Here is a 57,671-nt window from a genome sequence, read left to right on the forward strand (position 1 = left end):
GAATCAGATTTCAGTGCACATAAATTTGTTGTTTGAGAACATTACAGGCACCGAATCGTAACTCATTGCCATTCCTGGTGTTTATCTGACCAATTTTCTTTGGACTTTTTTCCATACTAAGGCCAAAAGTGACCCCTGCACACACCGGCCCGGGTTGCCAGGATAATCAGAGCATGCATTACTGCAGTTCCATACCGAATCTCTTTTTCACTGTATCCTTGTTGTCTGTTGCAGCAAACAGATCCCACAATCCGAAATTTCGTAGTTCCCTTAACAACAAGAAGCCTCCGCTTCATTTGGCGGAGACTATAATTCTTATTTAGTTAACAAGCCGTTCTTTGCCTTCCCAGAATTCTTTGCGCAGCTGTACTTTTTGGATTTTACCGGATGCTGTTTTAGGGAGTTCTTCAACAAATGTTACAGCGGTCGGCGCTTTGAAGTGGGCAAGATGTTCACGCGCAAAGGCGATGAGATCCTGCTCTGTCAATTCCTCCCCTTCTTTTTTGACAACAAATGCATGCGGTGTCTCTCCCCATTTTTCATGGGGTACAGCGATGACAGCCGCCTCCACAACCTGCGGATGTTCATATAAGACGCCTTCGACCTCGATTGAAGAAATGTTTTCACCGCCGCTGATAATGATGTCTTTTTTACGGTCAACGATTTCAATATTCCCAAGTTCATCGACAACCGCCATATCACCTGTATGGAGCCATCCATTACGAATTGCCGCCATGGTGGCCTCATCATTCTTCCAGTAACCTTTCATGACACCATTGCCCCTCGTCAGCACTTCACCGATTTCCTGGGAATTCCACGCCACTTCATCACCGTGGTCATTCACGACTTTCACATCGGTCCCGATCATCGGATAACCAGCTTTAGCTTTCAGGCGGTGCAATGTCTCTTTCGGCAACCCGTGATGCTGCGCGCGCGGAATGGAAAATGTGCTTAGCGGTGCAGACTCTGTCATTCCGTATACTTGAATGAACTCCCATCCCAGTTCGTCCTCAACTCTGGAAACGAAGGATGGCGGCGGAGCGGAACCCGCGATAACCACCCGGACATCCTGCTCGTGGACAGGTTTGTTCTGTTCAGCATACTGAAGGAGACTGTTCAAGACTGTCGGCGCCATGTGCATTGATGTCACCCCGTGTTTCTGAAGCTTGTCGACAATGACCTCAGGAACCGCCTTTCTGAGCATGACGTGTGTTGCCCCGTTCCCGGTATAATAGAAAGGGCCGCCCCAGCCATTGACGTGGAACATCGGCAGGACGTGGAGATAGACATCCGAATCAGATACACGCAAATGGTGCTGGACACTTAGTGCATGCAAATAATTATTCCGGTGGGTGAGCATGACACCTTTCGGCTTGCCTGTTGTCCCGCTCGTGTATAAGAGGCTGCAGACATCATTTTCATCAAGGTCCGCCCTCTTGAAGGATGTTTCAGGGTACTGCGACAGCCAGTCGTCATATGCTGTTTCAGGCCCATCCTTTTTGCCGTTGTGTACGATAATTTTTTCCACCGTTTCGAGGTCCTTGATAATCGGCTTAATCAAGTGGTACAATTCCTCATCGACAAACAGCAGCTTGCTCTCACTATGGTTTAGAATATATAAATAATCTTCTGGCGTCAGGCGTATGTTCAGCGGCACCATGATGCCGCCTGTCTGGAAAACTCCATAAAAGCCTTCGAGCATTTCCAGGGTATTCGGAGCAAGATATGCGATACGGTCCCCCTTTTCCGCGCCAAGATCCTTCAACCCATGTGACAGCCTGTTTACCCGTCCTTCAAGCTCACTGTATGTCAAGCTCTTTTCATCATCGATCACTGCGGTTTTGTCTCCATACAATTTCACTGCCCTGTCCAAGAAATCCATCAACAGCAAAGGCACTTCCATGTGTATCCCCCTTTAAATGTTTAGAATATTCCAATTTATCTTACCATAATATTTCTGCTTTTTCACATATGTATCTTCTGAACGGGGAACAGAAGCCCAATCTGCTTCATATACTGTTCAGGAAGAACAAATAAAGGGTGTTTTTGTATGCCTTCGATCGTAGGAGCAGTCAACGTTCAAACCGTTTCTTCTTCCGCAGTATTCAACATCGGCGATGTTTTCTCCATTTCGCCGCGAAGTTCATCGAAAACGTTTTCCGGGGCCGGATCCTTCAATACCGGTGAAGTAGTCCGAAATTATAACGAATACAGTCAGACAAATACATTGGACCGCGACCTGGTTGACCAGCCCCAGGTTGCAAATGCTTAGCATAATTTGCATGTACTGATTCTGCTTTCTCCTTCATATATCTTTATAAAAAGGACCTTTCAGCGAAACTTTAAGCAGCCGATGGCACGAAAATCATAAACAACCCCATAGCCTTGCAGCGCTATGGGGTTCAAATGGGTACAGCCTTGCGGATTCAGCTTAAAAAGAAAAGGAGCGTGGTCGATTGAAACTTTTCGTCACGCAATCCATTATGATTCAGACCATTAAAATAGGAGGCATAACCAATTCTTCCGTTCTTCAAATTGGGAGCGCCGGCATGATCAGAACGCTCTCCAATCTGTATAACACAGGCGGATTCACTGAACCGGCACCGGAACCAGTGCAGCCCAAGGGAGGAACGGGCACCCCGCTGGTTCCCCTCCAGCCTCCATATAGCCGTGGTCTTTCTCAAATGAAGGAGTGACCTTATGTTTTGTTCAAATGAGCTGCTCCAGTACTTGCATGAAATGCATCTCTTTCATCAGTATCAGCAGAAAAAAATCAAAAGAATGGAAACTGAAATTGAGCAGCTTCGGCAAGAGGTACAGAATCTGAAAGAACAGCCTGGAACCAGCATTGAACGAATCGAGTACAGCTTTGATCAGTTGAAAATCGAGACACTAGAGGGGACATTGAATATCGGCCTGACACCGTCCGGAGGCGAACCGATCGAAGAGATGCTCGTCAATCATGCCGGCACTCCAGGTCCGGGCCCCGGTTTTGATTATACCGTTCCGTTCATGGATGAAGAATTGATGAGCAATGTCCAGGAGGAGCTGAATCGTTATTTAAAAGAAGAAGGGCCTGCCCTCCTTGATGAACTGGAACATAAATACGGGCAGCCTCTCAGCCAGGAATACCGTAAGCTGATTGTCAATGATATCGACAATCAGCTCGAAAGCCGCATCCTTTATTATGTACAGCAGTACAATAAGGAATCAGACAGCCGTGCGAATGCCGATCAGACGGCCGATGCAGTCGCCGCGCGTGTCAAAGACGATATCCGGAACGCAATCGAGGCGTTTATCAAACATTTGCCGAAAGGAGAATGAAGATGCATTACACCGTCGTAAACAGGGAATTGGCTGTAGGTGATATAAGTATCCTCGGGGTATCAAGTTCATCGATCGTTCTTGTCGGTGATACAGAATCGATTGCGCTTTCTTCCATATTCGATACGCCTGCCGAATCATTGATCATCGGTCCATTCGTTCCGCTGTCACCGGAAACAGGACGCTGATGTACAGCAGAATTTCGCTTGTAAAGGAGATTTTGGCCGGATCTGTCATTTTCAGTTCCGTGTTCGAAATCGGTGATTCCAATCACTTGAATTTGAAATCACGGGCGCTCGCGGTGCAGCGTGAACAGCAGATTTTCTTTGACAGGGAAGGAGCTTTCAATTATCCCCTGTTCAAGCGGAACATTCTCCCTCCGCCCCCCGTCCGGGTGCCTTTTACGATGTCAGCCATATACGAAGAGCCTCTGATCCGGGTAAATAAGATAGATATCAAGGGTGTATCATCATCTAGCGCTCTTCATATCGGTTCTACTTGCTGGATCAAAGCTGAAGCCCGCGTCAAGCATATCAGGCAGCTTGAATCGAGAAACGAAGAAAATGCGGAAGAAGAATAAGCCCGAACAAAATGAAGCCGGCTCTCATAAATTGAACTATAACGTTAGAACGAAAAAAGGGTGTATCTTCATGCCATCAATAGTCGGTCCGGTAAATATCAATGAAGCGTCAGGCGTGGTAAATTTCGGAGACACATTTTATGTCTCCCCGAAAAGCACCGGCAAAACATATGCAGGATCAGGCGGCTTTAACACCGGTAACTTTGTGAATACAAATAACGGACTTAGCTCCACGAATACTGGTGATCCTGATGCGGCTGATTCCAATGTAAGCGCAAATGCCTGACACAGAGAACAGAATCACCTGCGCCGGTTTAGCGGCGCAGGCCTTTCGTGTGTCAGTCTGTATGCATTGGCTTAGGTTATTGCATTAACTCTTAACTCCCATTTATCCGGGCAAGGCTGCCGTACCGGCCGCCTTTCGGTGTGCTGTACCATCGGCTCCCCGGCATAGATTCAAAGGACTTATCCTGCTTTATTGGATATTAATAGAAGCCCGCCCGCTTTTACAGCGGAGAGTTGATTTCCGCTTCAGGGTCTCGCTTCTTCCACAATCTTTTATCAATAGGCTCTGTTAAACGTTAGTGTTGATTTCCGTTGCAGGTACTCGCTTTCCGCGGGGCGGGCGGTGAGCCTCCTCATCGCTTACGCTCTTGCGGGGTCTCACCTGTCCCGCTAGTCCCGCAGGAGTCTCGCACCTTCCACTCCAATCAACTAGTGAAAAAATCAACATTGAGCTTTAACACAGCCTATCAATAAAAAAACAGCCCAATTCAATTGCGAATTGGGCTGCTATTTGGTGTTCGATTTACTGATTTATACTCGAAAACCGAACACGTTTACACGCAGAGCGGGCAGTCTTCCTATTCATGAACGTCTGAATCCTTCTTCCTCCAGATACTGTTTGGCTTCATTATACGAAGGAAAGGTGCCGTCCAAATTCAAGCCGGCATATACGTTCCACATCTCGTACTCACGCATCAGGACAAGGCGCTGATTGTCCTGATTGACCCACTCTTCCTCAAATGCATCATCGGTGTCTGAAGGAGCATATGCAAGTGAAGCAATCGATTCTTTAATGATCGACCGCAGCTCTTCCTCCGAAAAATCACGGATGTTAACCATGCCTCTGCCGTCTGTAACATATCCATCCACATACTTTCCATATACAAAGCCGTTGCCATTCGGATGAAGGTGATAAACGACATTCTTTTTGTCCCTTATACTCTCGTCGAAGTGGAAATTAATCCGGCCCAATGAAACGTCCTTTCGTTCCAACTCAGGAAATGACTCTGCTATTGCAAGTTTTTCTTCAAATGAGAGCATACATATCTTCCTCCTGCACAATGTAACTGATCGCTTGACAGCGGTTTACTCTTCCCACACCTTTACTTCTTTCATGACGTCCCCGGCTTTAATACGGAGCACAGTATCCATGCCTTCTGTCACCTGGCCGAAAACAGTGTGCACTCCATCCAGGTGCGGCTGCGGCTCATGAACGATGAAGAACTGGCTGCCGCCGGTGTCTTTTCCGGCATGTGCCATGGAGAGCGCGCCCGGCACATGCTTATGGGGATTGCCTTCGGTTTCACATTTGATTGTGTAGCCTGGGCCTCCAGTCCCGTTTCCCTTTGGACAGCCTCCCTGGGCTACAAAACCAGGAATAACACGGTGGAACGTCAATCCATTGTAAAATCCCTCATTCGCCAGCTTGCCGAAGTTTTCCACCGTCCCCGGTGCCTCGTTTGGATATAAGTCAAACTCTATTACTTCTCCATTTTCAAATGCGATCGAACCTTTGTTCATTATGATTCCTCCTGAAAAATTCATTTTTAGCATGCACTACAATTGTATTTGAAAAAAGCCCCAAAAGACAAGCAGTCATAATCGGATGGGATTTCACCTTTTTTTCCTGAGCGACTTCTTCGTCCGCGGCACCCTGGCAGGCGGCTGTTTGCGAATCCATTTCAAGTATTTTTGTATGTGTTCGTTGCGCTGTAATGCCCCGATCGTATTTAAGGCGGCGGCAAGTTCTTCATTTGAAAACAGTGCATGTACCTGTTTATGGCACGGTATACAGAGTGTGGCGGCCGGCAAAAAAGTTCCTCCCTTTTCTTTTGGGGTCAGATGATGCACAGTTGTCTGTACGCCGCTGCGCCCGCATAACTCACATGTTCCGGAGCTGTTTCCTTTTGGGCCCATATTCGTCACCCCTGAAAATAATTTTGTTACCATCCATAACCGTCTTTAATTTGGCATGAATGTCCTTGTCAAACCTTATTGTTGATTTTGGGCCTGGTTTTTATCAGACGAGTCGCGGTTGATAATGCCCTTCACTCTCTTTGCTTGAGCTTACGGACAAACTTTCCTTACTCGTTCCTGCCGAGCTCCCCAGCCGGATTTCCGGGCAAAAGCATTTCAATAACAGAACTATATGATACTTGGACGCCGGATTCTACATCATCTCATGAAAAACGACGCTTCCGTTTCCTGATGGTTCGGCCGGTTTCACAATCAGTTTTCGCGGCATACGCTCTCTTAATTCCTGGACATGGCTGATGACACCGATTGCCATGCTGCTTGACTGCAATTTTTCCAGTGACGTCATAACGGTATCGAGCAGTTCATGATCAAGAGTGCCAAAACCCTCATCCAGGAAGAAGAACTGCAGCGGAAACTGGCCGCGGAGCTGGATTTGCGAAGACAGAGACAGGGCCAGTGCGAGTGACGTCAGGAATGTCTCCCCGCCGGAAAGCGTTGAGACTGGCCGCCTCACTCCGCCGTTTGCATCATCCCGGATGACAAAACCGCCGGCGGAGTCCACTTCGATTGCATAACGCTGCCTGGTGAGCTGCCCGAGCCGTTCCGATGCTTCACGGGCGACCTGAATCAACTGTTCTTCTGCGATATATTCGACAAACTGATTGCCGCGGAACACTTGCTGCAGTTTCCCGAGTTTTTCAAGTTCCTTTTCGACTTCAATCCGCTGTTCATCCAGTGTTTCGTATCGGCTATGATTTTCCTGGAGCACACTCAGCCATTTCATCTTCTCGCCTTTATCCTGGAGCGCTGCATTCACTTTCTTTTTTATAATTTCCCGGTGCTCTTGTGTTTGGTTCCACTCTTCAACCGTTAGCGCGGCAGTTCCGATTTTCTCATTCAACTGGCCGATTTCATGCTCGATCTGGTTCACCTTTTCCCTGAATTGATCGACTTCGGCCTGCCATTGCTGCTGTTCCTTTTCATCTCGCTTCGCCTCTTTTACCTCTTCAACTCTGGTAAATGGTGAATCGTTCAAGACGCGGAGCCACTTTTCTTCCGTCTCCCGCAAGCGGCTATCGCAATCTTTTAATGAGTGTGATGCGGCGGATAAACGTTTTTCAGCCTCCTGCAGCTGCTTGCGGGTCTTTTCAAATGCTTCATGGAAAAAGGTTTCTTCCTTTTTCAAACGATCCAGTTTGCCGGATGTTTCTTCCAGGAGCTCTGACGGCTTACGGTCGCCGGCCTGCCGTTTCAATGCCGTTTCTGCTTTTTCATAACTCTCTTTTTTATAGGAAAGGTTCGACTTCTGTTCCGCCACTTTTAATTGCAGGTCAGTCAGGTTCTGTTTCCGTTTTTCAATGTCAGTCTCCCAGTCTTCCAAAAAACGGACACTTTTTTCGATGCTTACTTTCAGTTCTTCCGCCCGGCTGTCTTTTTCCATGATGCCTTGCTGCAACCTCACAGCTTCCTGAAGGGAAAATGCAGGAAATTCTTTTGACCAGAAAGCCCTTTTTTCTTCGATTTCGTTTTCCGCGCTGTCCAACTTTTTCCGTTTTTCTTCAAGACTTTTCTCAAGTTCTTCTACGGTCTGTGATGATTGCTGAAGGCGGCGGGAAATCTCTGTCAGACTCCTGGCTGCGGCTTTGACATTTTCTTCTGTTTCGAGGAAGTCCTGTTTCAGCGCTTTCGTTTCCGTACTAAGCCGGAAGGCGGTTTCTGCCAGCTGTTCCACTGAAAGGCCGCGGTCAAGCTCGACAAGCGGTTCCACCTCTTTTTGCGCGCTTGATGGTTCTATTCTTTCCGGTGAAAGGGCTTCGCTCATCCGTTCAGACAGCTGTTCATATTGCAGTTTAAATTGGTGCAGCGTTCGGCTTTCTTTGCGGATGCTGTCAATCGTTCCTTTTAACTCCTTCATATCCTGCTGCAGCAGGCCGGCAGATTGAACCTTTCCATGAACGGGTGCAGGATGTTCAATCGATCCGCAAACGGGACAAGCCTCGCCTATTTTCAGGGAGGCCGCCAGTCCTGATGCGATTTCTGTTATTCTTGCCTGATCGAGTTCTGCTTCTTTCTCTTCAATCCGACTGAGTAGATAGCTTTCCAATTTTTCAGTTTCATATAGCCGTTCACTCACATGGTGGAACTGTGTTTCCAGCGTCTTGAATAAAGCGGTGCCCTTCTTTTGAATTGATTGCTCTTCTTGCAGCAAGCGTTCATGTTTCTTGTTCGATTCTTCCCATGCCGCTTTTTTATCCGCATGTTCCTTCTCAGCTTCCTGTTTATTTTTCTCTGCGATTTGGATATGTGTCCTTGATTCATTGGCCCGGCGGATGTCTTCACGCTCTTTCGGCGATACCGCTGCCGTTTCAAGCTCTTCTTTCAGCCGCTGCTGTTTGGCCTGTCCTCTTTTATACTTGTCCTGCAGGTCTTCAAGCTCCGTCTTTTCCTTATCGATCCGGCTGCCGGTTTCTTTCAGCTTCTGTTCAAGTCCGTTTATTTCTTGCCTGAGGATGTCCATTTCTTTCTCTGTTTCTGCTGCCTGCTTCAGCTGTTCAACCTTTACGGTCAACACCGGCTCTTCTTTTTCTCGACTCTCTTTAGCCTGTTTATATTGATTTTCCTTACTGCCATACTCGGACTGTGCCTCTTCAAAGGCTGCGGCTGCCTGTTCTTTTTCATGCTGCCATTTCGATTTGCGGCTTGCCGCCGTTTCATATTCATCAAGATAAGGGGAAAGGCGGTCTGCCATGCGGGCGTGTTCCAGCTGTATTTGCAAGGCTTTCATTTCTTCTTCGCGATACCGTTCGTTTTCTCTTTCTTTCAGCAGTTTTTCCCTGTGATTCTGAAGTTCCCATTTTTCCTTCTGTTGCTGATAGAGTGTTTCAGCCTTCTCGTATTCCGTTTCGCACTTTTTCAGGAATGCGTCCGCTTCAGATGCGGCTTTTTCTGCTTCTTTGAGCGCATCATCGGAAGCATCTCCAAGTCCAGCCTGTTCTGAGATGATTTTTTCGTACGCTGTTTTTTTCCTGCCAATTTTACTCCTTATGTTCCGGTTCAGTTCATCACCGTACTTTTCCAGATTGAAAAGGCGCTGCAGCATCTGGCGCCGGTCTGCACCTTTAAGAGATAAAAACTCGGCGAACTTGCCCTGCGGGAGCACGACCGCACGGGTGAAGTCATCGATCGTCAGTCCCAGCAGGTCCATAATTTCACGATTCACTTCACTGTTTTTATCCGCCATGACAATTGTTTTCTCATCGTCGCTTTCATCAATGAGGCGGCAGACCGATGTTTTCACAGTGACGTCGCCCGTCCGCTTGAAACGGCGCTCCACCGTATACTGTTTCGACACAGCGGCATCCTTGAGCTGGAATGTGAACGATACGTGCAATTCATCTTCGGCATGGTTCAGGATGCCCTGTGTATTGTTGGCCGCCCGTTCCACTTTGCCGTACAGGGCGAGTGTCATGGCATCAAGCAGCGAAGACTTTCCGCTTCCTGTCGGCCCAAATATGCCGAAAACACCGGCATCGCACAGCGAATCAAACTGGACGGTCTGCGGTTCCCGGAAACTGTGCAGTCCTGATACAACCAACTTTATCGGTCGCATGATTACTCCTCCCCTTCCGGCTGGTCTTCATTCACCAGTTCCATGAACATGCCTGTCAGTTCAGGTTCAGGTTCCGCTCCGCCTGTTTGCCTTGCATAAAACCGTTTGAACAGTTCATCAAGCGGCAGGCTGCTGGCCGATTGCCTGCTTTCTTCTTCCGCCTTTGTTTCAAATACCGGCCTGATATGGATAAATCCGCTGTGCAGCTTTCGAAGCCGATGTATCTCTTCCAGCGATAATGCATTTTTTAGATGGATTTCCAGGTCAATCCATGAATTGGCATCTTTCCCTTCATCAAGCCAGTGATACACCTGATTCAGACCGTCAACCGCTTTCCAGGACACAAGCGGCTTCCCGCTGGACAGCGGAATTTCCTTCACTTCTGCTTCACTGCCTGGTTTTACATCAATAACTGTCACTGACTTCGCATAGCCGGATTCGGAAAAACTGTAGGCAAGCGGCGAACCCGAATACCTTGCCGGCCGTGTCGCCTTCCGGATATTCTGGGGGCGGTGCAAATGGCCGAGTGCTGTATACTGCGCACCTTCCGGCAAACTGTCGGCGGAAACGGTATAGGCGCCCCCCACTTCAATCGGCCGCTCGGAATCACTTGAACTGCTGCCGGCGACATAAATATGGCTCATGGCGATATTGACGGCATCATCCGTAAATGACTCGCTCAGTTTCTCAAAAATCGCTTTGATTTTCCGGTCATAGTGTTTTTGAAGAATTTCTTCGGCATTTTCCTGTGAAAGCAGTTCCCTCAGCCTTGCTTCTGAAGGATACGGAAGCAAGGCCAGGTTGATTTCTTCGCCTGTTGAAGGAATCACCGTTTTGAACGGCTGTAAGTCCGGCAGGCCGAATAAATGAATGCCGTGCTTGCCGGCAAGCGGTGATGCCGCTGACAGCCGGTCGGGATTATCATGATTTCCAGATATGAAAAAGAGCGGCCGCTTCCCCCCATCAGAAAGCCGTGCAGCACTTTCATAAAAAAGCTGTTCTGCTGCAGCAGGCGGATTGACGGTATCAAATACATCACCTGCCATCAAAATCGCATCTGCCTGTTCTTCTTCTGCTATGTCTGCGAGTTCCTCCAAAAAATCAGCCTGTTCGGCCAATCTGCTTCTTCCTTCCAGCGTCCTCCCCAAATGCCAGTCGGCCGTATGTATAAGCCGCAAATCTCCCCGCCCCTTTCTATTATTCTGTTAACCTGCCAGATTGCCAAAAAAGACCCTTCCGCCGATTGCCTGTGACGAAAAGGGGCCAGTCAAACAGATTTTCGCAATAAAGGTGCCGATTGCTCAGCACCATTAAAACTTTCCGGATTTCAAAATTGAATAAATGAGCCATAAAAACATTAGGAACGAAATCACAAATCCGATTTCGATTGCCGGAACCTCCGTCAGGATAGACGAAGAGTTGCCAAATGTCGAACCGATGATCAATCCGACCACAATGATACTGAAAGCAAGCAATGTGATGCTGAATGAAATTCTGTTGCTGATCCGGTCCAGCTTAAAGAGGAGCTGCTGCGTTTCCGGTAAAGAGATATTGATCCGGAGCTTATCTTTATTGGTCTTCGACAGCAGATCACGAGTCTGTTTGGGAAGTGTCTGCAGCAGCTCCCCCCACTCCTTGAGGTCATCCCAGACTTGCTCGCCGACCCGCCTGGGGTTGTACCGTTCTTTTACCAAACGCTTACCGTAGGGCTCTGCCAATTTCAAAATACTTAGATCCGGATTAAGTTCTTCCGCAAGAGATTCGACAGTCAAAACGGCTTTTCCAAGAATCGTATATTCAACCGGTATGATAATATTGTTGCGCTGTGCCGCCATAAACAAATCATTGACAGCATCCCCGATACTGATTTCGCTTAACTTCATATCAAAATACTTTTGATTCAGCAGCTCGATATCAGAACGAAGCCGATTTTCATCCACATCCGAATCGACAAGGGACATATCCATGAACGTTTCCATGATTGCTTCCGGATCTTGTTTCAGCATGGCAATAACAAGGCTCGAAAACTGATAGCGCATCGTCTTTGTCAGCCTGCCGACCTGGCCGAAATCGATCAGCGCAAGCTTCCCTTCCGGCAGGTAAAAAACATTGCCAGGATGAGGGTCGGCATGAAAAAAACCGTGGATGAAGATCTGCTCGAAAAAACAGTTGACGAGACTGTCAGCCAGCGCCTCCCTTTTTTCATCAGAAAGCCCTTCCACCGTACCCAGCTTTTCGCCTTTGATAAATTCCTGGACAAGAACGGCTTCTGTTGAATAATCCCAGTAAATTGATGGGATGACGATATTCTCATTATCCTTGAATTGATTGGCGACCTTCTCCGTATGATGGGCTTCCAGCGTGTAGTCAAGTTCATCCTTAATTGAACGGGAAAACTCATCAATAATATCTCTGACCCGGTAATAACGGGCCCAGTCAAATTGCTGTTCCAGCAGCCTTCCCAGTTCTTTCATGATGGAAAGGTCTACCCCTACCTGCCGCACGATATCCGGACGCCTCACCTTTACAGCCACTTTCGTACCGTCTTTCAGCAGGGCAAGATGCACCTGCCCGATTGAAGCAGATGCAGCCGGCTCCTCGCCGAAATCATCAAAAAGGGAATCAAGAGGCGCTTCAAGCTGCTCTTCAATTATCGCTTTGCTTTCCTCAAAAGGAAATGGATTGACGTCATCCTGAAGCTTTTCCAACTCCTTAATGATCGGAACCGGAAAAATATCCCGCCGCGTGCTCAGAATCTGCCCAAGTTTAATAAATGTCGGGCCAAGTTCTTCCAGCGTTTTTCGAAGTTTCGGCCCAATTGACGAGTGTTCCGGCTTTTTGAAGTCAGCCGCCACCCGTTTCGGTAATGACAGCATATGAAACAGGCCGATATCATCAAGAATATAGCCGAAACCATTTTTTGATAAAATTACTGCGATTTCCCTGTAACGGTTCATATGTCGAAATCTTCTGCGAAACATCAGCTTCACCTTTTTCCAGCGCTATTATTGATTGAAATCATCAGGAGATAAATCTTCAGCCGGTTTCATACTGTCCGGTTCTGTCTCACTGTATTCCATATGTTTTGCTTCAAGCTCCCTGATCCTTTTTTCAAGGTTTCTGTATTGCTCGATTGTCACAAAACCGAGCTCCTGGATGTTTTCTTTCACATCAGCTTTGAAATCTTCATTGAATTTTTGTTCAACCGATTCTCCTTTTGAAAGAAGGCTGTTCAGCAATTCTTTCGCTTCCTGGGGTGCAATTTCCCCTTTCACTGTCAGGTCATTCACATACTTTTCAACTTTTTCCTTGCTGGCTGCAGCAATGCCGAGGCCAAGCAGCAGCCCTCTTCGTAAATACGGATTCATAACTGTATTCCTCCTTTTAATCCAATTCCAATGGATAACCGCCGTCAAAGAAATACAAATATTTCCGGCTGACTTTCTTTTTGATAATCTGCTCAACTGCCCGCTGATAAAGGTTAAGCTGGGTGCGGTACCTGTCGGCAAGGACCGGTTTCGCCTCACTGAAATTGCCATTGAACCGGTTTGATATATTATCCGTTTTATAATCGATGATTGCCAGCCCCTGTTCGTCTTCCAGGAGACAATCAATCACACCCTGGACAAGGACAAATTCTTGATCTTCCCCCTGCCATTCAGGATAGGCTTCTTTTGCCGGGAAGGCTAAGCTGAACGGGATTTCCCGTTCCACTTTCGCGGCGTTTAGAAAACGGCGGCCCGGCTCACTGCCGAAGAAATCGGCGATGCGTTCCGGTTCAATGGCCTCAGCCTGCTGGTCAGTAAGCAATTCGCGGGTAACCATTTTACTGATTTGTTCCCTTATTTCATCAGAACTAATCCCATCGGCAACCTTGAGCTGCTGCATGACCATATGCATCGCTGTTCCGCGTTCGGCCGCTGTCATTTTCTGCTCCTGTAAAAAACGCGGCCTTTTTTCGATCGGGGCCTGAAAACGTTGAATTAAACGGATGTCACTGTTCTCATCGACTGCACCATGCCGGTTTTTCATTTCAGTGACCGATTGCTTCGCACTATGCCCGGCGGCCTGCGTAAATGGGTAACGCCACTCAAGCCTGCGCTGGACCTGATCAGCAAAAGGAGAGTCATCCGGATAACGGGTCCATGAGCGGAGTGATTCCATCAACTCTTCTTCACGGGCCAGTTCATCAGGTGCTTCTTCAGTCAATGTCTCCCCTTTGACAAAATCGATCTTCCAGTTTGAAGGATGCCGTGCTATTTCAGAATCTCCATTCGGCTTTTCTTCTTCAAGCGTTTCAAGAATATGGCGGTGGCGGACAAGTGCCGGCCCGATCCAATCGAGATAGGAGGTGCTGCGCGACCGTTCATAGTCAGGAAGCAGCCAATCCTCATGGTCGATATGTTCCTTCCAGGAATCAACCATTTTACTTCGGTCTTTCACCGAGCCGATCAAGTACAGTTTATCCCGTGCCCGGGTCAGGGCTACATACAAAACACGCATTTCCTCTGCCGCCAGCTCCATTCTGGCCCTGCGCTTAATGGCGATTAGCGGGAGGGTCGGATAACTGATCCGCAGCTCGGGATTGATCAAACGCGAACCGAAACCGAGTTCTTTATGGAGAAGCACCTTCTGGTGAAGGTCCATCATATTGAATTGGCGGGCCAGGCCTGCTGTAAAGACTACAGGGAACTCAAGCCCTTTGCTTTTGTGGATCGTCATGATGCGCACAACATCCTCTTGTTCGCCCAGCGCGCGGGCTGCCCCTAGATCATCACCGCGTTCCTGCATGCGCTCGATGAATCTGAGAAACCGGAACAATCCGCGGAATGATGTTTCTTCGTATTGCCTTGCCCGGTCATAGAGTGCCCGCAAGTTTGCCTGGCGCTGCTTTCCGCCCGGCATCCCGCCGACAAAATCGTAATAACCTGTTTCGCCGAATAAATCCCAGATCAAAGTGGACAGGGCGCCCTGGCGCGCTTTTGTCCGCCATTCTTCAAGGCTTTTATAAAAACGGTCAAGTTTTTCCTTTAAAACACGGTCTCCGCCTGTTCCGGAAATATAGGAAAGAACCGCCTCAAAATAGGTATCCTTTTTATTCTCAAGGCGGATGGAAGCCAGTTCGTTTTCACTCAAGTCCACAATTGGCGACCGCAGCACTGAAGCAAGCGGTATATCCTGAAGCGGATTGTCGATCACTTTCAGCAGCGAAAGCATGACCGATACTTCTGCAGCTTCAAAGTAACCGGTGGACAGCTCCGCATAAACAGGGATGCCGTACTTTTTGAACTCTTCCATAATGGCTGGCGCCCATGGCATCGAGCGCAAAAGAATGACGACATCACGATATGTGACCGTCCGCATCCCGCCAATTTTCTTATCAAAAATTTGATAAGTACCGACCAACTCTTTAATCTTCTTTGCCATCAGGCGGGCTTCAAGCTGGACGGTTTCATACTCATCTGGATTGATGCGGCTTTCATCAGGCGCTTCCTGCTTCCGCTCATCATTTTTTTGCTGATCGACAAGGAGCAGCTCCGTTTCAGTATCGGAACCAGGCGGGTAAGCTGCGCCGGGTTTTAACTCCGCCGCATCATCGTATTCGATTTCACCGACTGTTTCACCCATGATCTGCTTGAAGATGAAGTTTGTGCCGTGCAGCACTTCTTCACGGCTGCGGAAGTTCTTCGATAAATCAATTTTGATTCCCCCATTACCGCCGCCGTTTCCAAACCTTTTATATTTGGAAAGGAACAATCCCGGTTCAGCCAGACGGAACCGGTAAATACTCTGTTTCACATCTCCAACCATAAATACATTGCCCTGCTCTGTATTAGGCTTCGCGATCAGGCGAATGATCGTTTCCTGTACAAGGTTCGTATCCTGGTACTCATCAACAAGCAATTCCGTAAACTGCTGGCGGTATTGCTTTGCCGCATCTGAAGGCACGACATCTGTTATTCCGCCGGCCTGATGATGGGATTCGGCCAGAATAGAAAGCGCGTAATGCTCCAGGTCATTGAAGTCAACAAGCGCCCGCTCCTTTTTGGCCTCCGCATATCTTATGGTCACTTTTTTCACAAGCTCGACAAGCGTCCGGACAACCGGAGCCATTTCGCGGACATCCTGCATATAAGCATCCGGGCTGCGGGCAAAAAGCTCTTCCTTCAGCTTGCCGATTTGCTTTTTCACTTTTTCGCGAAATGCCTTGACCCGATCCTGCAGGTCTTTATCCGCCTCGCCTTTCCTAACCGTTTTCAGCTTTGAAAAGGATGCTGTCTGCATTTCCTCATAGAGACGCTGCCAGGAGTCTTTTGCAGCGGCCTGCAGTTCCTGTACGATTCTGAGATCATCTTCAAGGTTATCTGCATAGGCGGAAGGTCCTCCCGGCTCCTTAGTCAGAGTCATTGCATGGGCGAGAATCGCCTCCATTCCGTCCAGCTGCAAATTCACATCACCGGCAAGGTCTTTCATCCACGGAAGATCTTCGATGCCGATGCCTTTCCCGGCATTTTCATATTCTTCCGCAACATTATCGAGCCACTCAAACGGCCATGGATGTGCGCGTGAAAAATTATATAACTTGCGGGCATAGTCCTGCAGGTCGGCATCGCTCCGATCACTTGCATACCGGTCAACAAGGTCATAAAATGCCTCGTTTCCTTCCCTTCCATATTCCTCCTCAAAAAGCTCATCAAGGACCTCATCCATCAGGAGATCGGCTTCAGTGCCATCTGCAATCCGAAAACCCGGATCGATATCAAGCTTGTAATAATATTTCCTTACGACATTCAGGCAGAAGGAGTGCAGCGTTGAAATCGAAGCCCTGTTAATGAGGGTAAGCTGTCTCCGTAAGTGTAGGGAGGACGGATGACTTTCGAGTTCCTTTTCAATGGCATCACCGATCCGCTTTTTCATCTCAGAAGCTGCTGCATTTGTGAATGTCACGACAAGGAGACGGTCGATGTCCACCGGATTTTCAAGTGATGTGATTTTTTTGATGATCCGTTCAACAAGGACGGCTGTTTTTCCCGAGCCGGCTGCGGCGGCTACGAGGATGTCTTTTCCGGAGGCGGTGATGGCATCCCATTGTTCATCCGTCCATGTGCTGTTTTCAGGCTTCGGCAAATTACTGATCATCGGCGCCGTCTCCTTTCTTTCTGATTTTCTCAAGGACAACTTGATCTTTTTCAGGCTTCAGCAGCCGGTATTCATTTTCTTCGAGCGAGTTGTCAAACTGGCAGAAAGATTTATATGAGCAAAATGTGCAAGGCGTCCTGTCCTTCATTTTATAAGGCGCAATATCAATGACTCCGTCCGTGATATCCGTACCGATCTTTTTGATCAATTCCCTCACATGTTTTCGGAGGTGATTGAAGTCTTCATCACTTGCTATTGAAGAATTGCTGTAAAAGCCGCCCGTTTTCTTCAGGCCTGCCGGAACAACGTCGGAATGCCCGCTATCGAGCGTGTTATCCATAAGCTTAATCGCTTCTTCTTCGGCAACAAGGAGGCCTTTCATTTTGAACTGCTTGAAAAGTTCCCTGTCGATGGCATCATCCGGAAGGCGGTAATCCGAAGTGACCATCGGGTTGTGGACATGGAAATAGAGGACTCCGGCAGGATGCGCATCCTCGCCGAGCCATTTATCGGAATGGGTCAGCACGATATCGAGATATGTGAGCATCTGCAAGGCCAGGCCAAAGTATACTTCAGCCAGGCTCAGCGCCTTCTCGCTTGATTTATAGTCGACGACCCGCAGCAGCATCCCTTTTGAGCTTTCCGCTTTGTCGACCCGGTCAATTCGGCCGACCAGTTCCATTTCAGTGCCGTTAGGAAGCTTGAAGGTAATGGCAGGCAAGTCTTGGCCAGACCCGAATGGAACCTCAAGGCCGATCGGTACAAATCCGCTTGATTTGGCATGTTCACTCATGACACCCGAAGCCTTTGCCACCACTTGCTGCAATTTCCGTTTTATATAATTGTGCCTGTTTGAGCTTAACAGAATCTCACCTTGAAGATGCGGCGCCAATTCATCGATCGCCTGGATGGAAAATTGCTCGCATTGCTTGCTGGTCAGCTCGTTCCATTCAAGGCCGTGCTCCTTCACAAGTTCGGACATCCGTTTCAATGCCCCGTGGAAAAGCTGCCCGATATCAGGAGCTTCGAGCTTGAAGATTTGCCGCTCCTTCAATTTCAGCCCGTGTGAAGCAAACTGGGAAAATGCGCAGGAGTTGAACCGCTCCATCCTTGAAACACTTGCCTGGATCTGCTCGCCGTACAGCTCTTTGCTGATATGCGCATCAAGCTGCTTTGCTTCATTTTTAAAAAACAGGCTGCCCAGGACGGTCCGCGCCTTTTCCGACCACTGTTCACTGGTGATAAATTCATTCAGGACATCGATCCACAGCGGTGCAACCGGATACCCCCGTTTCCACGCCTGCAGCTGGGCAGCGAGATAAGACAGCGTCTTCTTGCCTGTCGTGACGAAATCCAGCTGCTCCTGTTCACTAACTTCCGTCGGATCGTTTAAAATGAGCTTTTCCTCCAGCGTACTGTAAAGGCTTTTGATGCGTTTGACAAGAACAGACGGATTCAATGATTTCCCTTCCTCATCCGCAAGGGGCCAGCTTACCCACAACCGCTCCGACGGACTGGTCAGAGCAAGGTAAATCAGAAAATTCTCATCCAACAGCTGCTCGCGGCTTCCTGGTGCCAGCTGTACACCCGAATCAAGAAGAAGCTGCCTTTCTTCATCGGAAATGACATCGTCTTCCTGTGGAACAGCAGGCAGGACACCTTCATTCACCCCGAGAATAAATGAAATTTTCACATCCCCAAAACGGGTCCGATCAAGCGTTCCCGCCAGCACCTGGTCAAGTGAAGGCGGCACCAGTGCAAACCTCATCGATTCCAGTCCTGTTCCGATCATTTTCATGAACATATCAAATGTCAGTTTATCATCACCGGTGATTTCCACAATCTGGTCCAGCAAATCCATAAACTCATCCCACACCTGGTCGTGCTGGCGGGCGAGTGTAAGATTTCCGTTCTCAGCTGCCGTATCGCGCAGCTTTTCAATTTTCTCAGGAACCCTTATCCCGGAAAGAAAATGATAGAGTGCTTCCGCATAATCCCGGCCCGTTTTCGCCCTTTTCATTTCTTCCTCAAGGGAAGCGAGCGGTGCTGCGATCAATCTGCGCAGACGGTTGATCTTATCCTCAATTTCCTTCTCTTTGTCCGTTTGCCCGGTGTCCGTATCTTCAAGTGAATAAATGCGCCGGTAGGTCCACGGCTCATCCTGTTTCCACTTGACGCCCTGGATGCCGCGGGCCAGCACGTAGTTTTCAAGCTGGTCCATCTGTTCCCGGAGCCCTTCAACACGGCTCCCCAGCGGAAAAAACAGGTCCGTTTTCACACAGCGGAACACCGGATCGTAACGCCAGTTCGTATGGATGACATCGAGTGATGACCGAATCAGCTCAAACAGGGGATGATTCAGCATCGTTTGCTTCAGGTCGATGAAATAAGGAATCTCGTAATCATTGAATATCGTCTCCATCAGCTTCTGGTAATCTCCCATGTTGCGGACAAATATGCCGATATCCCTGAACCGGTACCCTTCTTCACGGACGAGCTTAAGGACTTCCCGGGCAACGCCTTCCACTTCTGCCCGCCTGTTAACGGCCGCAGCAAGCGTGATTTCCCCGGCTAAATCAACTTGTTCAGCCGGCCTGACATCATAACAGCGTTCCAGATGTTCAAGTGACGGAGCCTGCTCATAACGGGGGGGCTTTCCATCCAAAACAACCGTCTTCTCCAGTTCCGCCCCAAGACCTCCGGCTAGCTCCCTCAATTTCATAAACGTATCCCCCGTCATCCGGAATAGATTAAGTTCATGGGGAGCATGTTCATACTCGCGGTCGAGCGTCAACGAAACAGTCACCCGCTTCGCATGCTGAAAAAGCGCTCCAAGAACAAGCTCTTCCTGCGGTGTGAAGCTGTAAAACCCATCAATATAAAACTCGGCATCTTTTATAAAATCGGAATCCGGAATCTTCTCGGCAAGCAGCCTCAAATAATCTTCTGAATCGACATAACGGCCGGCCAGGCTTTTCTCCAGGTCTTCATAAATGAGCTGAAAATCGTGAAGCTTCTCTTTCAGGCTCTCCGTTCCCGCTTCTGCTTTTCCGCCAGCATCAAGTTCCATCCGTTTCTGCTCTAGATCGGCCGGTGTGACACAGTATCTCTTGAATTCAGCCATCATCTCCTCAAGCTGTTCAATAAATCCGTTTTTCTCAGCAGCCTTTTCAAACACCTTGAGCTCTTTCCTTCGGCTTTCCAAAATCTTTCGGATCATCATATTAAGGCCGAGCGTATTGATATGATAACGGGAAATCCCGCCAGTCTCCTGCAAAACCCTCCAGGCCAGCCTCGTGAAACTGAACACCTGCGTCCTGATCATGCCGCCAAGTCCCGGCGTTGTGATCAAATCATACTCCGTTTGGAATGTCATTTGATCCGGCACAAGATAAATCAGCGGGTTTCCATCCGGATTATCCTTGAGACGCTTCCGCAAATCGTCTTTGCAAAGCGCCGTCTTCCCGCTTCCTGCCCGTCCGATGACAAATCGCACTGTCATTGAATAACCTCCGCTCCTGCAAATATCTGTCGACAGCTTGAGGATCGCCCGAGCTGTCTCGTTATGTAATCAAAAATGTAAAACAGGCCGTTTTTGCTGAAACATGTGCGAAACGGCTGCCTGTAAGTATCTGCTTATCTTTTCAACGTCACATTTCCTGATTCTATGATACTATTTCCGCGAATGCCGATAAACCTTTTTCATCTGCCAATATCTGAAGGTGATTTCGAACATCCGTTCTATAAGTTTAGCAGATTTTTCCGTTCTCTTCCACCTTGCAGATGAATGGGTGCTGTTCTTTTGCCCGATCATGGTATGGTACAGCGAGCTTCAGAGGTTTAAATTGATATCTGGTGGTTCCCCGAAAATCCCGGATTCCGGGCTGTCCCCCGATTTTGAGGCGCTGCGGTACATTTAATAAGCCTTTATGAATCCTTTCTGCACGAGAAAATTGGTGAGCAATTTTAAGGATTCTCACGCCTGCTGTTGTAATAAAGACCTTTAAAAATCAACAATTGATTATTTGGGATTTTTGGAAGTAATGCTTCAATTCAATCCATAGGAACGGTTATTTTGCAGTTAGCAGACGGTTTTGAACTATATTTTATAGGTTATGCAGCTGGTTCATGCGGAATCGCGTATTTCACGCCGTCCCCTGTGCACCATCATGGACCGCGACCGGTTAAGGGGCAGGTTTCGCGCCGTAACAACGACTTTTCATGCCAAACAGTCCTCCTTTCATGCGCAAATCCTGCTTTTTCACGCCGTATCTGCGACTTTTCACGCCAGACCACCCGTTTCGCGCCATAACTACCACTTTTCACGCCGTTCCATACCGGTTTCGCGCCGTCCCCTGTGCACCATCATGGACCGCGACCGGTTAAGGGGCAGGTTTCGCGCCGTAACAACGACTTTTCATGCCAAACAGTCCTCCTTTCATGCGCAAATCCTGCCCTTTCACGCCGTATCTGCGACTTTTCACGCCAAACCACCCGTTTCGCGCCATAACTACGACTTTTCGCGCCGTTCCATACCGGTTTCGCGCCGTCCCCTGTGCACCATCATGGACCGCGACCGGTTAAGGGGCAGGTTTCGCGCCGTACTGACTGGATGTATCTGGATTCGTAACATACTGTCTGCAGCATAGGATCAAGCTCCTCCCCTCAACAACAAACAAGGCAAAACATTTGCTCAAAAAGCCGCATTCTGGCTAAACTATAATCATCTGCAGACGGAAGGAGCAATCGTTTTGGAATTAGCTGCATATCTGCTCATCGGGGCCATCATCGGGATTCTTTCCGGATTTTTCGGAGTGGGCGGCGGCTTTGTTTTGACACCGGTGCTGCTGCTGTTTGGTTTCGCGCCAGTAACTGCCATTGCAACGAGCCTCCTTTATACAATCGGAACATCGGTATCCGGAGTAGTTGCCCATTTGCGCCTCCGCAACATCGAGTGGAAGCTGGCATTCATCACAGGATTAAGCGGACTTGCCGCGACAAGGGTAGCTCACCCGTTTGTCCTGTTTCTCGAAAGCAGAGGGCTTTCTGAAACGGTCATACCTGGTTTTTATCTGCTGCTGCTCGGTTATTTCGCTTTTTCGATGCTCCATAAGAAAAAAGGGAAGCCTAAGGAACCCGCTGAAAACGGAAAACACTCCCTCCCGATTATTTTGTTTATCGGCTTTTTTGGCGGCTTCGCCTCCACGGCCCTCGGAGTCGGGGGCGGATTCATTATCGTACCGCTGTTTATATCGCTGCTTGCTCTGCAGCCAAGACTGGCTGTCGGAACGAGCCTTGTCAGTGTTTTCTTCATCGTTATATCTGGTTTTATTTCATATGCTTTTACAACACCGATCAATTATGTGATTGGAATCATGCTGGTCATCGGTGCTTTGATTGGCGGTCAAGTCGGCGCCCATTTGACAGCTTATTTCAGCGATCCGGAAATCAAAAAACGACTCGGCTTGCTATATATTGTCACATGGCTCAGCGTCCTGCTGAAGCTGTTTGGGCTGAATATGACCGGGCTTGCGGGCCTCACCGCTTTCATTATTTATTTAATTTACTCGTTTAGCAGGACTATGATCGGCAGCAGAAAAGAGCAGCAGAACGAATGACTCAGGAACAAATGCGCAAGGCGCCCGCTTAGCGGCGTACGCATAAGCGGGGGTTCCCGCAGGGAGGTGCTCTTTCCTCCCGGAGGGGATCACCGCTTATGACGATAGCCGCTGGCGCCTGGAGCTGGAGGAACAAATGCGCAAAGCGCCCGCTTAGCGGCGTACGCATAAGCGGGGGTACCCGCAGGGAGGTGCTCTTTCCTCCCGGAGGGGATCACCGCTTATGACGATAGCCGCTGGCGCCTGGAGCTGGACGATTCTCTTCTGGCTTTTTATCCACAACGCTTACATATTATAATTTTAGCAAAAAAAGAGCACAGCAGGCTTTAACGCCTTAGCTGTGCTCTTTTTCCATCCATTCTCTTTTCAGCATTCCGTAAAGTTCAAGGTCATGCCGTCTGCCGCGGCGTTCCAGAAATTCTCTGTGCGATCCTTCCCTTATGAAACCGAGTTTCTCATACATCCGCTTTGCACGCTCATTATAAGAAAACACGGTCAACTGCAGCCGGTGAAGGTTTAATTCTTCAAATGCGTATTGGATGGCAAGGTTCATTGCTTCAGTCCCATACCCCTGGCTCCAGTACTGGCGCTGCAGTGCAGCGGAAATCCAGGCGCTTCTGTGATTCCACAGGATGCCATCGATTTCAATAAAGCCTGCCAGCTCTTCTGTGCCTTTTAATCTTACGGCAAAGCGAAAGCTGTCAGACTCCTGGCTGCTGATCCAATCCTCCATGTCTTTCTTTGACTTCGGAACGGCCGGCCTGGCATCAAACAACTGTAGAAATTCATCATCTTCATGCCATGCGGCCAGCACAGCGGCATCCTCCTCCTGAAAAGCCGTCAACTTGACACGGTCACCATGGAACAGCGGCTTATTTAGCATTATCATCAATCCCCCCGCTCTATGTTTCTATAAAGTAGTGTTCGCGATGCTCCGTGAAAATCCTTTCAGTCGGCTATATTACTATTTTTCATTTTTGTTATTTTATGGATGGCGGCATCTGCCAAAAACAGGAGTGATTGTTACTGAGTCGGGGAATAAAGGAAGGACATTACATCAATTTCAGGAAGGATGGAACTTTTGTGAATTTGCCGCTGGTCGTTGGACTCATCTTACTCGCCCTGGCACTGTCAGGTTTTATTGGAATAAAATTATTAAGGGTACCGGACATAGTCCTATATGTGCTGCTTGGAATCGGCTTATCTTTTTTCATCCATGAATCGGAAGCGATCAAGGTAGCAGGAGAAATCGGAATGATTCTGCTGTTTTTCCTACTCGGCATGCGCTATAACATCGGAAATTTCGCCCTGAATATTAAAAAGGTGTGGAAAGCTGGAACACTGGACGCCTTTTTAGGGATTGTCATCACCACTTTTGTCGCCTACCTTTTTGGGCTCGACTTTTTCCCGGCCCTCATCATCGGAGGAATTGTGTATGCAACCAGTTCGTCCATAACCGCAAAACTGCTTGAGCACTCGGACAGGCTGCAAAACAGGGAGTCAGAATTCATGCTGTCCCTGCTCATATTTGAAGACCTTGTCGCACCAGTGCTCGTTACCGTTTTGATCGGCATGTCCGGCGAATCCTTTACAGGATTTGACTTTGTGTTCATCTTTGTGAAAATTGCCGGACTGGCAGCAGGCGCATTCGTACTCAGCAAAATCGTGTTCAAATGGGCTGAGCCGTATGTCAAACGCATCGTTACCGATGATGCTTTCATCCTGCTAGTTGTCGGGAGTGCACTGGCTTACGGCGGTGTTGCTGTCCTGCTCGGACTTTCCGAAATCATCGGTGCCTTCCTGGCAGGCATGATATTGGCTGATGTAAAAGTGAAAAGGTTGATCAAGCGTGACTTGATGCCAGTCAGAAACTTATTCCTCCCGTTCTTTTTCCTGCATTTCGGGATTTCCATGGAATTTAATGACACCGTTCCTTCTGTTGGCCTCCTGGCCGTTTTGCTTCTCTGGGGGATTCTATATAAAGTACTTGTCGGTTACTACGGAGGGAAATGGTACGGACTGGAAAAAAAGGAGGCCGCGCTCGCCGGTTTTTCCTTTACTCCACGCGGGGAGTTTTCTGTAATCATCGCAGGACTCGCAACGGGAACACTGCAAGTTTTTACAGGGATTTATATTCTGGCTGCTGCGTTTATAGGAATGCTTATCTTCATGCTTGCACCGAAACTGACTGAAAAGTTCTTCAAAAATGCAGACACAAGTACACATCCTGAGTGATCCGTTCCGGGAAAGGCCGCTGCTCCACGTGGTAAAATAAGCTGCATCGGAAACCGCACGCAGTTCCGATAACGCCGAGAAAAGTGAAAAAGCAATTAAATGCGCACATTAAATGAACCAATAATTGTATATAAAATAGCATTATAACTAACGAAAAACGCTTGGCAGTCGGCCCTTTCCAATCAAAGTACCTTTTAATTGAATAAGTCTGGTTTATAGCCTGTTCTTATACATTGTATGTTAAAACAAGGAGTTGATTTCCGCTGCAACGGATGTCGCACTTGTGCCCGTGATGAAAACGAATGCCTGTAGCGGAAAGAAACGGGCGAGGGCCAGGATGGAAAATATAATACTTCCTTACTCCACAATCCTGCCCTTATAATAATTAATTAAAAAGTTTATGTCGATATATCAATATAAAAAATCATACCAATTACGAAGTTAATTGATATGTTAATTCATTTGCTATTCAATTGGAACTACTTGCGGAAACCGATACGGCTTTCTCGTTTTTTTTTGAATATCAGCACACAAATTTGGATTGCTTTATTTAAATGTAATGGCCCATTGCTCCATTGGCCAGTAGCGGAGATTGACTTTGCCGACTACCTCGTCCTCCTGGATGAAACCGAAATGCCTGCTGTCATGGCTCCCTCTCCGATTGTCGCCAATGACAAACACATGGCCTTCCGGCACTTTTTCAAAGCCCGTCAATTCTTCAAGAGTAAAGCTTCCGGTCAACTGTCCGGAAAATAACTCTTTTTTATTTTCCTTCAGATAAGGTTCTTTGTATGCCTCCCCATTTACATAAAGAACATCATCCCGATAGGCTATTTCATCGCCTGGAAGCCCGATGACCCTTTTTACATAATCATCTGTTTCATTGGCATGGAACACGATGACATCAAACCGGTCAATTTCATCAATGTGATATTCTATTTTATTCACAATGAGCAAATTGCCGTCTTCAAGGGTCGGGAACATGGATTCGCCTTCAACGATGTAGCTTGTAAACAAGTACATTCGAAAGATGAAGGCCACAATGATAGCCAGTGCAATTGTTCTTATCCAGTAAAATTTGTTCTTCTCTTTCAAATGAACCAGCATCCTTTTCCCTATTTTACTCCCTAGACCAAGTATAACAGTATACAGATTTATCTGACAATTTACCCGGGTTATTTCCCGAGAAATGACAAAAGCGCTGTAATTTTGACAAGATCAGGAAGAGTGATCGGCTCTGGACTTCACATTTCTTTGCAGTCTTTTCTCAATCCTTTTGCCCACCAGCCATAACAAGGTGATGGAAATGAGGATGATAATGGATTTGGCCGGGTTCCGGATCCACGACATGATATCATAACCAATATATGAAATAGTGAAGATCATCACCACTTTTCCGAGCATAACTGCCAATAAAAATTGATAGATGCTTATCCTCGATAACCCTGCAACGACATTGATGATGGCAGAAGGTGAAAAAGGGAAGCACAGCAGCAGGAACAGCGGGCCAAATCCATGCCTTTCAACCCAGTTCATCAGTTTTTGGACCTGCGGATGTTTGCGGATGAACCGGAAGAACCGCTGCTGTCCGAGTTTGCGGATGATGAGAAAAACGAGCGTTGCACCAAGTACCGCCCCGGTCCATGAAAGGATGAAGCCTTTCCATAATCCGAAAGCCGCAGCGTTGGCCATAACAAACAATACGAGGGGAAAAATCGGCAGGAAAGCTTCGATCATAGGCAGCAATATTCCCGGAAGCGGACCGAGCGCCCGATATTCACCTAACATCTCAATCATATTTTCAATTGTGAAATACTCTTTTATCCATTCAATGTCAAAGTCCATCGTTCATTTCCCCTCGCAAATCAAATGCTTCGTCAAATACCCCGTCTACCTAAAGTGTACTATATTACTTTGTACATTCCCATCTTGTGAACATCTTCAACCATACAAAAAAATTCCTATTTTCATCACAACTTTACTTAAAAACATAATGTTCCATTTCAAAACTTTTTTTATACTAGAGAAAAGGCACTAGAGATTCACGTAAACGGCAAAAAAGTTTTCGGGGATCCATACAGGGGGTGGTTTCATGCAGCAGATCCAGCTATGTCCTAAATTTGAAACGGCATTTGAAATACTGGGGAGGCGCTGGACCGGGCTGATCATCAATGTTTTGCTCGATTCGCCAAAACGCTTCAAAGATATATCTGAATATATACCGAATATGAGTGACAAAATGCTAGTCGATCGTCTGAAACAACTGGAGGCATCAGGCATTATCGTTCGAAAAGTATTTCCCGACACGCCTGTCCGGATAGAGTACCAGCTGACTGAAAAGGGAAAAGCCCTGGAGCCGGTGATGACGGCAATCCAGAGCTGGGCAGAGGACTGGGTCCAGTAAACCCAAATATTTTTTATGGATACACGGCATAATAACAGCGCATTCCCGCTTTAGGAATGCGCTTTTTATATTGCTGCGAAAAAGGAGCCGTCTTACCTGTAAAAATTTCTCTATTGAAATCAGGTTGCATACAGGACCTTTTCCTGCGTATAATAATACCAAACAAACGTTCGTGTCAGAAGGAGAGTGGTGCACATGCTTCATATTCCAGATGAGGACCGGAAGCTATTTGAGCAGTACATTTTTTTGCCGATGGTCGTAAAAGTGCTGAATTTGGATATGCGGCAAGTTGAGGTGAGTCCGTTCAAGCTGAAAAAGCCTTATCTGGAACTGATTGAAACCGCCATACTCCGTGCCAGCCAGGATTTACGCGATATAAAATTCAAGATGCAGAAACGCAATTGGAAAGTGTTTGAAGGGGAACGTGATGAAGCCTTCACAAGTTATACATTTGTATACAATGGACGCGAGGAATTGCACAACTACTTCAATCCGCGGATCCGCAATAATGTGGAGGAGCTCCTTCGCACCTATTTATCGGCAGCCGGCACCGCAAAACAAAAAGACCTCTCTTCACACTGATTCCCCCGGCTGTCAAACAGACAGCCGGGGGTGTGAAAGCGGCCAATCCAATCATTTTTATGAAAGTGCCGCCAGTTCCTCCTGCATAAATGCCATAAGGTCCTTCACCATGCCGGCTGTAAAATCAAAGCGGATTCCAGCAGCTTCGTATACTTCCTGCAGAGAAACAGAATTACCCAGCGATAAAGCTTTACGGTAGCCGGCAAGTGCTGCCGCCTTGTCCTCTTTGAACAGCCTGTAAAGCTGGACAGCGCCGAGCTGGGCGATTACATATTCAATATAATAAAACGGAACCTCAAAAATATGAAGCTGCCTCAGCCATCTATTCCGCAGCTCTTCTTCATAACCGGCCCAATTGACTGCACTTGCCGAAAGGCTGCCGGCAAGCTCAAAAAACTTGCTGTTCCGTTCATCTGTTGAATGATCCGGATTTTCATACATCCAATGCTGGAACTGGTCAATCGTGACACCCCACGGCAAAAAGCGGATAATGCCTTCAAGCTGCTCACGCTTGGCGCGCTTCAGTTCCTCTTCCGTACTGTAAAACATATCCCAGTAATCCATTGTGAACAATTCCATTGCCATGCTGGCAAGCTCCGAAGACTCCATTGGTGTCTCCCTGTATTTGTTTAATTCAATATCTTTCTTCATGTCATTATGGATGCAATGTCCCATTTCATGCAGAAATGTGACGACATCATCATGGGTATTGGCTGCATTCATAAAAATGAACGACAGTCCGGTAAGGGGAAGCTCTGAACAAAAGCCGCCGGGGGACTTGTTTTTCCGGCTGTCCAAATCAAGCAGGCCTTCCGCACTCATCGTTTCAACCAGATGCGCAAAAGCGGGATCAAGCTGCTTAAAAATCATAATGCTGCCGCTTACGAGCTGATCCGTACTGTCAACCGGCTTTAAAGGCTGCTCGCCCGGCAGGACGGCTTCTGTATCCCAGGGGCGATATGTATCAACACCAAGTTTTTCGCGGTGTGCATGATCCAATTTTTCCTTCAGTGGTACGACATGTTCCCTCACAGCGCTTGCAAGTTCATAGCAATCTTCCGGTGTATAGGAATATCGCTCATATTTTTTGAACATATAATCACGGTAGTTATCAAGTCCGGCATTCCTTGCTTTTTCCTGCCGGATTTCTATAAGACGGTCCATGATTTCCTGTAAGTCATCTTTATAAGACAGCATTTCTTGCTGGATAGCTTTCCATGCTGTTTCCCGAATTGTGCGGTCAGGGTTTTGCAAAAACATTTGCATCTGGCTGAGCGTCTTCTCTTTCCCGTCCCATGTGACCGTCATCCCGCCCGTAATTTCAAAGTACCGGGTGTTCAGCCGGTCTTCCTCAACCTCGAGCGGAATATTCTCCCGGCGGAACAGCTCAATGGCATTCCGTTTGCTCTTGCTGAACAGGCCGAAGGATGCATCCAGTTTTTCGCGGTAAGGACTGTTATAGAAAGCCTCATCCAATTTCGCTTCGTAATCCTTCAAGATCGGCAGAAGCGTTTCCTGATCATGCTCAAACTGCTCTTTAGCCTTCTGATCAGAGTTGTTCCGCTGAAACTGGATATAATGCCCTGTCAGCAATTCCTCGACTTTATCAAAAAACGACGATTGCTTCAGCAGAACAGCCTTCAGCTCCTCAGCCGAATGAACCGGCATGTCCAGCAGTTCGTCAAGCTTTTTCTTTAGTTCTTCAGGGTTTTGGAGTCCCGGCGCTTCAATGTAAAATGAGCCCACAATCCCAGCTCCTTTCTCTGGTTCATGAATAGTCCTTTCTATTATAAACCTTTCAGGCAAAAGAAGCTTCCTTGTGAAATGGAGGCTGCCTTGAAAAAATTGTATCAGAGCTCAAAAACATCTATTCGTCAGCATAAATGCCTGTGTCAGACCTTATTGTTGATATTAGGCCTTGTTCTTATAAAATGAAATATTCGTTGACAAGAGAATCGGCTCCTTTTCCGCAGTTGCACAGGATCTGGAGGACTCTCTAGTTGCCGCAGGACGCGGCAGCCCTTAGCGAAGGCTTTCTCATTATCAAGCCTTCCCGTTCAAACTTGCTGCGGTTTTGTCTCGTTCGTTCTTCTGTCAGGACTTTTAATAAGCTTTCTTGACTCCTCATCGCATGAAAGAAATTTGAAAGCATTTTCGAGAAGTATCACAGATTCCTTTGTCTAGATATTTCTAGATCGATAATCCAGTGGAGCAGAGCCAAACATTAAGAAACATTGCGGGGAAGTAAAGACAGGAGCTGAACCGCTGCGCCGGACAGCAGGCTTACGGAGAAGATGTGGACGGCAGGGGAAAACAAGCGGCCGGGAGAGGGGCTTGCCGGTTTATCCCGGTTCTTTCACACCGGCAAAAGTGAGAGATTTGATTTTTTCAGACAGCAAGAAACGGAATTGGGCGGTGCGGTGAAGCTGGTTTTCAAATGATCCTTTAGAAACGTTCAGGATAACTTCCTTATCATTCAAAAAAACGATTTTTGTCCGGTATGCATCCATTGCTTCGAGCTGTTTGATATATGAATGGGACAGCCATGAGCACTCCTCTTTATAGGGGGAGAGTGTCGGAAACATATAGATGCCGCTTGCAGGATCGATCGCAACCGGTGCTTTATGAGTGAAGCCGGTTATCTCCCTTGTTCCATCCTGCCGTCCTTTCAGGCTGGAGCCAAAGTAACGGCAGCTTTTTTCAATGATGGCAAGAGGTCGCATACCGACCGAAAACTCATCTTTGACTTGTATCACTTTTGTGTACATTTCACCGCAGTCATCTTTTTCTGCAATGACTGCCATTGTCTCCACATTCACTTCAAACGTATTTTTGGGCAGGGGATATGTTGTTGCTTCCACAGGGACCACTCCTTTCACCGGATCAGGATAATAGGCGTAGGTTTATTTTAACAAATTCTGAATTTTCTGGGTTTATTTCCTTGTTGTTTTTTACATTTATGTACAAATCAACAAATCCCGCCTGTCAAAAGGCGGGATTCATGTCTATCCTTCTATATTAATGCCCACTTTTCCAAATTGCTCTGCCTGATCGATATACGAAAAAGCTTTATCCGCTTCCTCAAGTGAAAATACTTTGTCAAGGACCGGCTTAATTTTATGTTTTTCGATAAATGCCAGCATCTCCTTGAACTCTTCTCTGCTTCCCATGGTAGAACCAAGAAGGTTATATTGGCCGTAAAAAAAGGAACGGATGTTGATTTTGATCTCATCGCCGGCCGATGCACCGAATGTGACAATCGTACCTCCCTTTTTAAGTATTGCGAGCGACCGATCGAACGTAGCGGCGCCTACACTTTCAATAACAATGTCGATCATTTCTCCTTCAAGCTCTTTTTGCCAGTCGCTGTTACTGTTAATCGCAAGGTCCGCTCCTATCGCCCGTGCTTTTTCCAATTTGGATTCTTTTCGGGAAGTGACGATGACACGGGCGCCAGCCGCCTTAGCGAACAACAGCAGGTATGTCGCAACACCGCTGCCGATACCGGGGATGAATACGGTATCACCGGCTTTCACCTGTCCCCTGGTGAAAAGGACGCGATAAGCGGTCAGGGCTGCGAGCGGCAGCACGCCGGCTTCATCCCAGCTGAGATACTCCGGTTTTCTTTCAATATTATCAGCCGGCACGACGGTGTACTCCGCAAATGTTCCGTCCGTCGGTACACCGAGGATATCGAATCCTTCGGGCGGTGCCGGGCTTTTTTCCTTCCACCCGATGCCCGGATTGATTACTACTTCGTCACCGGCCTTCCAGTTTTCAACCCCTTCACCGACTGAAGCGATTACACCCGTTCCATCCGAGCCCAGTACAACTGGCGGATCCCCGTCTTCACGCCGGTATGGAACAAATAGATCCCGGTGGTTGAGACCCGCCCTTTTCAAGCGCACCTTCACTTCACCCTGTTCCGGTTCTGGTTCCGGCATTTCCTTCAGTTTGATTCCGTTGATTCCTTTATGTTCTTCATGAACAAATGCTTTCATTGATCTTCCTCCTTTTGCATACTGTGCAGGGGCTCTATACATTGTTTTCTTGATTGCACGGTTTAATTCCTTTTTTGGCAGCCGGCTAATTAAAGGCATACATCCACTTGCAAAAATATTCAGAAAAGCGGAAAATATAAGTGAAGGAGCGTGATTGACATGCTTGGCTGGAGACGAAAAGATAAAACGCAAGGAGATGTTCCCCCGTCCAAAAAGAAGCTGCCGGTCATTAATGCAAGCTTACAAGATGTCCGGGAAGCTGTCAGGGCATTTGCAGACAATGCTCCTAAAGGAGTCTATTCAAGCATTCTTGTAAAAGAGGACAACACGATTGATTACGAGCTTCTTGCCCCTTACCTTCATGGAATTCCGGAGAGAAAGTTGTACATGTCACGTGCCACTTATGAGATTTTCGAGGAAGATGAATGCGAAATCTGTGTAGAGACTGATAAAGTCCAGGCAGCCGTTGATGCTTACGTTAAGGAGACCGGTGAACTTCCTTATATTGAGGGAGACCCCTACCGGAAAGTCAGCTACTATAAGCTGGAGAGCCGCAGCCTGTTAAGCGAAAGGCCCTCTATTGATTTTTATCTTACTGACGAAGAGTTTTTAATCACACACCGGAAACCCCGCTGAGCAAAAGTTTGTCTACAATCGCATCCTCTTGAATAGGATAGTAGCAGAGGGGGTGCCTAAGTTGTCCGGCCAAAAACATTTGATTGCAGGAAGCCTCTTTATCCTTGCAGGGATATTATTCTTCATCCTCAACATTTCCTTGTTTGATGCCTTCTGGCCATTGCCGCTTACCGGCATGAGTCTGCTCATGCTGTATTTTTTTTCGGAAAGATCGCTGTACGTCCAAAATGAGGGCGTCCTTCTGACAGCTCTTTCTTCCCTTTCCCTGTTTATGTATGACACCATCAGCCTGATCGGCATAAAGAATGACAAACCATGGCTTTTTTTATTTCTGTTTTTATCCTTTCTTGCACTGTTTTTCATTTCAGCAGCAAATCAGCCGGCACGTGCTGAACCTCCAATTCCATTCTGGCCGCTCATCCCGGCATTTTTCTTTCTCATGATCGGGATTGAGGGGTTTTTATCGATTGCCCTCTGGCCGTTTATACTTCTGGCAGCCGGCATTTTGTTATTATTTACAGGAAAAGCCCCTTTTTAATTAATTTCAGAATAATAAGAAAATATCCTTGAATTTTTGACCGAACCTACATATAATAACAAAAAGGACTTTGGGGTGAGGTTCATGCAAAACGAAAGATCTTATCAGGAGAAAATGAAAGAGCAGGCAATGAAGCGCCAGCAAAAAGGAAACAAGGCGCTTGAGGTGTATGTCCAGATGATTCTTGATGAATCACTGCACAACTTCCGTAAAGAAAAATTGGAAGAAAAAATTAATCACGCACTCGATACCCGTAACTATGAATCCTTCGTCAAGCTTTCCAGCCAATATAACAAACTGTTGCTTAACACTTAATTCTCATCTTTCACATCTTTAGAACTTGCAGAAAGCCAGGTTACGGACCTGGCTTTACATAAGTCTGAAATGCTGAACAACTCCCCAAACTGAAAAAATTCGACGTATACAGTGCCGCAAGAGCATGCCTGGCATTTTTCTTGTTTCATCAATAAAGCGTTCGCTTATGCAAACGGCCCTCTCTGCCGAACGCACAAAACAAATGCGCAAGGCGCCCGCTTAGCGGCGTACGCATAAACGGGGGTACCCGCAGGGAGGTGCTCTTTCCTCCCGGAGGGGATCACCGCCTATGATGATAGGCGCTGGCGCCTTGAGCAGGACGATTCCTTACTGGCTATTTATTCACAACGCTTAAAATTTCTTTAACAGCAAAAAAACAGTACCAGGTAGATCTGGCACTGTTTTTTTATGCTGATCAATCATATGGGTACGGGTGTTTACTTAGCTGTTGTAAACTGCTCTGCTTCAGTAGAACCTTTCAAAGCGGTTGTGGAAGAAGTTCCGCCTGAAACAACCTGAGAAACTTCATCAAAGTAGCCTGTACCGACTTCACGCTGATGGCGCGTAGCTGTGTAACCATGTTTTTCACTTGCAAACTCAGCTTGCTGGAGCTCTGAGTATGCAGCCATGCCGCGATCTTTGTAGCCGCGGGCCAATTCAAACATGCTGTGGTTAAGGGCATGGAATCCGGCAAGGGTAACGAATTGGAACTTGTAGCCCATTTTGCCAAGCTCCTGCTGGAATTTCGCGATTGTCTCTTTATCGAGATTCGCCTCCCAGTTAAAGGACGGCGAACAGTTATAAGCAAGCATTTTGTCAGGGAACTTCTCATGGATGGCATCTGCGAATTGACGGGCCTCCTCAAGATCCGGCTTCGATGTTTCACACCAAATGAGATCTGCATAAGGAGCATAAGCAAGGCCGCGGGCAATCGCCTGGTCGATACCTGCGTTTGTACGGTGGAACCCTTCTGCTGTACGCTCACCTGTAATGAACTGGTGATCAGTCGGGTCAACATCACTTGTGATCATATCGGCAGCATTCGCATCCGTACGGGCGATGACAAGTGTTTCAGTACCCATCACATCGGCTGCAAGGCGTGCTGAAACGAGATTGCGTACAGCTGTCTGAGTCGGAAGCAAAACTTTTCCGCCGAGGTGGCCGCACTTCTTTTCAGATGAGAGCTGGTCCTCAAAGTGGACACCTGCTGCACCTGCCTCAATCATGCCTTTCATCAGTTCGAATACATTCAGCTGGCCGCCGAATCCTGCTTCTGCGTCCGCGACAATTGGAGCGAACCAGTAAGTTCCTTCGTTGCCTTCCATATGGTCGATCTGGTCGGCGCGCTGGAGAGCCTGATTGATGCGCTTGACTACGGACGGTACACTGTTAGCCGGATACAAGCTCTGGTCCGGATACATCTGACCGGAAAGGTTGGCATCTGCAGCTACCTGCCAGCCGCTCAAATAGATGGCTTTCAGACCGGCTTTCACTTGCTGGACAGCCTGGTTTCCGGTTAGCGCGCCCAGCGCATTCACATAGTCTTCTTCCTTCATGAGATCCCACAGGCGTTCTGCACCTTTTTTCGCAAGTGTATGTTCAATGTCGATTGACCCTTTCAGTTTCCACACATCTTCTGCACTGTATGGGCGTTCAACGCCTTTCCATCTCTCTTCCATTGCCCAGCGTTCTTCTGTCTTTTTGATGAAGTCCTGTTTGTTCATTGAATAAATCTCCCTTTCCGAGTGAAATTTCAAAACCATGCGACAAATCAACAACTAATCTACTGTTATAATACAGTTTTTTAATACATTTGTTATTATATAACACACTTCAGCATAACGCTACCCTTTTTTCAGAATTTTTTAATTTGTGTCTTTTTTACTGTTTACCTGATCCTTCCTCCTTTGGTTTAAATGTGATAACACCACGTCATCGGGACAGAACAAAAGCGATAGCCGCTGGCGCCTGGAGCTGGATGACTCCCTTCTCGCTTTTTATCCATAACGCAAAAAATTTATAATTTCCTTAACAGTAAAAAAAGCCCGCTAGCTTCGGGATAACCGAAGCTAACGGGCTTTTGGACCTGTACAGCTCACTGTTTATTTGTTGAGTTCTGCTTCTATTTTTTCCTTTTGCGGGAAGCTTGCCATTGCACCTTCACCGCTTACGGTCAGAGAAGCAGCTTCAGATGCAAACCGGCACATTTTTTCAGCTTCTTCCACCGATAGAGCTTTAGCATCTTTTTCTGAGCCGGCAAGTTGATAAAGAAGGCCTGCCGTATAGGCATCTCCCGCACCGGTAAGGTCAACTTCCTTAACAGGATAAGCCGGAATTTCCACTTTTTTGCCGTCAATGACGAGAATGCTCCCCTCTTCGCTTTTTGTAATGACCAGAAGCTCTATATCATACTGTTCCAAAACATCGATTCCCTGTTCCGCTGTTTCCTGTCCGGTCAGGAAAATAAGATCTTTTTCTGTCATTTTCAAAATGTCCGCTTCCATCATAAACGTCATCAGCGTTTCCCGGGCTGCATCTTCTTGTTCCCATAGGCCGATCCGGACATTCGCTTCAAAGGAAATAAGAAGCCCTTTTTCTTTTGCATGGGTGACCGCATGTTTGACCGCTTCCCTTGATGGTTTATTCATCAAAAGCAAAGAGTCAAAGTGCAGGATCTCGTGTTTATCAATAAGGTCTGCCGAAACATCTTCATCTTTAAGCTGCTGCTCAGCACTTTCGTTCGTATAATAATTGAACTGGAGCTTATTGTCAGCATTGAATGTTCCAAACGTAATACCCGTTTTGGCGGCTGAGGTCATGGTTACCCCAGTTGTATCGACACCGTATCCTTCCAGCGCTTCCTTCATTTCTTTGCCAAATAAATCGTTCCCTATCTTTCCGACAAAAGAAACGGGGGCACCCAGTTTGCCGAGGGCTGCCGCGACATTTGCAGGTCCGCCGCCATGGCTTTTGCGGTATGTGATTTCATTATAATCCTGTGGAACAAACTCAATGAGAGCTTCTCCCATCGTCACAATTCCTCTCATCATGATCCCTCTTTTCATCCTGGTAGTGAACGCTTTATGTTCATTACCCGTTCATCTAATCCATTAATCTAATAAAGGATGCACCCAAATGTTCAAATAATGTTCAACGTTTTCTTCCGAGGCTCCTACATCGACGGATTTCACTATTGTATAGTTATAAATAGTGAATAGTAATCTTTTAAATTCTTACCGGGGTGAATCCGACATGACGATGAAAAAAATTTACATTCTGTTCATAAGCCTGCTTGTGATCGGTGTTAGTGCAGGTGTTTTCTATTTAACGGTGGTGCGGCAAAGCGGAGTTGAAGTTCCTGATGTGATGATGGAAACGGCATATGGCGAGGAATATTCTTTTTACAATGACAGCAAGGATAAGGTAAAGCTCATTGAATTCATTTACACGAACTGTCCGGATGTTTGCCCGACCACAACCTTCAGAATGACGCAACTGCGCGATCAGTTTGAGAAAAGCGGTGTTTTTGGTAAAGATATTGAGTTCATTACGATAACGATCGATCCAAAACGTGATTCGCAGGCGGTTTTGAAGCAATACGCGGACACGTTCAAGATCAAGTCCGGTTCAGGATGGAGATTGCTTCGCGGCAGTGAAGAAGATACGAAGGCCGTAGCGGATTCATTCGGTTTCATGTATCGGGATCCCGGGAACGGCTTTCTCATCCATTCTTCATACACCTATTTGCTTGATGATAAAAATAGGCTGATCGAACAATTCGGCATGGGTGAAGGGTTTGACAAAGAACGCGTTTATAAAAGAATCATGCGGACAATCGACTAGTGGTATAATAATGGATGACATAATTTTATTTAACGGAGTTGAGCTTCCAGCATGTTTAAAAAAGGATTCTTTGCAATAATCATTTCCATCTTTTTCTTAGTTGCCCTCACTGCCTGCGGCCAGGAAGAGAAAAATGAAGCTGCCGGAGAAGATGACTTGGCGTTCCCTGAAGCATCCTTCTCCATTGCACCTCAAGAAGCCAAAACTGGTGAAGAGATCACATTTGAAGTAAAAGTCACAGAAGCAGGTGAACCGATAGAGGATGCCGATGTCCGATTTGAAATTTGGCCAGATGAAAAAGAAGACGAAGAACATGAAATGATTCCGATCGAGCACAGTGAAGACGGGATCTATACCCTCTCAAAATCGTTCGGAACCCAGGGCGCATACTCCATGTATTATCATATTGACGCCCGCGGCATGCATTTGATGGAAAAGCATTCTTTTACTGTCACTGAATGAGGACTCCCCTTTATATGTGATGTATAGGTACGGTTTATGAGTATAAATTTCAACAGCACCACAAGTAACAGTCCATTTCACAATTGAATTGGACTGTTACTTTTTTTTGTGATGTCCGGGATGTTGCCTGGCAATTGCCTCGCAATTGCCAGGCAACCATGGGCCATAAGTCCCTAAAGCCGTCACATCATTCCGCCTCCTTCATTCACAATTCTGCACTTTTATGAATCGGACAGAGATGAGCCGCAGGAGGGGATTTTTCCTTCTGGAGGGGGTCACCGCTTATGACGATAACCGCTGGCGCCTGGATCTGGATGACTCCCTTCCGGATTCTTATTCACAACGCGAAAATTTTATAATTTCCTTAACATCAAGAAAAGAAGAACAGCAAACCGAAAATCCACCGTTCGGCATGCTGTTCTTCTTATTATTTATAGTATTTACAAGGATTCCAGTTTTGTTGAGGGAATAAGTATCCCCCCTCACCCACACTGCACCCCAAACCTTCGGTTTATAAGGGGTGCTCCGTATTTGACCTCACTCTCATCCCCCACCTAAAGGAGTGGGCTTTCACGTTCGGAGATTCTGTAAGGGGGATATTTTATACTTTAAAAAGGATACGATTCGGCTTAATCCTTACCCATCTCTGCAACACTCTTTTTAACATTCTCGATATTCCGCATTTTGTTTTCCCAGCATTCTCTGCTCAAGTCCACCGGATATTCGTGCGGATTCAAAAGCCGCTTGTATTCATCCCACAGCAGCGCCAGGTTTTCTTCCAGGTATGCTCTTGAATCTTTCAGTTCCGGAAATTCATAGACTCGCTTACCCGATTTAAACACATCCACATGGAGCTCTTTCGCTTCAAAATGGGTGATGAATTTTGAAATATACGTATGGACCGGATGGAACATATTAAGCCGTTTCTCCTCCCACGGCCTTTCGTGTTCAAGCGCGATGTAATCACCTTCCGATTTGCCGTTTGCTCTATTGATGATCCGGTATACCCGCTTTTTGCCCGGCGTTGTCACTTTTTCTGGATTTCCGGATATTTTTATGGTATCGGTCATCTTCCCGTCTTCTTCAATGGAAACAAGTTTATAAACCGCCCCGAGCGCCGGCTGGTCAAATGCGGTGATAAGCTTTGTACCGACACCCCATGCATCTATTTCAGCACCCTGCATTTTCAAATTCAAAATCGTCTCTTCATCCAGATCATTACTCGCAACAATAGTTGTATCCGTGTATCCCGCTTCATCCAGCATCACTCTCGCCTTCTTTGACAGATAAGCAAGGTCTCCGCTGTCGAGCCGGATGCTCTTGAAGTTTATTGCTTCTCCCATTTCGTCCGCCACCCGAATGGCGTTCGGGACTCCGCTTTTCAGCGTATCATACGTGTCGACCAAAAAGGTGCAGTCCTTATGGGTTTCCGCGTATTTTTTGAATGCGGTATATTCATCCCTGTAAGCCTGGACCATTGAGTGTGCATGTGTGCCGGCGACAGGCAGCCCGAACATCTTTCCGGCCCGGACGTTGCTGGTTGCGTCAAATCCGCCAATATATGCCGCTCTTGTTCCCCAAATCGCAGCATCGAATTCATGGGCCCGCCTAGAACCGAATTCCATGAACAGCTGCTTTTTGGCAGTCTGTTTGATACGGGAGGCTTTGGTCGCAATCAAGGTTTGATAGTTCACGATATTCAAAAGCGCTGTCTCAAGAATCTGGGCTTCCCCGATCGGCGCTTCAATTCGCATGATCGGTTCATTGCCAAAGACCAGCTCCCCCTCTTTCATGGACCGGATGTTCCCGGTGAAGCGCATGCCGCTTAAATAGTCAAGGAACTCTTCGTCATAACCGAGTTCTCGCAAATACCCGATATCCGTTTCACTGAAATGAAAATCATTCACAAATGAAACTACCCGTTCAAGCCCCGCAAAGACGGCATAACCATTTCCGAACGGCAGGCTTCGGAAAAAGACATCAAATACCGCTTTTTTCTCATGGAACCCGTCCTCAAAATACACCTGCGCCATATTTATTTGATACAAGTCCGTATGTAGAGCATGACTGTCATCCACAAACTTATTCATCCCCATCACTCCTCCTGTCGTTCAGGTACATCGCTTTATCCAATTGGCAGTCATATTTTAAAAGAAATAGTGAAAATTCAGTTCAGCTGCATTTGGCAGTATGTGACAGGGTAGCCGGCCGTTATACAGCTATCCGTCCAAAATTTTCCGAATCACGTATCTTCCTGACACTTCCTATATACCCTTCTTTGCGGATTTTTGTCATTCTTATGGGAAAATCAGGGCTTATAATCAGATGACGCGTGCTCCCAACGTGTTTACAAAGTGGTCAAGCGCCCATTTATGTCCTGCCTCATTGAAGGTTGCGACCGCTTTTTCATAAATGGCCATGCTGTATCCTTTATTATAGCCATCGACAGCTGTATGCAGCACGCAGATATCTGTGCACACGCCTGCAAGATGGATTTCTTTTATCCCGCGTTCACGCAGCTTTATATCAAGTTCCGTTCCCGCAAAAGCGCTGTACCTGGTTTTATCGAAAGCAATCACATGGTCATCATTCTTGATGCCGTCATACACGTCTTTTACACTACCATATAGCTCCCTGCCCCTTGTGCCGGCGATGTTGTGCGGCGGAAACAAGTTCGTTTCCGGATGGTAGCTATCCCCTTCGTAATGGATGTCATTGGCAAAGACAATGAGCTCACCCTTTTTTTCGAATTCGCGGATAAGCCCGGCGATTTCACTTTCAATCGCGCGCCCTGAATCCCCGCATGTAAGCTTGCCGTCTTCAGCAATAAAATCATACGTGTAATCAACTACAATCAACGCTTTTTCCATGTTTGATCCCTCCAATCCCACTTAAATATCATGGCATATTTTCGTGCGGTATTTTACTTGGATTTTTTATTCTGGCTATGTTAAATAATCTTATTGATTTCACACATTGCTGGGGCGGTTTTCCGAGGATAAAATCGGTTCCGCACCTCTAATCGGGCCAGAACTTATTTACAGGGAGGATTCCTCTTAAAACACACCCCTAAACTGGCCAGAGCCTGTTTACGGGAGAATTTTTCTTGAATCGCACCACGAACAAAATGCGGAACATCTAAGAGAAGTCCGCACCTTGCACTCCAAGCAATTCGGTTATAAGCGGATAATATTGTTTTATCATTTTGAAAAGAGTCTCGACTAAAAAAGCCTGCAGAGATCGACGTATTCTCTGCAAGCTGTATCGTAATCGGTGAATCGCTTACTGGTTGCCTCCCGAGAAATAGGAATCTCCCTGGCGTTTGGTGATATGGGCTTCTTCATCCGGATGCGGGTCATTTCTTGAGAAACCCGACGGCTTCCGCTTATTTACTTCATCCCCATAAAACGACGAAGAACCTTTTAGCTTTTTAATCACTTGCATGAACACGAATGCGATCGGCGGAAAAAAGATAAGTGCCAGAATCATATAAACAATCCATGCTGGATTCACTTGTATCCCCCCTCTTACTCTCCAAGTTCATCATTCTTCAGTTCTGGCGGATAAAAAACCTCCACAAGAATGCTTGATGCCAGTGTCGCGCCGACAATTGCCCAGCCTGTCGACAGAACAAGGTGCAGAGCAATGCTGAAAACAGCTGCCGTCACTGCAAGCACGAGCACTTTGCGATGTTTTTTCAGCGGCGGCACCAGCAAGCCGATGAACATCGCGTAAAGGGCGATTCCCATACTTTCCTGCAGCACCTGCGGAAGGCTGGCACCGGCAAGATGGCCTGCTGCCGAAAATATCACCCAGCTGCTGTAGGAGGAAGCGATAATACCGAACAGGCTGGCGCTTGACAGCTTCCCTTCCCACATCGCACCAACTGAAAATGTTTCATCGGTTATGCCGAATGAATAAAACAGTTTTTTCAGCGGATGATCATCTTCCATCTTTTCGGCAAGTGAGGCACTCATTAAAAAGTGACGGATATTCACGATGAATGTTGTCAGTATGATTTCAGCCATCCCTGTTCCTGCTGCGATCAAATTGAGGGATATATATTGGGCCGCTCCCGCAAAAACAAAAATGCTCATTGCGGTTGTTTCCCATAATGACAGGCCGGTCGATTTTGCAAATAAACCGAATGTGAGGGCGATCGGCATATATCCGAGTGCAATGCTCGTGCCGGCCTTTGCCCCTGCTAAAAAGTCCCCGTGTGTTCCCATCTTTGCTGTTGTTTCCATTTGTTCCTCCTGATCATTTCCCCTTGAAATCCGGTGTTCTTTTTTCACTGAAAGCATTCAGCGCTTCAATCCTGTCCTCAGTAGGAATCAGAACTTCGTACGCTTTTGCCTCAATTTGCATTCCTGTTTCAAGATCGGTATTCAGCCCATTTTTAATGGCAAACTTGGCCTGTTGAAGTGCAATCGGTCCGTTTTTCAGCATTTCTTCTGCAAACAGGCGTGATTCTTCCAACAGCCTTTCATCGGGAACCACTTTTGAGACGATGCCATACTCCCGGGCCTCTTCCGCAGAAAGCCTTCTAGCGGTCAAAATCAGCTCAAGGGCACGAGTCTCACCGACAATCCGCGGAAGCCGCTGTGTACCTCCAGCACCCGGAATGATGGCCAGACTTGTTTCCGTTAATCCCATTTTGGCATTTTTTGCCGAGAAACGGAAGTCACATGACAGCGCCAATTCCATTCCGCCCCCAAATGCAAAGCCGTTAATGGCTGCGATTGTCGGCTGCGGCAGCCGGTCAACGAGTGAAAAAACATGGCGGATTTTAGAGACATTCCGTTTGACCTCCTGCTCTGTAAGCGTCTTGCGTTCTTTCAAATCCGCGCCTACACTGAAAGCCTTGCCCGATCCTGTAAAAATGACCGCTCTTGCCTCAGGCTCAAGCTTGATGCGCTCCACAATACCCTCAAGATTTAAAAGTTGTTCATAAGAAAATGCATTTAATGCATCAGGTCTGTCAAGTGTGACGGTTGCGACATGATTTTCGATTTTCAGATCAATCATCGGATCCCCCCTGAAGTGATTGTTTATCTCCAAAACTATATTCGATTTCAGACATTTGATTCCTGCCTGAAATTTCAGACTGCACCGTCCCTCCCTGCCACGGCAGGCCCACAAAAAAACAAACAGGGCAGGATAAGCTCCCGCCCTGTTTGTTTAATAGATTCGTTACAGATTAGACTTATTTCTGGTTTCGGTGGCGAACCGGCAGGATTAGTCTGTTGAAATTCCGGTTTCATTCACCTGACTCCGGGCACAAAGACGATTCTTCCTGCTTCCGTTTCGGTGCTGGCTCCCTGAACAATTCAAATAGTTTGATTACACATTAACTTGCTCTTTCAACGCTCTTCTCAAAATTTTACCAGTCGTGTTCTTCGGCAATTCCTCAAGGAATTCAATTGAAGAAGGCACTTTGTATTTCGCCAGGTGTTCGGCGCAGTAATCAAACAAGTCCTGTTCTGTCAGGCTGTCATCATCTGTGACGACAAACGCCCGCACGGCTTCGCCGAGGTTTGGATCCGGCACGCCCAGAACAGCTGCTTCCACGACATTCGGATGCTGATAGAGGACTTCTTCGATCTCACGCGGATACACGTTATAGCCGCCGACGAGGACGAGATCTTTTTTCCGGTCAACAATGTAAAAATACCCTTCTTCATCCATTTTTGCGAGGTCCCCTGTATACAGCCATCCATCCTTAAGTGCGGCAGCAGTGTCCTCCGGCATTTTATAATAGCCTTTCATGACGTTAGGACCCCTGACGATTAGCTCGCCTACTTCACCAGGCTTCACCTCTTCGCCCATTTCGTTCACGACTTTATTCTCTACGTTGGTTATATTCATGCCGATGGAACCAGCTTTCCTTGACCGGTCAAGCGGATTGAAAGCTGTTACCGGCGAAGCTTCAGACAGGCCGTACCCTTCTGAAACGACAACATTGAATTTGTTCTCGAATTCCTTCAGCAATGAGACCGGCAGCGGGCTTCCGCCTGAAATGCAGAGGCGCAGCGTTTCCAGGTCTTCTGTCTTGCCGTCAGGATACTGATACAAATAATTGTACATTGTCGGCACCCCGGCAAAGATTGTCGGCTTAAATGTTTTGCTGATCCGGAAAATTTCACCCGGACTGAACTGAGGGACGATAATGACAGTGCCGCCGTTCATAAGCGGCGCATTGAGTGCAACCGTCAGGCAAAAGACATGGAACATCGGCAATGTGGCGATGGCACGATCTGATTCAGTTATTTTCAGATAATCAGCAGTATCTTTCGCATTGCTGTATATGTTCTTCTGGGTAAGCATTGCCCCTTTCGGCTTGCCGGTCGTTCCAGAAGTGTAGAGAATGACAGCAGTGTCCTCATCATCCAATTCCGGCGCTTCAAATGCTTCAGCTCTTTCCTGGACCATATCTGTAAACGGTTTCAATTTTGGATAGATAGAAAGGGCTGCTGGATCGACTGTTTTCTCTTCTTCTTTCAGCGTATCGACTACGATTATTTGCTCCACCTTCGGAAGGCGGCTCTCCATTTTTTCAAATAGCGGAACGAGTTTGTCCAGTGTGATGACGGCTTTGACATCTCCATTATTTAAAATATAGCCAATCTCATCCGCCGTATAAATCGGGTTCACCGGAATGACGGTTGCCCCCGCTCGGATTGCGCCGTATAGGCCGATGACAAAATGCGGACTGTTTCCAAGCAATAACGCAACATGGTCCCCCTTTTTTATCCCAAGCTGCACAAGGTTGCCCGCAAACCGTTCCACTTGCTCGTTCAGTTCAGCATACGATGCAGACCTGTCCATGAAAATGTAGGCCTCTTTTTCTGGATGCCGGGCTGCTGTCTCTGCCAATTGATAGCTGATGTTCAAACTATTCTCCCCCTTTGAACGTATGAGTGAATAATCACTCATTTTTAAAATAAAAAAATATTCTAAATTCATTATATTTTACAGCAGGGATTTGAGCAAGGGGAAATGGGGAATTCTGCTATTCTGTAAAAATGTTTTTTGTCATCTAGCAAGCTATGTTTATAGCATTATCCTTCAATTATCCCATTAAAATTGTTTTATCAATACAACAATGCCCCTTTCCTCTCTAGAAGGAAAAGGGCATTGAAATCAATCAATAAATCAAGTTGACGATATCATCTTTTGTCACGTTGCCGAAGTAATGCTTGATATCCACATCATTGAGCGCTTCATTTATTGAAGCCCGTTCATACCGGACACCGTTCAGCCTGTTTTCGATATCACTGACATCCCCTACGCCAAAAAAGTCGCCGTAAATTTTAATGTTGCCGATAACACCCTTGTGGACATCGAGCCGGAAATCGATCTGGCCTACCGGAAAACGGTGTGAATGCTGGATATTGAATTTTGGGGATTTCCCATAATTCCAGTCCCAGTTCTGATAGCGTTCCCTTGATAGCTGGTGGATTTTTTCCCAATCCCCATCTGTCAGTTCATACTTCGGAACTTCTTCTATTGATTCTGTATCGAAAATATATCTGAGCAGCAAGCTCCTGAATGCTTCGATTGATAACTTCTCATCCATCAATTCACTGATGTTTGTCACCCTGCTGCGTATTGACTTAATTCCCTTTGACTCGATCTTCTCCATTTTCACATTTAAGGCTGACACGACATTTTCAATTTCCGAATCAAAAAGCAGCGTTCCGTGGCTGAACATCCGGCCTTTTGTGGAAAATTGGGCGTTCCCGGAAATTTTCTTTCCCTTTGCGGTGATATCGTTGCGGCCGCTCAGTTCAGCGTCGACGCCAATCCGGTGCAGCGCCTTGATGACAGGTTCGGTGAACTTCTGGAAATTGTGGAAGCTCTCCCCGTCATCGCGGGTGATGAAACTGAAATTCAAATTGCCTGTGTCGTGGTACACAGCACCGCCCCCTGATAACCGGCGGACAACCCGGATGTTATTGTCTTCCACATAATTCGTGTTGATTTCTTCTACCGTGTTCTGGTTTTTGCCGATAATAATCGAAGGCTCATTAATGTAAAACAGCAAGTACGTTTCATTGATATCCAGATTTTTTAAGGCGTATTCTTCAATTGCAAGATTGATCTGTGGATCTGTGATTCCCTTGTTATCGATAAACAGCATGACCTTGACCCCCTGCTCGTTTTATTACTCTTCCTTTATTGTATTGAAAAAATTTTATTTAAACAAATTACTGACCCTGCTCCAGCCATGTCCATCCGGTGGAGGCTAGCTGTACATTTCCCATGTATTTCGTTTTCGCTTCTTTAAGCAGCTGCTCATGTTCACCAAAATGCGGCAAATGGGACAGCAAGAGCAGCGAGGCCCCTGCCTTTTCGGCAACGGTTGCCGCATCATGGCTGTTCATATGTCCGGCTTTTGCTCCATCTTGATCTGCATAAAAGCTGCATTCCGAGATCAGCAGATCAGCATCCTTTGCAAAATCACAGAATGATTCCTGATAGCTTGAATCAGCAGTATAGACAAACGTTTCGCCGTTCACTTCGAACCTCATTGCATAGCACGGAACAGGATGTGAAGTTTTTGTAAACGTAATAGTGAACGGACCGAGTGAAAGCGGTTTGTCCGGACCATATGCAATACCAAGCGTATTATCATGGTGGGTCAGTTTTTCAAAAGCTTGCGTGTCTTCTGTATGTCCGTAAATAGGCAATGTTTTATCGGTAATGCCGAGTGTTTTTTTTATGAGCATGGCGTATTGGAGTGGCCCGATATCAGCAATGTGATCATGATGATAGTGAGACAGTATGACCGCATCGAGTTCTTGAACGTCGATATATCGCTGCAGTGAAGAAAGCACACCGCTGCCGCAGTCGACCAGGAGTTTGAATCCGTCATGCTCCACAAGATACCCAGAAGTTGCTTCTCCAGCCCCTGGATATGCACCCCAGAATCCAATTACAGTCACTTTCATTGCAATCACCTCATCAGTAATTTTTCAATCAAGAGAAATGTGTTTTCTGCTATACGACTTTCTTATTATAGTACAGGATCTTATTCCTCTCACAAACGATACGAAACACCGTAGAAAACGGTTGTAAACCTGTATTGGCTTGCAGTTTCCTTATACAACCTATAGCCTATTTTTGTATTTTTTAAAATTTGTTATAAAACAGGTGTTGACTAGGACTAACTGTTATAATACAATGTGAATAACAAATCACTTGGAGGGATACACCAATGATGATGAAAAGTACAGAATTTTTCAAGAACTTGCCGCCAAAGCAGTGTGTGAATTGTGGGACAGAAATCAAGGAACAGCATGAATCTTACCTGAATCAATGTGATCACTGTTTAAGCAAAGCAGCCGAATAAAAACGATCCGTTAAGCCATTTACACGTTCAACTCTCTTTTACCCTATATTCCCATCCCAATCTGAAGGGCAGCTGTATTAATACAGCTGCCCTCTTTTTTTGAGTTTATGAACTTGCTAGTTTTTCAGTAAAGGGTTTTCCGTAAAAACTGTTAAAATATTCATTCTCAATAGGCGCAGGTGTTCGAGGCTTGTATGGGGCAGCGGGACAGGTGGACCTGCATGAGCGCCAGCTGTGATTTGAATACAACGGCAGGCATTCTCATCTGTAACCCGCTTTTCCTATTGATATACGCATCATCCGGATTGAGTTTGATCCACGTTGGTGTCCAGGATGTGAACCCGGCATTTTACCTGTCATCCCCCAGCATCTCCTGATTTTTTGTTCTCTGAAAGCGTCAAATGGCGGGCAAATTCAGCCAGTTTTTCCTGACTGTTAATATCTTCTTCAAATAAAGGGATTTCAAAGAGATGCTGCTCTGAAAAGGTCTCGCGCAGCGTCTTTAAATAGTCCTTTTCGATTTCACGGCGTTTTTGCAGAAATGTTCCGTCTGCATGGTCCGGAAGCACTTTATTGACAATAAGGTCATGAACATGGAGATGATGGCGGTCAAGCAGTTTTACGGCCTTTTCGGTTTCCAGGATCGGGAGGCGTTCGGGGATGAGTACAAAAATAAAACCCGCAGACTTATGGTCCATCAACACTTCGCGGACGTCCGCAAATTTCTTGCGCCGTTCCTGCAGAACCGAAAATATCGGATCTTCAACAGGCTCTCCGTCATTCAGTAATTGTGTATAGTTTTCATTCATCTTTTTTCTGCGTTCCAGCATTCCTTCAATCCAGACGCCCATCAATTCCGGAAGGGTCAGCAGCCGGACTGTATGTCCAGTCGGAGCAGTATCGAACACGATTAAATCGAAGTTTTTCCGTTCGTCAAGAATGATCGAAACAATTTTATCGAAGATTGCTGCTTCCTCAGCGCCGGGGGAAGAAGCAGCCGTATCAATTTGCCTGTGTACTTCATCGATCATGCTTGCTTTGACCATGCCTTTCAAATTGCCTTTCACCGAGTCGATATATATGCGGGCTTCCTGTTCAGGGTCAATTTCGAGTGCCCATAGCCGTTCTTTAATTTTCGTTATGCTGCCGCCGACTTTCTTATGAAAAATGTCACCGACATTGTGGGCGGGGTCTGTGGAAACAAGCAGTGTGTCTTTTCCTTGTTCTGCTGCTGCATATGCAAGGGCGGCTGCAGAAGTCGATTTACCGACACCGCCTTTTCCGCCTACGAACAAAATTTGTTTTTCAAATAAGTTTTTCATATATACCCCCTCCTTTTTAGCAGCACCTGATTCCTTCAAGCGGTGATTTTTCCATACCCATCCTCAGATGCCAATCATGGAATTTTTCAAGCATATACGGATAAAGTTCCAGGGTGTAGTAGTAAACCGGATTCGGAATGCCGAGCATTTCAGAAAACAGCATGAGCATGAAGAGGTCATCTTCATCCCTCAGCTCCCTGGCAATCTCAGTGCGGTGGGGGAGGCTGATTACTTCATCATACCATTTCAGCAATTTCTTCAGCGTCAATTTATTGTCATCACTGCTCATTTATAACCCCTCCTTGTAAAATTGTTTCTGCCAGCCTTTCGATTGTTTGACGGCTGCATTCCCCGATATACCGGCCATCGGCAAATACGGCACCTCGTTTTTGTTTCAACAGAAGCGAATCCATCGCCTGCCTGATTGTGATATGTTTTTTCCGCCAGTGGGATAAAAAGTATGCTGTAATCGCCAGGAAATTGCGCGGATCGAGAAGCGACACTTCAATCCGGCCTCCTGACTCCATTTTCAACCGTCGGTATAAATCCCCTATTTCACCCCGTTCATTTCTATTGAGAGTAAATGTTTCACTCATACTGATGAACCCGCCATCAGAAACTCCGCCGCATCAGCCGCCTCCCACTTCGGGAAGCACCCGGATAATCATCACTTCCTGATTCATATGTCTCCCCCCTTGCCAGGAAAATTCTCTGAAAGTGAAAACAAGGACCAGGCAGCTGGTCCTTGTTCGTTATCATGCAGAATCCTGATCGATGGAATCTCCTGCAGAGGCTTTCCTGAATATCATTACCGCTTCCAGAAGGATCCAGAAAGCGAAAACAAGAATGATGGATCCGAATGTGAAGAGAAGCAGGTTTTGGTCTGACCCGGTAAAGATATTCCATTTCAAGATAACCTGGTCAATCATAGCCCAGAGCGTCATGAAGAGCAGGAATACCATCGGAAGCAATGTCACCATATAATTTCTGCCCTTTTTCTTAAGCCAGATGGAAAGCAATAGCAGCGTGATGCCGGCAAGCAGCTGATTTGATGTTCCAAACAGCGGCCAGAGCAAGTATCCCCCTGAACCAAAGCCGTTTGGCCCTTCAGGAATCAGGACAAGCGCCGCGCTTGAAACGACAGCAATCGAAGTCGCCACATGCTTTTTCGTAAGAGCCTGAACCTTATATTCACTGCCCAGCTCAGCGATGATATAACGCATGAGACGTACAGATGTATCAAGAGTTGTAGCCGCAAAACTGACGACAATAACGGATACGATTGTGGCAGCGATATCCGCCGGAATGAATATCCCTGTGGCAAGCTGGCTCGCACCCTGTACAAATGCACCCAGACCGCCTCCGGATGCCGCAGTGAAACTGCTGTATACAGCAGAGAAGTCGGCAGTTGTTCCGAAGAATGTGACAACAGCTATAATCGCTACAAGAGCAAGTGAACCTTCCCCTACTGCTCCAAGGTAACCGACAAAGCGTGCATCTGTTTCACGATCCAGCTGTTTTGAAGAAGTGCCGGATGAAACCAGGCCGTGGAATCCTGAAATCGCTCCGCATGCAATCGTGATGAATAGGAGCGGGAACCATGACACATCAGCGTTCGGGTTCGTCATAGGTGCTGTAACTTCCGGATTTGAAAAGAGAAGCCCCAGATAAAGAATAGCGAGACCTACAACAAGCTGATGGGAGTTGATATAGTCACGCGGCTGCAGGAGCTTCCATACAGGCAGCGTGGAGGCGATATATACATACACCATCAGGACGACAATCCATACAAAAAATGCCATTGAGACGCCGTCCAGTCCAAACGCCACAATGTTATCCTCCCCGCCAAAATATCTGACAAGGTCAATTTGCAGAGCCGGAACACGGCTGGCCACGATTGCGGCAAGATACATGACACCAAGTGCCACGATAGATGGAAGAAGCATGTTCCCTTTCTTTTTATATACCGCGTAACCAATCCAAACCGCCAGTGGAATCTGGATGAATACTGAAAGGACACTTGCAGGGAAACTGATGAACAGTTTTGAAATAACCCATGCAAACACGGCATTTACCATTAACACCAGAATCAAAATGATAAATAAAAATAAGATCTTTGCCCGCTTGCCAATAAGCTTGTTGGCAATCGTGCCAATCGATTGTCCTTTGTTTCTGACCGATAGTACAAGTGCCCCGAAGTCATGGACACCCGCAGCAAACACAGTGCCGAGAATGACCCATAAAAAGGCCGGCAGCCAGCCCCAGTAAACAGCGATAGCCGGACCGACAATAGGCGCAGCACCCGCTACAGATGTGAAATGGTGCCCCCATAATACGAATTTGTTTGTCGGGACAAAGTCCACTCCGTCCTGATACTTGTGTGCAGGTGTTTCATAGTTTGGATCAAGACGGTAAATTTTTTCTGCTACAAATTTAGAATAATAGCGATACCCCAGAGCAAATACAAGCATCCCGATAACGGCGAGCCAAATTCCGCTCATGTTTCTCCCCCCTTTTTATATTTACAACCTAATCGTATGGCAACTTGTAACCGTTGTCAATAAAATGGACTGAAAATTCTAAGTAGAGGGAAAATAAGGAATTCATCGCTTTTTTTTCCCTTCTGAATCAATCCGGAAATACCCGGCATAGTTCCCCTGTTCTCCCGGCATGAGAAGCTCGGAATCCTACAATTCCTGACGAAACAAACACCTGTACAATGATGGAACCCGGATTTCCACCGGGAGAAGTCTTTTGCATTGTTGCATGTGTACGTGCAGGTATAAACAGAGGCTTCAGGATATGCCAGTTCTATTTTTGTTCAGGATCCCGCGAATTATTCATTTTTCAAACATTTAATTCAATTTGTCCCGCGGATTCGAACAGCGCTCCCGCATACATTAAAAAAAGCGCAAGACGCCTGCTTAGCGTCGTGCACCGAAGGCCTTTTCAGAAACACATAGGCTCGATTCGTTCCCTTTTTGCTCCTCCGAAGGCCTTTTCGGGAACGCATAGCTCAATTCGTTCCCTTTTTAGTCCTCCGAAGGCCTTTTCGGGAACGCATAGCTCGATTCGTTCCCTTTTTAGTCCTCCGAAGGCCTTTTCGGGAGCACATGGGCTCGATTCGTTTCCTTTTTGCTTCTCCAAAGACCTTTTCGGGAACGCATGGGCATTAGCGGGGATTCCTGCAGGAAAGCGGTTTTCCCTTCCGATGGAATCACCGCTTATGGCGATACCCGCTGGCGCCTGGGGTTAGACACTAATATTACTTGAAAAACTTATGCTTTCTTACTTTATAAAGAAAACTCGCGATTTGCGAGTCTTCAGGTGAGGGTTGAGACGCAGCAGGACTTTTCTATTATTTTCAGCTGGACCGAGACAGTTCCTTGCTGACAATTTATACAAAGATAAAATATCCCTGCCGGTAAAAACATCCGGCAGGGATACATTAAAAGAACAGCCATATACAGCAAAACGGTTTCATCTTATCATTTGTACAGCGATTATTTGTCCGGATCAAAGAAGCTGATGACTTTCCGGACAGCTTCCTCTCCCTGATCGATGCAATCAGGCAAGCCGACCCCTTCATAGGAACCGCCGGCCAGGAAGATTCCCGGCAGCTTTTCACCCATTTCATTTTTGATGTGCCCAAGTCTCTCCAGATGGCCTACAGTGTATTGCGGCATCGCATCTTTCCACCTGGTTACAATTGAAAACTCCGGTTCGTCGGTGATATCCATAATTTTATTCAAATCGTTCAAGACGGTCTGTGAAATTACTTCGTCCGATTGGTCGACGATGCTTTCATCTGTCGGGCGGCCGACGTAGCAGCGCAGGAGCACTTTGTCCTTTGGAGTCGTATGCGGCCATTTTTTATGTGTCCAGGTGCACGCTGTAATTCTGAAATCACTGTTGCGCGAAACGACAAAGCCAGTCCCATCGATATCCTGCTTGACAGCTGATGCAGGAAACGCCATGGCGACAGTTGCCACAGAAGTTGACGGTACATTTTTGAGTGGTTCGAAAAAGCTGTATTCAGGCATCATTCCGTGTACGGCCTGATGTGGTGCAGCAATAATGATACTGTCAGCTGTAATGGTCTCCCTGTTATCGAGCTTCAGCTCATACCCTTGATCTGTTTTCACAATCCGGGTCACTTTAGTGTTCTTTCGGACCGTTCCTTCTTCAAGTTTTTCTTCAACCGCTTCCACCAGCGATTCCAGTCCGGAATCCACCGTCAAAAACATTCCTTTTTTCCCGGAGGTTGCCGATTTGTTTTTTGGCGCCGGCATTGTTTTCTTAATTCCTAAAATGAGGCTGCGATATTCTTGTTCAAGTCTATAAAAATTAGGGAATGTGGCCATCAGGCTCATGTTGTCAAGATCACCTGCATAAATTCCGGATAAAAGCGGTTCAATCAAATTCTCAACAACGTCATCCCCGAATCTTCTCCTGAAAAACTGGCCTAGCGACTGGTCTCCTTCCGCTTCGGAACGCGGCAGGATAAAATCGCCGGCGGCGCGGAATTTTCCCGGCCAGGAAAACATGCCGGAAAATGCGAACGGCATAATTTTTGTCGGTATGCCCATAAATGACCCTTCAGGCATGGAATGGAGTTTGCCGTCCACGAGGACATAGGATTTCCCGGTGGAATTGTTCACAAGGCGGTCTTGCATCCCCATTTCTTCCACCAGCCGCGACATGCTTTTTTTGCGGGCAAGGTAGGAATCCGGGCCTCGTTCTATGATGAATCCATCTTTTGTGAAGGTTTGAACTTTCCCTCCCAGCCGAGGGCTCTCCTCGACCAGCATTGTATCAATGGGCAGACCTTTTTCCTTGATTTCTTTTTGCAGATAGTATGCGGCAGAAAGGCCCGTGATCCCCCCGCCGATAATAACCGTTTTCGTTCTAGTATCGCTCATGTTTGTCGCCTTCTTTATCCATTTTTTTCACGATGACATCCGCCATAGCTTCGATAAACAGCGGATTGGCATTTGGCATTTCCGGACGGTAATAGGAGGCTCCGAGTTCGTCGGTTACGACTTTGCACTCATAATCATTGTCATACAGTACTTCAAGGTGATCGGCCACAAAGCCGACAGGCGCATACACGAAGGCCCTGTAGCCTTTTTGTTCATATAAGCCGCGGGTAAGATCCTGTACATCCGGGCCTATCCACCGTTCAGGCGTATTGCCGGCACTTTGCCATCCGTTCTCATAATCGTTGATTCCAGCCTGGGCGGCAATCAGCTTGGCTGTCTCCCTCAGCTGCTCCGGATATGGATCTCCGGCGGCGAGAATGCGTTCCGGAAGGCTGTGGGCGCTTACAATCAGAACAGCCTTTTCACGATCTTCTTCAGGCATCGAGCTGTATACATCCCTCAGCCTGCCGGCCCAGTATGTGATGAACTTCGGTTCTTCATACCAGCTTTCAACCGACAGAATTTCCGGGCCGCCGATCTCTTCTGCCGTTTCCCGGGCCCGCCCATTATAAGACTTGATGCTGAAAGTTGAATAGTGCGGTGCAAGAACAATGCTCACCGCCTTCTTGATGCCGTCTTCATTCATTTGTTTTACAGCATCTTCAATAAACGGTTCGATATGCTTCAAACCGATATAAGCTTCAAACTCCTTATCTTCAAATCTGGAGTTCAGTTCCTGTTCCAGCTTCTTTGCCTGTTCTTTTGTTATTTTTGCAAGCGGGGACACCCCGCCGATTGCCGCATAGCGGTCCTTCAAATCCTGCAGCTGTTCATCGGAAGGCGTCCGTCCCCTGCGGATATGGGTATAGTACCGTTCAATATCCTCTTCGCTGTATGGGGTCCCATAGGCCATCACCAACAGGCCGATCTTTTCTTTTTCCATTATTCATACCTCCGATTATTTGGAAGCTTTTTTATCAGCAGAATACTCATGTACAAATTTGGTCAGTTTTTGCAACGTTTCAACCTTCACCTGCGGGAAGATGCCGTGACCGAGGTTGAAAATGTAACCGGGATCTTTCATGCCTTCGTCAAGGATTTCTTTCGCTTTTTCCTCAATAACAGGCCACGGTGCCAGCAGCAAGGCCGGGTCAAGGTTGCCCTGCAATGTTTTGGTCATCCCCATGGAGCGGGCTTCTGAAATCGGCAGGCGCCAGTCAAGGCCGACAACATCAAGCGGCAGGTCATGCCAGTCCATCGCAAGGTGGCCTGCTCCGACTCCAAACATGATGAGTGGAACGTCTTCTTCCCTTAAACTGGAGAAGATCCGCTCCATTACTGGTTTTACATACTTGCGGTAGTCCTGCTGGTTCAATGCACCGACCCATGAATCAAAAATCTGGATTGCCTGTGCCCCCGCCTTGATTTGGGCCTTCACATAATCGATGACCATATCGCCCAGTTTTTCCATCAACAGGTTCCATCCCTCAGGATCTGTATACATGAATGCTTTTGTTTTGTAATAGTTTTTGGAAGGGCCGCCTTCAATCATGTAGCTCGCCAGTGTAAAAGGGGCGCCGCTGAAGCTGATCAATGGAACCGATAATTGTTCACGGAGCAGCTTGATCGTATCCAGGACGTATGGCACATCCTGCTCCGGCTTGATCGTGCCGAGCCGTTCAACGTCTGCCTTTGAGGAGATCGGATTGCTGATGACCGGGCCGATTCCCGACTTGATTTCAACATCGATTCCGATGGCCGGCAGCGGAGTCATAATATCTTTATAAAGGATAGCCGCATCAACGCCATGCTGTTCGACCGGCAGCCTCGTCACATAAGCGCATAACTCGGGCTGATGGGTTATTTCAAAAAGGGAGTATTTCTTCTTGATCTCGCGGTATTCAGGCTGATAGCGTCCTGCCTGTCTCATATACCAGACCGGAACATGGTCTGTTTCTTCTCCGCGGCATGCTTTTAAAAACGCATCATTAAATGGTTTGGTCGTCATGACATCACACCTCTCTATTATGTAGGCTCTGTCCGAGCTGAATCTTGATATATATGCGCCGTCAAAATCGAGCGCTTTTCATACCTGCCAGGGGCTTTCCGGAGTCTCGCACACCCGTGCCGATCGATCTGTCTATGATCAGAAAATAGTGTCCAATATTATTATAAAAACAGCATTTTTTCCGCACGCAGGTGAATTATATCATAAATCCGCATCTCAAATCATATCTTGAGCCGTTTGTCCATCTAATAGACAAAAAACACCAAACGCATAGTGCATTCGGTGTTTTGCCTCAGAAAAAAACAGCTGAAAACATCCCGTCAAGGAAACCGGTAACCGCTGGGATCACCCGGTTGAAAATGGGCTGAATCGTATAGCGATACAGCGGCGTTATAATGAGAAACAGAAAAATGATGATACCGAAGGATTCATATTGTGTCAGCTTTGCCCGAATATCCGGCGGCGACAAGTCTTCAACGATCCGATATCCGTCAAGCGGCGGAAACGGGAGCAGGTTAAAGACGAATAAGATGACATTCAAATAGATGAACGTATTTAAAAATTGATACAAGATATCAGAGACAGCTGCTGACAGGGTCTCCTCGAGGCCGGTCACAATCATTGAATACCAGAGTACAAACCCCATTGCGGCAAGGAACAGGTTGCTGAGGGGCCCGGCAGCCGACACAAGTATTCCGGAAAGGCGGGGTTTTTTAAAATAAAACCGATTGACCGGAACAGGACGCGCCCACCCGAATCCTGCTATCAAGATCATAATCGTCCCGAATAAATCAAGATGGGCGAACGGCGACAATGTCAGCCTGCCCTGGTCCTTCGCAGTCGGGTCGCCGAACTTGTAAGCGACATACGCATGGGAAAATTCATGGACCGAAAAGGCGATTGCAAGTGTGATTAAAAGATAAGGTAAATCCTCCAGGTCAAAAAAGAAAAAATCCATAACTGCCCCACCTTTTCATTCTCAAATTCATGATTACGTTCACCAGATTTTGTCCCTCAGTTCGCCGAGCCTGCTGCCTCCCCACCTTGGATCAAAATATTTTGGAACAGCTTCATTAGAAGGTTTTCCTTCTGAATCGGTCAGTTTATTATAAGGAACCACAATATAGGCGGGCGGGTCAAAGACATTGACATTTTTAACTGTAAAATCACCCGACCCTGTCACAGTCCCCACTTTATTTCTGGTACCGCCTTTCACTTCATATATATGATAGACAACACGCTCATCATCAGCCGGCGTCCATGACAGTTCTGCAGTAAACAGGCTCAGGGCTTTAAATGACATATCAACTGTGAGGTCATCGATTTCCGGAAGCTTGATCGGATTCTCAAGATCATCTACACCATCAGGCTTTGAAAATGCTGTTTCCCTTTTCACACCGCCATCCGTGAGGATTTTCTTGAAGAGGACCGCTGCGTAGGAACTGCCTTCTTTCAAGTGCTGGTCTTTATTGGTTTTATCATACCCCATCCAAAGTGCTCCTGTTACACGAGGGGTGTATCCGGCGAACCAGGCATCCGCCGCAGCACCTTCCACTCCCGAAAATGAGGTGGTGCCCGTTTTGCCGGCAAGCGCCCCATCATATGAACCCTTCCGCGCAGTCCCTTCCTCGACAACGGATGAAAGCATGCGCGTCATGTACCAGGCTGTCTGTTTTGAAAACACTTTGTTCGTTTCAGGATCAGCCTCTCCAAGTTTTTCGCCGTCGCGATTATAAATTTCGAGAATGAAGAACGGTTCAATCGCTTCGCCCTCTGCCGGAAAAGCCCGGTAGGCACCGGCTAGCTGCAGCGGCGTGACGCCTTCGTTAAGCCCTCCAAGAGCGATGGCAAGCCCTTCATCAGGAACAGGCATCGCCGCTTTCTCGAGGTACTTTTTCCCTGTATCGATGCCGATTTCATTCATCGTCCATACGGCGGGTGCATTGTCTGAATGGACGATGGCGTCATACATCGATATTTCGCCGTCATATTGGCTATCATAGTTTTCGGGTGTGTACTTCCCGTACGTCTTTTTTTCATCAACAAGCATGCTGTATGGTCCGAATTTGCCCTCCTCGATGGCCGGCCCATAAACGGCGAGCGGTTTCAGCGCCGATCCGGGCTGGCGTTTCACCACCGCTCGGTTCAGTCCTTTATGGACATAATTGCGGCCGCCTATGACAGACAATACACCGCCGGTTTTATTATCAAGCAGGACGAATGAACCCTGTACATGTTCATCTGATCCAGGAAAGTACTTTTCTTCTTGAAAAAGCTTATAAGCGGTCCTTTGAATTTTTTCATCCATCGGCACTTTAATCGAATAGCCGCCGGTCATCACTTCTTCATAAGATAAGTGATACTTTTCATTCGCTTCTTTTAATACCATATCAATATAAGAAGTATAGGACGCATCCTGTCTTTCTTTAAGCCCGGATACAGAAATCGTCTTTCCCTGGCTGCGGACGGCCTGCTCTGGTTCAATGTAGCCGTGCTTTTCCATCAGGGCCAGAA

At 47.0% G+C, this 57,671-nt stretch carries 51 protein-coding genes (1 of these 51 only partly in view); 16 read left to right on the forward strand and 35 right to left on the reverse strand.

Annotated features, from left to right (window positions below; all coding sequences use genetic code 11):
* Window positions 1-319: 319 nt before the first annotated feature.
* Complete coding sequence (locus tag A4U59_RS03835; protein ID WP_070119856.1) at window positions 320-1,903, reverse strand: long-chain-fatty-acid--CoA ligase; 1,584 nt, start codon at window positions 1,901-1,903, stop codon at window positions 320-322.
* Window positions 1,904-2,050: 147 nt separating this feature from the next.
* Between A4U59_RS03835 and A4U59_RS03840 the strand changes: the two genes are divergently transcribed.
* The 6 genes from A4U59_RS03840 to A4U59_RS03865 all read left to right on the forward strand — a co-directional run bounded on the left by A4U59_RS03840 (window position 2,051) and on the right by A4U59_RS03865 (window position 4,190).
* Window positions 2,051-2,272 carry a spore germination protein gene (locus tag A4U59_RS03840; RefSeq protein ID WP_070119858.1) on the forward strand — a complete coding sequence of 74 codons (222 nt, stop codon included), beginning with the start codon at window positions 2,051-2,053 and terminating at the stop codon, window positions 2,270-2,272.
* A 184-nt stretch (window positions 2,273-2,456) separates the two neighbouring features.
* Window positions 2,457-2,696 carry a spore germination protein GerPB gene (locus A4U59_RS03845; protein ID WP_083270641.1) on the forward strand — a complete coding sequence of 80 codons (240 nt, stop codon included), beginning with the start codon at window positions 2,457-2,459 and terminating at the stop codon, window positions 2,694-2,696.
* Between the two features lie 4 nt (window positions 2,697-2,700).
* Window positions 2,701-3,324 (forward strand): spore germination protein GerPC, encoded by a 624-nt coding sequence (gene gerPC, locus A4U59_RS03850; RefSeq protein ID WP_083270642.1) that lies wholly within the window; start codon window positions 2,701-2,703, stop codon window positions 3,322-3,324.
* Window positions 3,325-3,326: 2 nt separating this feature from the next.
* The gene (locus A4U59_RS03855; protein ID WP_070119860.1) at window positions 3,327-3,512 is read left to right on the forward strand and encodes a spore gernimation protein GerPD; all 186 of its coding nucleotides are present in this window, start codon (window positions 3,327-3,329) and stop codon (window positions 3,510-3,512) included.
* Window positions 3,512-3,904, forward strand: coding sequence for a spore germination protein GerPE (locus A4U59_RS03860; RefSeq protein ID WP_070119862.1), 393 nt, complete (start codon window positions 3,512-3,514; stop codon window positions 3,902-3,904). Before A4U59_RS03855 ends, A4U59_RS03860 begins: the two co-directional genes overlap by 1 nt.
* A 70-nt stretch (window positions 3,905-3,974) precedes the next feature.
* Complete coding sequence (locus A4U59_RS03865) at window positions 3,975-4,190, forward strand: spore germination protein (protein ID WP_070119864.1); 216 nt, start codon at window positions 3,975-3,977, stop codon at window positions 4,188-4,190.
* Between the two features lie 581 nt (window positions 4,191-4,771).
* Here the strand turns inward: A4U59_RS03865 and A4U59_RS03870 are convergent.
* From A4U59_RS03870 to addB, 9 genes are all read right to left on the reverse strand, one after another.
* Complete coding sequence (locus A4U59_RS03870; protein WP_070119866.1) at window positions 4,772-5,230, reverse strand: hypothetical protein; 459 nt, start codon at window positions 5,228-5,230, stop codon at window positions 4,772-4,774.
* Window positions 5,231-5,275: 45 nt separating this feature from the next.
* Window positions 5,276-5,710, reverse strand: a complete 435-nt coding sequence (locus A4U59_RS03875; RefSeq protein WP_070119868.1) for a peptidylprolyl isomerase — start codon at window positions 5,708-5,710, stop codon at window positions 5,276-5,278.
* A 93-nt stretch (window positions 5,711-5,803) separates the two neighbouring features.
* The gene (locus tag A4U59_RS03880; protein ID WP_070119870.1) at window positions 5,804-6,106 is read right to left on the reverse strand and encodes an HNH endonuclease; all 303 of its coding nucleotides are present in this window, start codon (window positions 6,104-6,106) and stop codon (window positions 5,804-5,806) included.
* A 253-nt stretch (window positions 6,107-6,359) separates the two neighbouring features.
* Window positions 6,360-9,776: an AAA family ATPase gene (locus tag A4U59_RS03885; RefSeq protein WP_070119872.1), complete on the reverse strand. Its 3,417-nt coding sequence runs from the start codon at window positions 9,774-9,776 to the stop codon at window positions 6,360-6,362.
* 2 nt (window positions 9,777-9,778) lie between these two features.
* Complete coding sequence (locus A4U59_RS03890; protein ID WP_070119873.1) at window positions 9,779-10,954, reverse strand: exonuclease SbcCD subunit D; 1,176 nt, start codon at window positions 10,952-10,954, stop codon at window positions 9,779-9,781.
* A 132-nt stretch (window positions 10,955-11,086) separates the two neighbouring features.
* Complete coding sequence (locus tag A4U59_RS03895; protein WP_070119875.1) at window positions 11,087-12,733, reverse strand: ABC1 kinase family protein; 1,647 nt, start codon at window positions 12,731-12,733, stop codon at window positions 11,087-11,089.
* Window positions 12,734-12,781: 48 nt separating this feature from the next.
* Window positions 12,782-13,144 carry a phasin family protein gene (locus tag A4U59_RS03900; protein WP_070119877.1) on the reverse strand — a complete coding sequence of 121 codons (363 nt, stop codon included), beginning with the start codon at window positions 13,142-13,144 and terminating at the stop codon, window positions 12,782-12,784.
* A gap of 16 nt (window positions 13,145-13,160) precedes the next feature.
* Window positions 13,161-16,916, reverse strand: a complete 3,756-nt coding sequence (gene addA, locus A4U59_RS03905; RefSeq protein WP_070119879.1) for a helicase-exonuclease AddAB subunit AddA — start codon at window positions 16,914-16,916, stop codon at window positions 13,161-13,163.
* The gene (gene addB / locus A4U59_RS03910; protein WP_070119881.1) at window positions 16,906-20,418 is read right to left on the reverse strand and encodes a helicase-exonuclease AddAB subunit AddB; all 3,513 of its coding nucleotides are present in this window, start codon (window positions 20,416-20,418) and stop codon (window positions 16,906-16,908) included. The genes addA and addB overlap by 11 nt, the downstream gene beginning before the upstream one ends.
* Before the next feature lie 1,249 nt (window positions 20,419-21,667).
* On the opposite strand from addB, the gene A4U59_RS03920 reads away from it, so the two are divergent.
* Entirely contained in the window at window positions 21,668-22,534 is an 867-nt protein-coding gene (locus tag A4U59_RS03920) for a sulfite exporter TauE/SafE family protein (RefSeq protein ID WP_070119885.1), read from the forward strand.
* A gap of 334 nt (window positions 22,535-22,868) precedes the next feature.
* Here A4U59_RS03920 and A4U59_RS03925 read toward each other — a convergent pair whose 3' ends face one another.
* On the reverse strand, window positions 22,869-23,423 hold the full coding sequence (locus A4U59_RS03925; protein ID WP_083270644.1) for a GNAT family N-acetyltransferase: 555 nt from the start codon (window positions 23,421-23,423) through the stop codon (window positions 22,869-22,871).
* A gap of 194 nt (window positions 23,424-23,617) precedes the next feature.
* On the opposite strand from A4U59_RS03925, the gene A4U59_RS03930 reads away from it, so the two are divergent.
* Complete coding sequence (locus A4U59_RS03930) at window positions 23,618-24,769, forward strand: cation:proton antiporter (RefSeq protein ID WP_070119889.1); 1,152 nt, start codon at window positions 23,618-23,620, stop codon at window positions 24,767-24,769.
* A gap of 546 nt (window positions 24,770-25,315) precedes the next feature.
* Here A4U59_RS03930 and lepB read toward each other — a convergent pair.
* Window positions 25,316-25,876, reverse strand: coding sequence for a signal peptidase I (gene lepB, locus A4U59_RS03935; protein WP_070119891.1), 561 nt, complete (start codon window positions 25,874-25,876; stop codon window positions 25,316-25,318).
* 111 nt (window positions 25,877-25,987) lie between these two features.
* Complete coding sequence (locus A4U59_RS03940) at window positions 25,988-26,614, reverse strand: TVP38/TMEM64 family protein (RefSeq protein ID WP_070119893.1); 627 nt, start codon at window positions 26,612-26,614, stop codon at window positions 25,988-25,990.
* A gap of 247 nt (window positions 26,615-26,861) precedes the next feature.
* Here A4U59_RS03940 and A4U59_RS03945 point away from each other — a divergent pair, with 247 nt between their 5' ends.
* Together A4U59_RS03945 and A4U59_RS03950 are read left to right on the forward strand one after the other, a co-directional pair.
* On the forward strand, window positions 26,862-27,173 hold the full coding sequence (locus tag A4U59_RS03945) for a winged helix-turn-helix transcriptional regulator (RefSeq protein WP_070119895.1): 312 nt from the start codon (window positions 26,862-26,864) through the stop codon (window positions 27,171-27,173).
* A gap of 195 nt (window positions 27,174-27,368) precedes the next feature.
* The gene (locus A4U59_RS03950) at window positions 27,369-27,755 is read left to right on the forward strand and encodes a YhjD family protein (RefSeq protein WP_070119897.1); all 387 of its coding nucleotides are present in this window, start codon (window positions 27,369-27,371) and stop codon (window positions 27,753-27,755) included.
* Window positions 27,756-27,812: 57 nt separating this feature from the next.
* Here A4U59_RS03950 and A4U59_RS03955 read toward each other — a convergent pair whose 3' ends face one another.
* The 3 genes from A4U59_RS03955 to A4U59_RS03965 form a co-directional block, all read right to left on the reverse strand.
* Window positions 27,813-29,501 carry a M3 family oligoendopeptidase gene (locus A4U59_RS03955; protein WP_070119966.1) on the reverse strand — a complete coding sequence of 563 codons (1,689 nt, stop codon included), beginning with the start codon at window positions 29,499-29,501 and terminating at the stop codon, window positions 27,813-27,815.
* 596 nt (window positions 29,502-30,097) lie between these two features.
* The gene (locus A4U59_RS03960; RefSeq protein WP_083270645.1) at window positions 30,098-30,616 is read right to left on the reverse strand and encodes a competence protein ComK; all 519 of its coding nucleotides are present in this window, start codon (window positions 30,614-30,616) and stop codon (window positions 30,098-30,100) included.
* Between the two features lie 144 nt (window positions 30,617-30,760).
* Window positions 30,761-31,756, reverse strand: a complete 996-nt coding sequence (locus A4U59_RS03965) for a zinc-binding dehydrogenase (protein WP_070119899.1) — start codon at window positions 31,754-31,756, stop codon at window positions 30,761-30,763.
* 159 nt (window positions 31,757-31,915) lie between these two features.
* Between A4U59_RS03965 and A4U59_RS03970 the strand changes: the two genes are divergently transcribed.
* The 3 genes from A4U59_RS03970 to A4U59_RS03980 all read left to right on the forward strand — a co-directional run bounded on the left by A4U59_RS03970 (window position 31,916) and on the right by A4U59_RS03980 (window position 33,245).
* A complete protein-coding gene (locus tag A4U59_RS03970) occupies window positions 31,916-32,392 on the forward strand; it encodes a DUF3939 domain-containing protein (protein ID WP_070119901.1) in 477 nt (158 codons plus the stop codon).
* A 61-nt stretch (window positions 32,393-32,453) separates the two neighbouring features.
* Window positions 32,454-32,930 carry a hypothetical protein gene (locus A4U59_RS03975; protein WP_070119902.1) on the forward strand — a complete coding sequence of 159 codons (477 nt, stop codon included), beginning with the start codon at window positions 32,454-32,456 and terminating at the stop codon, window positions 32,928-32,930.
* A gap of 84 nt (window positions 32,931-33,014) precedes the next feature.
* On the forward strand, window positions 33,015-33,245 hold the full coding sequence (locus A4U59_RS03980) for an IDEAL domain-containing protein (protein ID WP_070119904.1): 231 nt from the start codon (window positions 33,015-33,017) through the stop codon (window positions 33,243-33,245).
* 437 nt (window positions 33,246-33,682) lie between these two features.
* Here A4U59_RS03980 and aceA read toward each other — a convergent pair whose 3' ends face one another.
* Entirely contained in the window at window positions 33,683-34,969 is a 1,287-nt protein-coding gene (gene aceA / locus A4U59_RS03985; RefSeq protein WP_070119905.1) for an isocitrate lyase, read from the reverse strand.
* Window positions 34,970-35,347: 378 nt separating this feature from the next.
* Entirely contained in the window at window positions 35,348-36,292 is a 945-nt protein-coding gene (locus tag A4U59_RS03990; protein WP_157888131.1) for a carbohydrate kinase family protein, read from the reverse strand.
* Window positions 36,293-36,503: 211 nt separating this feature from the next.
* Between A4U59_RS03990 and A4U59_RS03995 the strand changes: the two genes are divergently transcribed.
* Together A4U59_RS03995 and A4U59_RS04000 are read left to right on the forward strand one after the other, a co-directional pair.
* Window positions 36,504-37,088: an SCO family protein gene (locus A4U59_RS03995; RefSeq protein WP_070119970.1), complete on the forward strand. Its 585-nt coding sequence runs from the start codon at window positions 36,504-36,506 to the stop codon at window positions 37,086-37,088.
* Between the two features lie 51 nt (window positions 37,089-37,139).
* Complete coding sequence (locus tag A4U59_RS04000; protein WP_070119909.1) at window positions 37,140-37,550, forward strand: FixH family protein; 411 nt, start codon at window positions 37,140-37,142, stop codon at window positions 37,548-37,550.
* A gap of 629 nt (window positions 37,551-38,179) precedes the next feature.
* Here A4U59_RS04000 and A4U59_RS04010 read toward each other — a convergent pair.
* The 8 genes from A4U59_RS04010 to A4U59_RS04045 all read right to left on the reverse strand — a co-directional run bounded on the left by A4U59_RS04010 (window position 38,180) and on the right by A4U59_RS04045 (window position 46,504).
* Window positions 38,180-39,640: a nicotinate phosphoribosyltransferase gene (locus tag A4U59_RS04010; RefSeq protein ID WP_070119913.1), complete on the reverse strand. Its 1,461-nt coding sequence runs from the start codon at window positions 39,638-39,640 to the stop codon at window positions 38,180-38,182.
* A 231-nt stretch (window positions 39,641-39,871) separates the two neighbouring features.
* Window positions 39,872-40,420: a cysteine hydrolase family protein gene (locus tag A4U59_RS04015; RefSeq protein ID WP_070119915.1), complete on the reverse strand. Its 549-nt coding sequence runs from the start codon at window positions 40,418-40,420 to the stop codon at window positions 39,872-39,874.
* Window positions 40,421-40,832: 412 nt separating this feature from the next.
* Window positions 40,833-41,063: a hypothetical protein gene (locus A4U59_RS04020; RefSeq protein ID WP_070119917.1), complete on the reverse strand. Its 231-nt coding sequence runs from the start codon at window positions 41,061-41,063 to the stop codon at window positions 40,833-40,835.
* 14 nt (window positions 41,064-41,077) lie between these two features.
* Window positions 41,078-41,797 carry an AzlC family ABC transporter permease gene (locus A4U59_RS04025; RefSeq protein WP_070119972.1) on the reverse strand — a complete coding sequence of 240 codons (720 nt, stop codon included), beginning with the start codon at window positions 41,795-41,797 and terminating at the stop codon, window positions 41,078-41,080.
* A gap of 13 nt (window positions 41,798-41,810) precedes the next feature.
* Window positions 41,811-42,578 carry an enoyl-CoA hydratase-related protein gene (locus A4U59_RS04030; RefSeq protein ID WP_070119918.1) on the reverse strand — a complete coding sequence of 256 codons (768 nt, stop codon included), beginning with the start codon at window positions 42,576-42,578 and terminating at the stop codon, window positions 41,811-41,813.
* A 315-nt stretch (window positions 42,579-42,893) separates the two neighbouring features.
* Window positions 42,894-44,444 (reverse strand): fatty acid--CoA ligase family protein, encoded by a 1,551-nt coding sequence (locus A4U59_RS04035; RefSeq protein ID WP_070119920.1) that lies wholly within the window; start codon window positions 44,442-44,444, stop codon window positions 42,894-42,896.
* A gap of 253 nt (window positions 44,445-44,697) precedes the next feature.
* Window positions 44,698-45,693, reverse strand: a complete 996-nt coding sequence (lplA, locus tag A4U59_RS04040; protein ID WP_070119922.1) for a lipoate--protein ligase — start codon at window positions 45,691-45,693, stop codon at window positions 44,698-44,700.
* Window positions 45,694-45,760: 67 nt separating this feature from the next.
* The gene (locus A4U59_RS04045; protein WP_070119924.1) at window positions 45,761-46,504 is read right to left on the reverse strand and encodes an MBL fold metallo-hydrolase; all 744 of its coding nucleotides are present in this window, start codon (window positions 46,502-46,504) and stop codon (window positions 45,761-45,763) included.
* Window positions 46,505-46,770: 266 nt separating this feature from the next.
* Here A4U59_RS04045 and yhfH point away from each other — a divergent pair, with 266 nt between their 5' ends.
* Window positions 46,771-46,905, forward strand: coding sequence for a protein YhfH (gene yhfH / locus A4U59_RS04050; protein ID WP_070119926.1), 135 nt, complete (start codon window positions 46,771-46,773; stop codon window positions 46,903-46,905).
* A gap of 356 nt (window positions 46,906-47,261) precedes the next feature.
* Here the strand turns inward: yhfH and A4U59_RS04055 are convergent, their stop codons facing one another.
* The 9 genes from A4U59_RS04055 to A4U59_RS04095 all read right to left on the reverse strand — a co-directional run.
* The gene (locus A4U59_RS04055; protein ID WP_070119928.1) at window positions 47,262-48,227 is read right to left on the reverse strand and encodes an ArsA family ATPase; all 966 of its coding nucleotides are present in this window, start codon (window positions 48,225-48,227) and stop codon (window positions 47,262-47,264) included.
* Between the two features lie 16 nt (window positions 48,228-48,243).
* Window positions 48,244-48,516: a cory-CC-star protein gene (locus A4U59_RS04060; protein WP_070119930.1), complete on the reverse strand. Its 273-nt coding sequence runs from the start codon at window positions 48,514-48,516 to the stop codon at window positions 48,244-48,246.
* Complete coding sequence (locus tag A4U59_RS04065; protein WP_157888132.1) at window positions 48,506-48,823, reverse strand: hypothetical protein; 318 nt, start codon at window positions 48,821-48,823, stop codon at window positions 48,506-48,508. The genes A4U59_RS04060 and A4U59_RS04065 overlap by 11 nt, the downstream gene beginning before the upstream one ends.
* A 159-nt stretch (window positions 48,824-48,982) precedes the next feature.
* Complete coding sequence (locus A4U59_RS04070; RefSeq protein WP_070119933.1) at window positions 48,983-50,728, reverse strand: carbon starvation CstA family protein; 1,746 nt, start codon at window positions 50,726-50,728, stop codon at window positions 48,983-48,985.
* A 1,002-nt stretch (window positions 50,729-51,730) separates the two neighbouring features.
* The gene (gene hemY / locus A4U59_RS04075) at window positions 51,731-53,149 is read right to left on the reverse strand and encodes a protoporphyrinogen oxidase (RefSeq protein WP_070119935.1); all 1,419 of its coding nucleotides are present in this window, start codon (window positions 53,147-53,149) and stop codon (window positions 51,731-51,733) included.
* Window positions 53,136-54,092 (reverse strand): ferrochelatase, encoded by a 957-nt coding sequence (gene hemH, locus A4U59_RS04080; protein WP_070119937.1) that lies wholly within the window; start codon window positions 54,090-54,092, stop codon window positions 53,136-53,138. The genes hemY and hemH overlap by 14 nt, the downstream gene beginning before the upstream one ends.
* Before the next feature lie 15 nt (window positions 54,093-54,107).
* Complete coding sequence (gene hemE / locus A4U59_RS04085) at window positions 54,108-55,157, reverse strand: uroporphyrinogen decarboxylase (protein ID WP_070119939.1); 1,050 nt, start codon at window positions 55,155-55,157, stop codon at window positions 54,108-54,110.
* A gap of 292 nt (window positions 55,158-55,449) precedes the next feature.
* Entirely contained in the window at window positions 55,450-56,115 is a 666-nt protein-coding gene (locus A4U59_RS04090; protein WP_070119941.1) for a site-2 protease family protein, read from the reverse strand.
* Window positions 56,116-56,154: 39 nt separating this feature from the next.
* Window positions 56,155-57,671, reverse strand: partial view of a transglycosylase domain-containing protein gene (locus tag A4U59_RS04095; RefSeq protein ID WP_070119943.1) — the 3' portion only. The gene runs 664 nt beyond the window's last position; 1,517 of the gene's 2,181 nt are visible here — the last part of the coding sequence; its start codon lies off the right edge, out of view; it ends in the stop codon at window positions 56,155-56,157.

The organism is Bacillus marinisedimentorum, from assembly GCF_001644195.2.
Lineage (GTDB): Bacteria > Bacillota > Bacilli > Bacillales > Bacillaceae_O > Bacillus_BL > Bacillus_BL marinisedimentorum.

What these genes read in the sequence shown, in the direction of transcription:
- A4U59_RS04015 (WP_070119915.1), bottom strand. Translation starts at nt 40,420, where the DNA reads ATGGAAAAAGCGTTGATTGTAGTTGATTACACGTATGATTTTATTGCT.
- A4U59_RS03965 (WP_070119899.1), bottom strand. Translation starts at nt 31,756, where the DNA reads ATGAAAGCATTTGTTCATGAAGAACATAAAGGAATCAACGGAATCAAA.
- A4U59_RS03900 (WP_070119877.1), bottom strand. Translation starts at nt 13,144, where the DNA reads ATGAATCCGTATTTACGAAGAGGGCTGCTGCTTGGCCTCGGCATTGCT.
- A4U59_RS03995 (WP_070119970.1), top strand. Translation starts at nt 36,504, where the DNA reads ATGAAAAAAATTTACATTCTGTTCATAAGCCTGCTTGTGATCGGTGTT.
- A4U59_RS03835 (WP_070119856.1), bottom strand. Translation starts at nt 1,903, where the DNA reads ATGGAAGTGCCTTTGCTGTTGATGGATTTCTTGGACAGGGCAGTGAAA.
- A4U59_RS03945 (WP_070119895.1), top strand. Translation starts at nt 26,862, where the DNA reads ATGCAGCAGATCCAGCTATGTCCTAAATTTGAAACGGCATTTGAAATA.
- A4U59_RS03840 (WP_070119858.1), top strand. Translation starts at nt 2,051, where the DNA reads ATGCCTTCGATCGTAGGAGCAGTCAACGTTCAAACCGTTTCTTCTTCC.
- A4U59_RS04025 (WP_070119972.1), bottom strand. Translation starts at nt 41,797, where the DNA reads ATGGAAACAACAGCAAAGATGGGAACACACGGGGACTTTTTAGCAGGG.
- A4U59_RS03980 (WP_070119904.1), top strand. Translation starts at nt 33,015, where the DNA reads ATGCAAAACGAAAGATCTTATCAGGAGAAAATGAAAGAGCAGGCAATG.
- A4U59_RS03925 (WP_083270644.1), bottom strand. Translation starts at nt 23,423, where the DNA reads ATGATAATGCTAAATAAGCCGCTGTTCCATGGTGACCGTGTCAAGTTG.
- A4U59_RS04090 (WP_070119941.1), bottom strand. Translation starts at nt 56,115, where the DNA reads ATGGATTTTTTCTTTTTTGACCTGGAGGATTTACCTTATCTTTTAATC.
- A4U59_RS03950 (WP_070119897.1), top strand. Translation starts at nt 27,369, where the DNA reads ATGCTTCATATTCCAGATGAGGACCGGAAGCTATTTGAGCAGTACATT.
- A4U59_RS04010 (WP_070119913.1), bottom strand. Translation starts at nt 39,640, where the DNA reads ATGAATAAGTTTGTGGATGACAGTCATGCTCTACATACGGACTTGTAT.
- hemE (WP_070119939.1), bottom strand. Translation starts at nt 55,157, where the DNA reads ATGACGACCAAACCATTTAATGATGCGTTTTTAAAAGCATGCCGCGGA.
- A4U59_RS03895 (WP_070119875.1), bottom strand. Translation starts at nt 12,733, where the DNA reads ATGAACCGTTACAGGGAAATCGCAGTAATTTTATCAAAAAATGGTTTC.
- A4U59_RS04000 (WP_070119909.1), top strand. Translation starts at nt 37,140, where the DNA reads ATGTTTAAAAAAGGATTCTTTGCAATAATCATTTCCATCTTTTTCTTA.
- A4U59_RS03885 (WP_070119872.1), bottom strand. Translation starts at nt 9,776, where the DNA reads ATGCGACCGATAAAGTTGGTTGTATCAGGACTGCACAGTTTCCGGGAA.
- A4U59_RS03860 (WP_070119862.1), top strand. Translation starts at nt 3,512, where the DNA reads ATGTACAGCAGAATTTCGCTTGTAAAGGAGATTTTGGCCGGATCTGTC.
- yhfH (WP_070119926.1), top strand. Translation starts at nt 46,771, where the DNA reads ATGATGATGAAAAGTACAGAATTTTTCAAGAACTTGCCGCCAAAGCAG.
- A4U59_RS03880 (WP_070119870.1), bottom strand. Translation starts at nt 6,106, where the DNA reads ATGGGCCCAAAAGGAAACAGCTCCGGAACATGTGAGTTATGCGGGCGC.
- A4U59_RS03855 (WP_070119860.1), top strand. Translation starts at nt 3,327, where the DNA reads ATGCATTACACCGTCGTAAACAGGGAATTGGCTGTAGGTGATATAAGT.
- lplA (WP_070119922.1), bottom strand. Translation starts at nt 45,693, where the DNA reads ATGCTGTTTATCGATAACAAGGGAATCACAGATCCACAGATCAATCTT.
- A4U59_RS03990 (WP_157888131.1), bottom strand. Translation starts at nt 36,292, where the DNA reads ATGAGAGGAATTGTGACGATGGGAGAAGCTCTCATTGAGTTTGTTCCA.
- A4U59_RS03865 (WP_070119864.1), top strand. Translation starts at nt 3,975, where the DNA reads ATGCCATCAATAGTCGGTCCGGTAAATATCAATGAAGCGTCAGGCGTG.
- addB (WP_070119881.1), bottom strand. Translation starts at nt 20,418, where the DNA reads ATGACAGTGCGATTTGTCATCGGACGGGCAGGAAGCGGGAAGACGGCG.
- A4U59_RS03870 (WP_070119866.1), bottom strand. Translation starts at nt 5,230, where the DNA reads ATGCTCTCATTTGAAGAAAAACTTGCAATAGCAGAGTCATTTCCTGAG.
- A4U59_RS04055 (WP_070119928.1), bottom strand. Translation starts at nt 48,227, where the DNA reads ATGAAAAACTTATTTGAAAAACAAATTTTGTTCGTAGGCGGAAAAGGC.
- A4U59_RS04060 (WP_070119930.1), bottom strand. Translation starts at nt 48,516, where the DNA reads ATGAGCAGTGATGACAATAAATTGACGCTGAAGAAATTGCTGAAATGG.
- A4U59_RS04065 (WP_157888132.1), bottom strand. Translation starts at nt 48,823, where the DNA reads ATGAGTGAAACATTTACTCTCAATAGAAATGAACGGGGTGAAATAGGG.
- A4U59_RS04070 (WP_070119933.1), bottom strand. Translation starts at nt 50,728, where the DNA reads ATGAGCGGAATTTGGCTCGCCGTTATCGGGATGCTTGTATTTGCTCTG.
- A4U59_RS04030 (WP_070119918.1), bottom strand. Translation starts at nt 42,578, where the DNA reads ATGATTGATCTGAAAATCGAAAATCATGTCGCAACCGTCACACTTGAC.
- gerPC (WP_083270642.1), top strand. Translation starts at nt 2,701, where the DNA reads ATGTTTTGTTCAAATGAGCTGCTCCAGTACTTGCATGAAATGCATCTC.
- hemY (WP_070119935.1), bottom strand. Translation starts at nt 53,149, where the DNA reads ATGAGCGATACTAGAACGAAAACGGTTATTATCGGCGGGGGGATCACG.
- A4U59_RS04045 (WP_070119924.1), bottom strand. Translation starts at nt 46,504, where the DNA reads ATGAAAGTGACTGTAATTGGATTCTGGGGTGCATATCCAGGGGCTGGA.
- A4U59_RS03940 (WP_070119893.1), bottom strand. Translation starts at nt 26,614, where the DNA reads ATGGACTTTGACATTGAATGGATAAAAGAGTATTTCACAATTGAAAAT.
- addA (WP_070119879.1), bottom strand. Translation starts at nt 16,916, where the DNA reads ATGATCAGTAATTTGCCGAAGCCTGAAAACAGCACATGGACGGATGAA.
- A4U59_RS03875 (WP_070119868.1), bottom strand. Translation starts at nt 5,710, where the DNA reads ATGAACAAAGGTTCGATCGCATTTGAAAATGGAGAAGTAATAGAGTTT.
- hemH (WP_070119937.1), bottom strand. Translation starts at nt 54,092, where the DNA reads ATGGAAAAAGAAAAGATCGGCCTGTTGGTGATGGCCTATGGGACCCCA.
- aceA (WP_070119905.1), bottom strand. Translation starts at nt 34,969, where the DNA reads ATGAACAAACAGGACTTCATCAAAAAGACAGAAGAACGCTGGGCAATG.
- lepB (WP_070119891.1), bottom strand. Translation starts at nt 25,876, where the DNA reads ATGCTGGTTCATTTGAAAGAGAAGAACAAATTTTACTGGATAAGAACA.
- A4U59_RS03970 (WP_070119901.1), top strand. Translation starts at nt 31,916, where the DNA reads ATGCTTGGCTGGAGACGAAAAGATAAAACGCAAGGAGATGTTCCCCCG.